The following is a 50878-nucleotide window of genomic DNA, read 5'->3' as shown; positions in this document are numbered from 1 at the left end:
TGGGCCGCAACTGGATGGCGGTGCGCGACATGGACACAGCGGCCGCCGTGATCGGCATTCGGCCGTTCAAGGCCAAGCTGCTGGCGTTCGCCATCAGCGGTTTTTACCTGGGCATTGCCGGCTCGCTCTGGGCCTTCGCCTATCTGGGAACGGTCGAGCCGCATGGCTTCGACCTGAACCGATCCTTTCAGGTGCTCTTCATCATCATTATCGGTGGTCTGGGCAGCGTGACCGGCAATTTCCTCGGCGCAGCGTTCATCGTGCTGTTCCCCATTCTGCTGGGCAATCTCAGCGCACTGCTGCCGGCTGGCCTGATCGATTCCGGGCAGCTGGAAAACATTCAGAAGATGCTGTTCGGCGCGTTGATCATCGCTTTTCTGATCAAGGAACCCGAAGGCCTGGCGCGCCTCTGGCAGCGCTTTCGCCAGCGTGCCCGCGTCTGGCCGCTGCGTTACTGAGCGACCGTTTCAACCTGAATCTCTAAAACCAAAACCATCCGTACGCACAACTCCAAGGAATACACTCATGAAACACCGAAAATCCCTGCTGCGCCTGGCGCTCGGTCTGGCCCTGCTGGGCTCTGGTCTGGCTGCGACGGCTCAGGCTGCCAACGAGCAGTATTTCCCGTTGCAGAGCTATCGGGTCGGCCCTTATGCCGCAGGCGGCACCGGCTTTTTCGGTGGTTTCATCGACTATCTGCAATACGTGAACGCCAAGGGCGGAGTCAACGGCGTCAAGCTGACGTGGTCGGAGTGCGAAACCGAGTATGTGGTCGAGAAGGGCGTCGAGTGCTACGAACGCCTCAAAGGTGGCTTGAATGGTGCGCCAGCCGCAGCGACCAACCCGCTTTCGGTGGGTATCGCCTACGCGACGCTTGAGCGCTCCACCGCCGACAAGCTGCCGCTGATCACCATCAACCACGGGCGTACGGATTCAACGGATGGCAGCGTCTTCCCCTACGTATTCCCGCTGCAGCTCAACCCGTATTCCGAAGTCTCTGCCATCGTCAATTACATCGGTCAGCGCGAAGGCGGCGCAGCATCGCTCAAGGGCAAGAAGATCGCGGTGCTGTATCACGGCTCGCCTTATGGCAAGGAAACCAACGGGGTGCTGGAAACCCTGGCGAAGAATTACGGCTTTGAGTTGACCACCCTGGAAGTGCCGCACCCCGGCAACGAGCAGCAATCACAGTGGCTCAACATCCGCCGGTTGAAGCCGGACTGGGTCATCCTGCGCGGCTGGGGTGTGATGAATCCGGTGGCGTTGAAGTCGGCGCAGAAGGTCGGTTTCCCGGTGGATCACATCATCGGCAATATCTGGAGCAACTCTGAAGAAGACGTGATCCCGGCCGGTGCCGCCGCCAAGGGTTTCATTTCCATTACCACCCACCCATCCGGCACTGACTTTCCGGTGCTGCAAGGCATCAAGGACGCCGTGATCGACAAGGGGCAGGGCAACCTGGCCGACGCCAAGCGTTTCGGTACTGTTTATTACAACCTCGGCGTAGTGAACGGCATCCTCAACGTTGAAGCGTTGCGTCTGGCGCAGGCCAGATTCGGTGAAAAACCGCTGACCGGCGAGCAGGTCCGCTGGGGCTTCGAGCATTTGAACCTGGACGACGCCCGCTTGCAGGCGCTGGGTGCCAAAGGGCTGGTCCAACCGTTGAAACTGTCGTGTGCCGACCATGAGGGCGGTGGCGCGGTGCGTTTCCAGCAGTGGGATGGCCAGCGCTGGAACCTGATCAGTGACTGGGTGCAGGCTGACCGTGCATTGCTGCGGCCCATCATCGAAGCTTCTGCCGCGCAATACGCCAAGGAAAAAGGCATTACCCCTCGCGATTGCAGCAAGGAGCAATAAGCCCATGAGTTCGATCCCGTCCCCAAGCGTATCTGCCCGAACGATCCTCTCAATGGAGCAGGTCGAGGTGTTTTACGAGCAGTCCATACTGGCCTTGCGCGGGATCACTCTGCAGGTTCGGCAAGGTCAGATGGTCGCGCTGCTGGGCGCCAATGGCGCGGGCAAAAGCACCACGCTCAAGGCGATTTCCAACCTGGTGCGCGCCGAGCGGGGAGAGGTGGTCAGCGGTCAGATTCATTACCTGGGCGACTCGATCACCCGCACCGACCCTTCGGCACTGGTCCGGTCAGGGTTGGCGCAGGTGCTGGAAGGACGCCATTGCTTCACGCACCTGAGCGTGGAGCAGAACCTGCTGGTGGGCGCGTTTGTGTCCAGGCCGTCGCGGGCCGAACTCAAGGCCAGGCTGGAGAAGGTCTATGGCTACTTCCCCAGGCTGCGCCTGTTGCGCAAACGTCTCACTGGCTACACCTCGGGCGGTGAACAGCAGATGGTCGCCATAGGTCGGGCACTGATGTCTGCGCCCCGGCTGCTATTGCTCGACGAGCCGTCCATGGGACTGGCGCCGCAGGTGGTGGAGGAGATTTTCGACATACTGGCCCGGCTCAACCGTGACGAAGGGTTGAGCCTGCTGGTGGCCGAGCAAAACATCAACCTCGCGCTGGATTACGCGCATTTCGGCTATGTGCTGGAGAACGGGCGGGTGGTCGATTCGGGGCTGGCAAGCGAGCTTGCCGGGCGTGAAGACATTCAAAACTACTACCTGGGAGGCGCGGCGCACTGATCGCGTTGCTGTTTCTCCAGCAACAGTCTTTGAACAATCTGCGTCATGAAACGTCGCGATAGCTCTGCTTTCACGGCTTAATGCCCCGGTTTACGGGGCAAATGATTTGGGCACGGGCTGTGCACTGCATCAGATAACGCGTGTTGATTGCTATCAACCTGTTGCTGACGATCAGGAGCCAGTCCATGACCCAAACACCCATCCTCCCGCAAAAGGCCCATGTCATTACCTCGGACCTCGAAGCCATCGAAGTCGCCCGAGGTCTGGCCAGCCGTTTTGCCGAAGAAGCCTCGGTGCGTGATCGCGAACGACGCCTGCCGGTGGCCGAACTCGATGAGTTTTCTGCCAGTGGCCTGTGGGCGATTACTGTGCCCAAGGCGTACGGCGGCGCAGGCGTGTCCTACGTGACCGTCGCTGAGGTGATCAAGATCATTTCGGCCGCCGACTCATCATTGGGGCAGATCCCGCAGAACCATCTGGGCGTGCTGGACGCCTTGCTGCATACCGGTACCGAAGAGCAGAAGCGCCATTACTTCGGCAAGGTGGTGGCCGGTTATCGTTTTGGTAATGCGTTTTCGGAGTCCAAAAGCAAAAACGCAGGGGCCTTTCAGACCCGTATTCGCTTCGAGGGCGAGCAGGTGGTACTTGATGGCGAAAAGTTCTATTGCACCGGGGCGTTGTTCGCCCACATCGTACCGGTGGCGGGTGTCGACGAGCACAACAAGGCGTTCATCGCCTTTGTCGAGCGCGACAATCCGGGGCTGACCATCATCGACAACTGGGACGGCTTCGGTCAGCGCACCACCGCCAGTGGCGGCGCGCTATTGAAGAATGTGCGCGTACCACTGAGTGCCGTGATCCCGGTGCACAAGGCGTTTGATGAACCCACGGCCGACGGACCCATTTCGCAGATCATTCAGGCGGCCGTGGATACGGGAATCGCGCACGGCGCCTTTGAGGAAACCCTCAAGCATGCGCGGCTGGCACGGCCCTGGATCGACAGCAAGCAGGACTTCGGCTGGCAGGACCCGTTCAGCCTCGCAGCCATTGGCGATCTGCAATGGCGTCTGCACGGCACGGATGCGATTCTGGCCAGAGCCGGGCAGGCCATCGATCAGGCACTTGCCGCGCCCAGCGAAGCCAGTGTCGCGCATGCCTCGGTGATCGTGGCTCAGGCGAAGGTTCTATCGACCCGGATTGCCTTGCTCGCCAGCAGCAAACTGTTCGAACTGGCCGGTACGCGCTCGGTGCTGGGCAAGCTCAATCTCGACCGTTACTGGCGCAATGCCAGAACCCACACGCTGCATGACCCGGCGCGCTGGAAGTACCACCTGATCGGCAACCATGTACTCAACGGTGTCGAGCCCCCGCGCCACGCCTGGAATTGATCGAGGAGCCCTCACCATGTCCCATCCGGTTATCACCACCCAACTGTCGGTTGCCGCAGACGATCTGCAGCACGCCCGCGAGGGTTTGCAGCAGATCCTGAATGACCTGCGTGAATACGGTCAGCCGTGGGCGCTGAGCCAGCTGCAGAGCATCGTCGAAGACCCGTATGTGATCAGCAAGATCGGCGATCTGCAGATTCGCATCGAAGTCGCCGCCGCGCTGCTGGAACGCGCCCAGACCCTGATCGGTTTGCCCGAACAACGCCTGATTGCCAGCACAGAAGCCGTCATTGCCAGTGCCGATGCCTTGCAGGCAGTCGGCAACATCCAGCATGAACTGACCGGCAAGCGCTTGTCGCTGCCGGCGCAAACCGATCGCGAGCCGCTGCGCTGGCACTATCAGGTGCTTGGCAATTACCGCCTCAACGGTGTGCTGCCGCCTCAGCTTCAGGAGTGATTGAATGTCTCGTCAAATCCGCCTCAATGCCTTCGACATGAACTGCGTCGGCCATCAATCGCCCGGCCTGTGGGCGCACCCGCGTGACCGCTCGTGGCAGTACAAGGACCTGGAATACTGGACCGATCTGGCAAAGATCCTCGAGCGCGGCAAATTCGACGGCCTGTTCATTGCCGATGTGCTGGGCATCTATGACGTCTATCAGGGCAATGGCGAAGCCGCGATTCGCCAGGCGACCCAGGTGCCGGTCAATGACCCGCTGCAGTTGATCCCGCCCATGGCGCTGGTCACAGAACACCTGGGGTTTGGTCTGACGGCGTCGCTGTCATTCGAGCATCCATACCCGTTCGCCCGCCGCCTGTCGACACTCGATCACCTGACCAAAGGCCGCGCTGGCTGGAACATCGTGACCTCGTATCTGGAAAGCGGGGCGAAGAATCTGGGTCAGAAAACCCAGACCGAACACGATGCGCGCTACGACTATGCAGAAGAGTACCTGGAGGTTTGCTACAAGCTCTGGGAAGGCAGCTGGGAGGACGGTGCGATCCTGCGGGATCGGGAGCGGCGGGTGTTCAGTGACCCGAGCAAGATTCATGAAATTCACCACGTTGGCAAACACTTCCAGGTCCCCGGTATTCACCTGTGTGAACCGTCGCCACAACGCACGCCCGTGCTGTATCAGGCAGGCGCTTCCAGCCGTGGCAAACAGTTCGCTGCCGAGCATGCCGAGTGCGTGTTTGTGGCGGCCCCGTCGAAAGTGCTGCTGAAAAAAATCGTGGCCGATATTCGTCGGCGAACTGCCGAGGCCGGTCGTGACCCTTCAAAGGTGCTGATCTTCAACCTGCAGACAGTGATCCTGGGCGAAACCGACGCCAAGGCCAAAGCCAAATTCGAGGAATATAAAAGCTGGGTCAGCTACGAGGGCGCCATGGCACTGATTTCGGGCTGGACCGGCATCGACTTCAGTCAGTTCCGGCCGGACGAGCCGCTGCGGCACGTTCATACCAACGCCATTCAGTCGGCAGTGGAGACGTTTTCGACGGCTGATCCCGACACTGTCTGGACTCCGCAGGCGCTGGCCGACTGGGTCGGCATCGGGGGTTTTGGTCCGCTGTTCGTCGGCAGCCCGGAAACCGTGGCCGACCTGTTGCAGGAATGGGTCGAGGACACCGACGTCGATGGCTTCAACCTGGCCTATGCGTTGACCCACGAAACCTTCATCGATGCGGTCGAGTTGCTGGTGCCGGAGCTACAGAAGCGCGGTGTCTACAAGACCGAATACGCCCAAGGGACGTTGCGCGAGAAGCTGTTCGGCGAAGGTCCGCGCCTGGAAGCCAATCATCCGGGCGCCGGGTTTCGAGATCTGGCGGCACTGCAACGCAAAGCGGCCGAGTCTGCGTTCGAGCAGCAGCGCAGCCGTCAGGCGCAGGCGCAGGCGCTGTAGCACGGCCGTGACAGGCAGGACAGGCAGGACAGGCCTCGCCCGGATCCTCAGCCGATAACCCATGCCGTAGAGGAATGGATCGGGTCTTGCCCACGGCAGACCTGTTCCAGCCTGCGGCGCAGGTTGTGGTCGTGACTGTCCAGATCGTCTCCAGCCACCCAACGCCTTCCAACAAGCCGAACCTGATTGCCTCTCGGTTGCTCCGATGATGCCCGGCGCTCCCATTGCGCCGCTATCACGCATTAAACCCTCCCTAATGTGCTGACCCACTGCTGCATGCGGTCTGCACCGGTCGCTGTACAGCGCCTGACAGGACCTGATAACCCTGCGCCTGACCGAGAAGAGCAACCGGGTTACCCTATGCACGGTTATGGGGTGACTGGAACTGTTGAGGTTTTTCCCCGATACCGCTTGATTACCGCGTGGCTTGCACGTTTTACCTGCAACTGTGTCGGGTTCAGCGAACCGTGTGTTCGACCCACGCTGCAGGTTTGATCCTCAATGAACAGGAGTTCTCATGAGACCCACATTACCGACAGGCGCAAGTGCGCTGGTGTTATTGACCGCCTCGGTCTTCGTCCAGTTGCCGGCGCTGGCCAGTACCTCAGCGCCAGGCGGCGTCGACGCTATCGCTTCGCTCGCTGTGGTCAAACCGGTCAGCGCGTGTGCCGGGCTGACCCATATCGAGCTCAGTGATATTGGCGGGGAGGGAAGTCGGGTTCTATCGGCCAGCGAGGTCACGAGAGACGGGCGCAGCCTGTGTGCCGTGCAGGGCACGCTGGCGCCGGAGATTGGTTTCCGGCTGGAACTGCCGACCAATACGTGGGCGCAGCGCTATCTGCAGGTTGGCTGCGGCGGCCTGTGTGGGCATATCAATACCAACGTCGGGGCGGCGGAAGGCTGTCAGCCCCTCGATGCCGGCGCGTTTGCCGTGGCGTCGACCGACATGGGCCATAGAACGTCAGACAGCCACTTTGGCGATGATCCGCAGAAAAGGGCGGACTTCGCGTACCGTGGCGTGCACCTCACTGCGCTGGCGTCGAAAAAGCTGATTCAGGCGTTCTATGGCCAGAAAGCGGCTTACGCTTATTTCACCGGCTGCTCCGACGGTGGGCGCGAGGCATTGATCGAGGCTCAGCGCTACCCGGATGACTTCAACGGGATCATTGCCGGGGCCGCTGCGCTCAATTTCCAGGTCCAGAAAGTGATCTATCACGGCTGGATGGCCCGCGCCAATACGGGACCGGACGGCAAGGCAATTGTGCTTGCTTCACGCTTGCCGCTGCTGCACAAGGCGGTGCTGGAACAGTGCGACGTACTGGACGGCCAGATTGATGGCCTGATCGCTGATCCGCGTATCTGCCACTTTGACCCTGCCGTGCTGCAATGCAAGACGTCGGCAGATACCAGTCAGTGCCTGAGCATTGAAGAAGTGGCCGCCGTGCGGCGTTTCTATGAAGGGCCACGTGATCCGGACAGCGGCGAGCGCCTTGTTATCGGCGGGCCGCAGCCTGGGTCAGAGTTGTCGTGGGCGGGTGTGCTCGTGCCGATGAATGCCGACCAGCCCATTGTCAGCGAGCAAGTTGCGCTGGAGGCAATTCGCAACGTGTCGTTCGAGAAAAACGTCCCGGCAGATTTCAAACTGTCCAACCTGCGCTTCGATAAACAGATGCTCGACCAGCTTCGTCCCTTGCATGCGTTATACGACGCGACCAACCCGGATCTTTCGCGGTTCGCGGATGGCGGCGGCAAACTGATCCTCTGGCATGGCTGGTCAGATCCGCGTGTATCGCCGCTCAATACGCTGGCGTACCACGAGGCGGTCGAGGCACATATGGGCAAGGCGCGTACCGAAGCGTTCACACGGCTGTACATGCTGACGGGTGTTTACCATTGCAGCGGCGGCGATGGGCCAAGCCTGGTTGATCTGCTGACGCCGATGATGGCCTGGGTCGAAAAAGGCCGAGCGCCGGATGCGGTGGTGACGAGGCAGGCCAGACCTGATCAGGCCAGTACCTTTGGCGCGCCGAACGGCAATGCCGGCAAGCCCGCACGCGAGCGCAAGGGTCAGCAACCGACGTTTCTTGCTCGGGAAGATGTGGCCAACAGGGGGCGAACACGCCTGGTTTTTCCGTACCCGTTCATGGCTGAGTACGACCACAAAGGTTACTCGAAGCGAGCCAGCAGTTACCGGCGTGCAGCGCCGTTGACCACCGAAAAAACGCCGAAATGGGCGGGCTCGGACTTCTTCCAGCCTTATGTGCCGCTGGAGCGTTAAGAAAGCTGACAGTCCGCGGCTCGCAGAAACCCTGCGGGCCTGCCGTCAGCAAGCCGAGTTTTCAGGTCGCGCCTTTAATGACAGCCCACGCCGTCAGTCGAGTTCACTTTTCTGAATGCATTAAAAAACCCCGTAGATTGAAGTCTACGGGGTTTTCAAGAGTGGAGGCCGAGGTCGGAATCGAACCGGCGTAGGCGGATTTGCAATCCGCTGCATAACCATTTTGCTACTCGGCCTCAAACATCCGATGCTCAACTTCAGCATCAAACGTGGTAACTTTTCAGAAGCAGCTATTTCAGTGCTTCTAACCCGTTGAATCTTAAGGGTTTTTTTCAATCCCCTAGTCGGGAATGGACGCAATTCTCTACTGCTTCGAAGGGCATGTCAAGAACGACGCGTAAAAAAATCGCCATTCGAGGCCCGTTGGGCAGCTTGGCCTTGGCAGTCAGCGCGTTGAGTATCGCCTGAACTCGTATTCAGCACATTGGAATTATCGACAGGCCGCAACGCTCCAACAAGCTATCGCGCCGATATCCGGTTCAGGTACTCCAGCGGCGTGTCCAGCCGGGTCCATGCGAAGAACTGTTGAGGATTAACGAATGGGAACGCAGTGGCGCTGGTTCTTGAAGGACATGGTCAAGCAGTTGTGGTTCAGGGCGACGGTGTTCTCTTTGGTGGGGGTGCTGAGTGCCTTGCTGGCGATCGCTTTTAAAGACTATGTCCCCGAGGGGCTGTCGATGGCGGTAGGCTCGGATGCGGTGGACAAGATTCTGGGGATTCTGGCTTCCAGCATGCTCGCCGTCACAACGTTTTCGCTGAGTACCATGGTGACGGCCTACGGCTCGACCAGCAGCGGTGTGACGCCGCGTGCAACGACGCTGATGATGGAAGACTCGACGACGCAGAATGCACTGGCGACCTTTATCGGCTCGTTTCTGTTCAGCCTGGTTGGCATCATCGCGCTGAGCACCGGCGTGTATGGCAATCAGGGGAGGGTGCTGTTGTTCGGCGTGACCATCGCGGTCATTGTGGTGATTGTGTACACGCTATTGCGCTGGATCGATTACCTGTCGAGGCTGGGTCGAATCGGCGACACGATCGATCTGGTCGAACATGCCACAGTGACCGCCATCGAACGGCGAAACGAGCAGCCCACCATGGGCGCCTCTCCTTATCCTGCGACCTTGCCGGAAGGCTTGCAGCTCATCGCATCGCCTGAAACTGGCTATCTGCAGTTCGTGGATGTGAAGGCATTGGGCGCTGTCGCTCAGCAGCAGGGGCTGGCGATCTATGTACCGGTCGTTCCTGGCAGCTTTGTTGCGCAGGGCGAACCGCTCGCTTATGTACAGTTGGCGACAGGACCGAACCCCGATCAGTCACATGATCAGGACCTTGAAAAACGAGTCCGTCTGGCTTTCACCCTCGGTGTGAGGCGGGTCTTTGAACACGACCCGAGGTTTGGTCTGGCAGTGCTGTCTGAAATCGCTTCGAGGGCATTGTCTCCTGCTGTGAACGACCCTGGCACGGCCATCGACGTGATTGGCCGAGGCGTCAGGACATTGGGCCGCTGGGGGCGTGAAACGCCTGGCGAATCACATGAGACGTCCCTATGCTCAAACGTCTTCATGCCTTCACTTGAGGTGGCAGACCTGTTTGAAGATTTCTTTTCACCCATTGCCCGAGATGGCGCGGCGCTGATCGAAGTCAGTGTCCGCCTGCTCAAGGCGCTGGGCAGCCTTGCCCGCATGAACCCGGAATTTTCAAGCGTGGCGGCGCGTCAGGCTGCACATGTGCTCAGTTATTCGGATCACGCGCTGGTGCTGGACGAGGAAAAGCAGACACTGCGCCGCCTGGTGTCCGATCTTGGATTGTCGGGTCAGAGATGACCGTCCATGGTCGCTGTGATCACACGCTGTCAGGCCAGCAGGGGGCAGATCAACCCCGCGCGCATAGCGCAGCAACAAGGCCGAGCCGACCTGCTCTTCAAGCTCTGCAATGCGTTTGCTGACCGCTGACACCGCCAGGTGCAGACGTTCAGCGGCGCGGGTAAGGTTGCGCTCTTCGGCAACAGCGATGAAGACGTCCATGGTGATGAGGTCGTAGCGCATTCAATCCGTACCTTTCGATGTATCCGGCGCAGGATACCTGTCAAAAGCACGCGCGGGTAATGCCGGACGTTGATCGTTTTTCAGCGCCAGCGACTTCACTGGCTTTCGGCGGCAGGATCAGCCTGACCATGTAAAGCCATAGCCGGTGCAGTGGACTGCGGCTCCTCAGCTGTTGATTGCTGAGTATTCGGATCAGGCTGTTTTGCCGGGCGAAGAGAAGAAAGCACTGCGCAGCCTGGCTATTGAGTTCGGATCGTTGGCGGACGAGTAATCAGAGTTCTTGCGGCGACGGGCTTCGCGCAATTGCTCCAGTTCGTCCGGGGTCCGGGCCAGCAGCCGCAGGGCAAAATCCTGAGGGCTGGTATCGCGCTCCTGTGCTGCGCGCAAAAACGCTGTGCGGGCATGTTCGGCACGCCGCTCGCTGACGAACAGACCGCCTGGGTGGCGGTTGAAGTTGGCCAGCTCCTGCTGGAGCTGTTCGTTACGACGAATGAATACGTCAAGCGCCTGGGTGACATAGGGGTCCGTAAAGGGCATGTGCATCTCTCCATGAAAATATCGACCGCTATCCCTATCGGCGGCCGCGCCCAAAAGTTGCGTGCAGTTCGTCGGGTCGAAAACTTTTTTCTGATCACATGATACCGATTGGGCCTTTATCGCCGTGCCCGGTGATCGCTCAGGCCGGGTATGCCAGTGGCATGAAAAGCGGTTTTTAAAGCCAGAAACCAGATACCTCGCAGATCTGTCAGCTACCTCATTCGGACGATCATTGATTCAATCATCCTGGCAGGCATCGCAGGGCTGATCTCAATGATTGAGGATAGGAAAATGAAGCGAATCACCCATGAACATCCAGTCATCACTACGACGACAACCGTCACGTTCAACCCCACAAAGATAGTCACTGCAACAACGACGGCTGCGTCGATGCAAACTCCTGCGCCCTCCAGGCCGCGTTCAAAACCGAAATTTCACGGACGAGTAATCTTGCCCGCCAGCCGAGGTTCGCAAGCGGTAGACCTGGGCCTGCTGGAGGACTGGGAACTCAACGAGATGGAAGGTGGAAAGAATTTTCCGGATAAGACAGGAGGCACTTTCCCGGGTTTTCCCAGTGATGCAGTGAGTGGCGTACCACCGCTTGATGGGTTGATTCTGAGTGGCGGCAAGGACGATCACCGGATCTGCATCAATTTCACCGACGCGGAGCTTGATGAAGCGGTGCGTGCGAAGCATCCCGAGTCCTCCTATTCAGCTGGCTGGAATCGCATACCGGTCGCACCTAGAGCGTTTTTTCCAGTGGTATGGGAATACACCGCAGCTCATATCACGCGTGGTTACCACTGGTTTATCACCAAGGACGGTTGGGATGAATCGACCCGTATCACGCGCGCTCATCTCGAACCCGAGCCTTTCTATGCAGACCTTTACCCCTATGAACGCTTTGATCAACACAAGGACGAAATGATCGCCAAGGTTTTTCACTCGGTTTACCTGCCCGGCGACAAGCAAGGACATCATGTGATTGTTCTGGCCTGGATTGTTGCGGATACAGGGGCTGCGTTCTATCAGGCTTTCGACGTTGAGTTTCCGGCATGAGGTGCAGCGGGAGGCAAGACTGTGATCGGCGCTGAGTTCTTGGGTGTCTGATACGGGAAGGAACAGCCTTTGAACCAATCGGCAGGCGTATTCAGTTACCGTATCAGTTGGCGAACGCGTTTTAAAGGAACGGTGCGCGCGCAGATCGTTATCGGTCTGTGCACGCCTGAAATCAGATTATTTGGCTGCCTTGATGTCGGCGATGATCCGCTTCGATAGCGCGTCGAGTTGCTTCTCGGTCATGGCCGAGAATACGCCCTGCCACGCGGTGGACTTGGTGTTGTAGACGTTTGACCCGATCTGCTGGCCGGTTTGCGTGTCGACAAAAATGATTGTGGAATTGACCCACGCATTGCCGGTCATGGCGCCTGCGGCGTATCGCGCGCCCGACGAGATGTAGCGGAAGGTTGAAACATCCACTTTCAACAGTATGCCTGGGCGAGGCGCGGGTGCACGGTCAACTACCAGCAGGTTGTATCCCTCGGATGCGGCTTCACGCTTGAGCGATTCAGACCAGGTCTTTTGCAGCAATGGCCAGTCTTCGTGGGCCAGCACCTTGGCGCTGCCATCAAATTCGACTGCCAGGTTCTGTTTCGAAGACGCGTTGATGCTGAGATCACCCGGGCCGCTGCGCTCCACCGTAGCGGCGCAGCCGGTCAGCAAAACCGAGAAGAAAAGACAGGCCAGTGTTCTTGCGTTTGGCATTTGTTGTATCCCTGCAGTGGTTTATCCGTGATGGGGGGGGGCGTGCTGGCTGACCCGTTGAGCCGTACCGGGTGACATCATACGTCAGGGCATCATCAGTCAATTGTGATTGACCACAGGCATGACGGTCTGGAGGCGCGATTGAGTCCTCAACGGGGCGTGAAGGGATCTGTGGCCAAGGCATTGCGGAGTGCTGCCGTTTTCCTGCCAATAATTCCTGCCAATAAAAAGGGCCTGCGCACCGAAAGCACGCAAGCCCTTGTTACATATTTGGTGCCCCGAGCCGGGGTCGAACCGGCACGTCCAAAGGACGAGGGATTTTAAGTCCGTAAATTTATCCTTTATAAACAGATGGTTAGCAATAATCATGCACCGCATGACACGTTAACTACCTGCCTTGCAGCCCTTTAAATTCAAGGGGGTAAAAATAATTGCGGTGCAGAATTCACCTGGTTGGAGTGACCTTTTTCCCGATCCTTTTGCGGATGTAGTTCTCGGTCATCACTACGGTGGTGTGCCCGAGCTGATCGCGGGCTTGAAGGATATCGCCGCTCGATTCAGCCTTATCCGTGCCGGCTTTCGCTCGCAGGTCTCGCATCTGAAACTCTCCCTTCTCGACACCGGCCGCCTCGCGTGCCGCATCAAATCTCCCCCGCAACATGCTGCTCGTCATAGGCTGCCCGTTATCCATAACGATCAGCCTGGAGGTGCGGATCCTGTGCCCTTCCTTTCTGGTCATAATGCGGTCAATTACCACCTTCAGCTCACCTGTAATTTCAATCCTCCTTTTTGCATTCGTTTTGCCTTGCTGAACCCAGAGCCTGCCGTCGCGTATATCGCGCTCATCCATTTTCAGGGTATCCGCAATCCGCTGCCCGGTCAGATAGAAAAGGTCCAGGGCATCGCGCAGAGGTTGCTCCGCATGGCCGTAAACCACGGCAAACATTTCGTCCTCGATGTAATGGTCTCGCCCGGCTTCTTTGTGGCCCTTGACGCCCGCGCACGGGTTGGCCAGCGCCGTATAGCCCGCGCTCCTTGCAAAATTCCAGATTGCACTCAGTAGCGCCTTTTCCCTGTTTGCTCGGACAGGGGCAGTCTTGCCGCGCTGGCGCAGGTACTGCACGACGTGTTGAGGTTCGATCGCTTCCAGCGGTGCTGGCGGATCGTCGAAAAACTTCAGCAGTTGCTTTAGCTCCCTGGCGTTGTCTTTCTGCGTTGCCGGGCTTTTGGTCGGCACGACCTCAGCCATGTATTTCTCCGCGACATACGCGAAGGTCAGCACCTGCTGTACGAGGGCTGATGATGTTCGGCTCTTCTCCAGCTTGGCGTACTCGACGATCGCCATGCCATAGTCAGAGCCAAGTGGGATTTCCTTTCGCGGTGAACCTCCGATGTCATAGTAGTAATAGACGACCCCGCTGCGCTGTTTACGCTTTCTGAGGCGTGTGACGCTGTCGGGATTAATCGGCTTCCTTCCCATTTATCCCGCCAGCCGTGGCTGCCATTTAGGTTTGCCTGTACTCGTAGCGGTCACGGCTTCACCAGTCAGCGCTGATGCGATGACGCAAGGCCATCCACTTCGCTTTATGGTGTGACGAATTCCGTTCCGCTTTAACACTAATACTTGCCCGGCTTTCGTTTTGGCACCGGTTAGGATGCATACCTCTTCATGCGACAGAAAATGAATTTCGTCCATAAGTAGCTCCTGCAGCCGCTCAGGACTGCCAATTTTAGATATTTCGATGAATGCGGGCCGCGCTGGGCGGCGGAAGGGGTTATTCCCAGTCGTGACTGATCAAAGGGTTGATCGGCGGGTTGCATTGAAGCGTTGTCAGATCCAGTAGCGTGAAGTGGCCATCCATCCAGCCTGCCGTATCGATGTGGTAGACGTTTCCGAGGATCGCGGGCTGGCGAAGTGGTGTATGACCTACGACCAGCGCCTTGATACCTGAAACGCCAGAGGCGTCAGCATCTTGAATCCGGTTGCGCGACCACATGCAGGTGTTGTGCACCAGCTTTAATCGCTTTCGGGTCAGCGGGCTTTCTAGCTCAGCACGCAGCTCATCCCATGATGCGAATGGGCAATCAGCGTGGACGATGCCGACCAGTCCGCCTGCCGTCTCAACCTCAATGGCGATTGGCAGCTCGTCGAACATGACTTGATAGTTCAGCTGCTCGTCCAGCGGCAGGCCGATGAACCAGGTGCCGCCGTTGTACATCCAGTTGCCGATGTCGCAGGTATCGAAACGGCATACGTAATCGTCATGATTGCCACGCACTGGGTGAAACCACGGCTTGTTCAGCCACTTGATGACCTCTTCGCACTCCGGACCCCGGTCAACCAGATCGCCAACGCTGAACAACCGATCAACTGCAGGGTTGAATCCAGCGGCATCCAGAGCGGCCTGCAGCCGGGTGAAGTGCCCGTGTATGTCGCCGACCGCGAAATCCCGGCCAGCCGTGTTCTCGGCGAAGCGCTTGACGCGCACCACCTCTATTGTTTCGAGCATGCGGATTCCTCGCCCGCCGGTCACCGGCAGGCTCTGTAGGGAAGGGGGTTAGGCGGCGTCAGAGCTGGATTCGGGAATATCCTCGAACGTGTAGGTCTTCACGACGCGCTCCTCAATTCCTGAGACCTTGATGAACTTCGCCTCTTCCACCCATGGATAGGCGTCTGGCTCGGCGTGCTTGCCGCCGCCGCTCATCTGACAGAAGGCAAGGGCGCGACCATCTGGAAGAATGAAGGCTTTAACGTCGACCTCGTAGTTTCGTTCCCAGCTGTAGTGGCACCATGATGGAATGCTGGGGGCGTCAACTGCTCCATAGCGCACCTCGTTAACCGCATCATCGTGCGAGCTTTCATCGTAAAGCTGATCCAGCTCCTCGCCAGACATGGACGACAAGTCTTCAAGCGTGACCAAACCATTTGGCGCGTCACGCAGGCTGTCGTACTTGTAGCCGAACGCGTCGATTCCATGATGCATAACCAATAGCTTGGCCAGCTGCCTTGCTGTAAGTGAATCAAGGGACTTGTGAATGCTTTCTTCAGGCATGACTTCGTCCTTGCCGCACATGCGGCTGACATTGAATTGATTGAAGTGGAGAGGGGGTTTACTTGCTCTGCTTCACAGCTTCGATGGCGCAGGCTTTGCCGTATTCGAGGATCTGCTCAAGCGTGTATCCCGGCACTTGCCGATCTGGTTCCAGGAAGCCGGTATGTCGCGGCGGGTGAGGGAGGGTTGCCGGGCGCTGGATCAGGTCAAGCTGTTGCTCGGTCATGGCTCGATACCGTTCAGCTTGGCTCGGGCCTGCCACGCAACCCAGCAGTCCTCAATGACGGTGCTGTGGTATTCGCCGGTTGCGAATCTGCCCATATGCTGGCTCGGATAATTGCTCAGAACCCACTTCTCAAACTCTGCCCGCTCATCCACCTTCGCCGTGGCGGGCTGGGCGTGGCGGTAGAGCGCAACTATCTCTGAGCACGCAGGTTTGCAGTTGATTGCTGTTGAATCGTGGCTGGCGGCCATTTCACGACTGGGATGCAGATAAGTCCCGTAGCGACCATTCCGATATGTCGAGTAGCCCACCGGCTCTCCCTGCTGATCGGCTGGTTGCCCGGCAGCAAACAGGGCCAGTGCACCGCAGATGTCCGTCAGCATCATGGACAGGTTGGCCACGTCAGCGGCGTACTCGCAAATGCCGTCGCTATCCCCGTCCTTGACGGACCTTTGGAGTTTCCCGAGGTGGTAATAGATTTCCAACAGGCAGGTATCGGCCGACATGGATAGCCAGCCCGGCCGGTCGCCTTTGTTTGAGTTGGCGTGCAACTCCTTTTCCATCATGGCTAGAAAGGGCTTTAGGACTTCGGCGTACTTGCCCGAATAATGAAATACCGGCTTTGCAACCTTGGCGAGGTATTGCGCTCGCGCATAAAGGCCGTCTGGTATGTTTACTGCAGCCTTCAGAATAGCTTGCGTTACTTCGGGCAACCCCATTTCAGATATAGGCGTCATAGTTTCACCATAGGCTTGGATTGGTAGGTTTTTTCTCCAACGCAGGAAAATTCCTTGGGCTTGAAGAACCTCCCCCAAAAACCCCGGACGACCCAAGATTTCATTCCCGGCGAATCTTGACACCAGATGCGGATCGTTTTCCTGCTCATACCTGCTCCCCTTCGGCTGGCTTGGACAGGGCGCTGAAATCCCAAAACCTTTTTACGCTTGCGCAGACATCGGCCTCAAGCTCTTCATGCTGAGCGCTGGAAAGTGCGCCCGTGTCGATAACCGCTTGCATTTCCGCAATGGCGAGCCTGTAGTTTTCTTTAAGCTCAGCATTCCGCCCCTTGAGCTGGTCGCGCTCTTTTTCGGTTCCAGTCAGCTCGTTGCGAAGTCGTTCGATCTTTTTGACTGCGTTGTCACGGTAGGTCGTAACCTCACCTGCATGCGCTTTCAACCGCTCAATCTCGGCCTGTAGCGGGGCGAGGTGGGCGCGCAGATCTTCTTCAGCTTTTCGGGCTTTTTCGAAATACTCCCTGCCGCCGTTGTTTGCGTCGTCACGTACAGCGTTCCTCATAACACTTATGAGGCCGTCCAGCTCCCCGCCGAGCGCTGGCGGTTGAGGGGCGGGGGCTTCTAAAATCGCTTTCAGCTCACTAAACGCCGCGCCGTGCTCCATGCCGGAAAGCTGATCGCCGCCACCGTTCAAGCTTCGATAAAGCAGCTCAAGAAGGCGACGGTGTACTGGAAGCACCGGCACGCCGGGGGTTTTGGTTTGGTCGGTCATGTCATTCGCTCCAGCAGCTCAGTTCTTCATCAATCTCTTCGGCGGGCTCACCAATTTCGTCGAGCCTGCCGTCGTATTCGTAGTTTCCGAAAATCACCGAGCCAGTTTTCCAGCAGAACGCCAGGTCCTTGGGCTTCCACCAGCCCATGGTCTTGCGCATGTGCAGGGCTGCGAGAAGAATCCAAATGATTTTCCTCATGACCGCGCTCCCTGTTCGTCTGCAGATGGCGAAGCAGTTCCAAAAGCTCGGTTAAGGGACTGTTTAGCGACAAGTTTCATTGCCCCTAAGCCAGAGCCCTTAGCGCAAACTGCAATGATGCGCAGGCCGGATTCAAGCTCAGTAACTGCAGCCCGCAACCCATCCCGCTCATGCGACACGTCGGCCAGTTGCTGGCGGAGGATTTCAAAATCCGCCACCTCAACAACCTGACTGGTATCGTCGTCCATGACGCCGCCTCGAATGATCGAAGCTTCGTGGGTGGTGAATTCGTTCATGCTGATTCCTTCGCGCGCTGCGCATATTTGGCCTGACGCTGCTTCGAGCAGGCGGTGTGGTTACCATGGGCCCGGTATCGGGTGCAGATGTCGCAGCGACCGTCAGGGGCGAGCCAGGGTGTAGGGTTGGATCGGGGCGGGGTGCGTCGTAATGCGGGCATGGCTTCGCCTCGCCGGGGTGGCGTGAGTCGCTGAAGTGGGGTAATTAAGCGCTGAACAGGGTGAGCTGCTGTTCCTGCAGGTGCCGCTCTTGCTGCCTGGTCTGGCTCTTGGCCTGCGCGTAGGCTATGCGGGCTTTGGCGATCGCCATGTACGCGGCGTCCTGCTCAATCCCGACGAAATCGAAGCCTTCCAGCACTGCCGCTTTGCCGGTGCTGCCTGAGCCCATGAACGGGTCAAGCGTTTTTCAACCAAGGGGTGTGACCAGGCGGAGCAGGTAGGCCATCAAGTCCGTGGGCTTCACCGTGGGGTGATTGTTGCCCTTCGTTTCTGTCGTCTCGACCTTGCGCAGCCTGGTGCCCATCTTGAACTGGGGGCCGGGGTCGATAAGACCTTCGTGGCGATCGGCCCGGCTGGTCTTCGCGCAGTAGAAGAAGCGGGCGGCGCTGCCTGAATCATGGCGGCGCTCACCGGGCCTCATCTTGAAGCCGACAACTCCAGCGTTTTCACTGTCAGCAGATGCTTCCGTGCCGCGACCTCGCTTCATTACGCCGTAAGCGTTCTGCCCGGCGCGCTGGGTGTCTCTAGTGCTTGCATCAGCGAGCTGCCCAGGCGCGTCCGGAAACATGGCCAGCACCGCATCACTACCGTCATGAATGAGATTCGCTGGCCAGCGCCCCGGCTTCATCGCGCCGGTAAATTGCGCATCCTGCTTATAGGAACCGGTAGCGTTCACCAAATGTCCGGGAGCCATGCGCTTCTTGGAGTACTCTCCGCCCTGAGCGTCCTCGCCGTGAATCCGGCAAGCGTCGATATTGATCGCGCCAGTACCGTGCCGCTCGACGTTTGCCGCAACTGTTCCGAGGAACGGCTTGCGGGCCATGCAGATAGGCTCATGCGCGGGCTTCAGCGCGGTGCCCCAACCCTCGTGCTCGCCCTTGAGGTTATGCGACTTTGGGAATCCGCTGCCGAACACCCACATAATCTGGTCGCGGATCTCGAAGCCTGCCGCCTCGATTCCCATTGCCATATGGTGATAGGTGCGAGCTGCGGCGAACGAAAGTAGGTGGCCGCCGGGCTTCAGTAACCGCAAGCATTCGATCCATACGTCTGCGCTTGGAACCTCCCCATCCCATTCAAGCCCCATGAATCCCTTCATTACAGAGCCTTGGGTCGCTGCGCTTCTGCCGCCCGGCCTTGCACTTGTTAGGCCATAGGGCGGGTCGGTCACAATACTGTCGATGGAGTTCGAAGGCAGGCCGCGCATCACCTCCAGGCAGTCGCCAAGGTGCAGTTCGTAATTCATATTTACTCCTGGCAGCAGTGGTCGCTGATGTGCTGACGTAAATTTTTGGAAATGATCTACGCTCTCCGCTCCACAAGGAGGGATACAGATGAGCGAAGGCAGGGAAGTAGCGTTGTTAGCGGCGCTGAAAGCTGTGATGGCCACAGCCGCGGATCGGGGTTTTGATATCGATGAGCTGACAGAAGCCGCAGCGGAACGTTTGATCGCTGCCGCGGGCCGGTATCCGCGCCGATCATCAGCTGCGATACACGAGATTGAGCTGGCGGCTGATGCGGTGGCGTAGGGCGGTCTGTATTTAGGCCGCTGGTACCGAATCGTGAAACACATCCATCTGTGCGGCGCCATCCAGCCAAGCCGCGTCGATCCGTGCGCGCGCCAGCGCTGCATACTCCGGGTTCAGCTCACAGATTATCGACCGGCGACCTTCTTGCATTGAAACCAGTGATGTGGTGCCGGCACCGCCGAATGGGTCCAGCACCACGCCGCCGCGCGGTGCTCCGGCCAAGATGCAGGGCCTGATCAAATCAGGCGGGAAGGTTGCAAAATGGGCTTCTTTGAATGCGTGCGTCGCCACTGTCCAGACGCTGCGCTTGTTGCGCGTCGCTGTGTCGTAGGAGCTTTCGTCCCGGTCAGGTCGGTGCGTGCCTTTTGACTGTCCGGGAATGGGCTGCTCCCGCTTCGAATCATCACGCTTGAAGCTGTCGCGCTTTGCACGTTCAGCATCATCCTTGTGGAGCGCACCGGTCAAATTGGCGGGCTCTCTGATTGCGTCGCTGTCGTAGTGGTACCGCCGCGACTTGCTGAGCAGGAACAGGTATTCGTGAGCTTTCGTGCAGCGGTCGCGCGTCGACTCCGGCATGGGGTTCGGCTTGTGCCAGATTATGTCCTGACGCAGATACCAACCATCATCCTGCAGCGCGAAAGCGAGACGCCAGGGCATGCCCATCAAGTCCTTCGGTTTGTACTCGGCGTGCGTTGTCGCTTTGGATTTGCGTTGGCTTGCCATCACCTGGCGCTGGCTGATTGTCGAAACTCCAACCCCCATGTCGTCCCGGCCATGTGCACCCCAGCTACCGGCGTAACTGTCGCCCATGTTCACCCAGATCGTGCCGTCAGCACGAAGTACTCGGCGCACTTCCCGAAACACGTCGACCAGTCGAGCGATGAACTCGGACGGGGTTTCCTCCAGGCCGATCTGACCTTCTACGCCGTAGTCACGCAGACCGTAGTAGGGCGGGCTGGTCACGCACGTATGCACGCTTTCATCTGGTAGCGTGCGCATTATGTCGATGCAGTCGCCGACCAATATTCTGTGTTGCTGGGTCATGCTCCGACTCCATGCGAAGGGAAATGGTCTACGCTCTCCGCTCCACAAGGAGGGATACAGATGAGCGAAGGCAGGGAAGTAGCGTTGTTAGCGGCGCTGAAAGCTGTGATGGCCACAGTCGCGGATCGGGGTTTTGATATCGATGAGCTGACAGAAGCCGCAGCGGAACGTTTGATCGCTGCCGCGGGCCGGTATCCGCGCCGATCATCAGCTGCGATATACGAGATTGAGCTGGCGGCTGATGCGGTGGCTTGAGTCGATGAAGTGCGATATCTATTGAAAGCTCGGCATAGGGCCGGATCAGGGAGTGAAGATGGTTTTTCCGAACAGCTGCTGCAGCAAATCTATTGAGGCGTACGACTTTGATGAGAGGCTCGGAGAAATGGAGGTGATCGGGGGTAAAGACATAGTCGGACAGAAATTGCTTCTGAAGTGCCGGCAGTGTGGCGATGAATGGAGCCGCGAATACAAGAGAGGCGGTGATCTTTTCTGGATAAAAACCAAGGAGGTTGGTCAGCCCTCCTGAGAAATCCTCAGCGCCTCCCGCCGATACGCAAGCTCCAACTTCCGCGCCACAACCGGTGATACGGTGATTTCGTGGCGCGGAATCTCAAGCATCGGCAATGCGCCTCCCGGTCCCAGCCCGTGCAGATGGTGAATCATCAGCGTCAGCGCCTCGCCTTGTTCCTCGATGCCAGCCCAGGCCATCAAATCAGCCAGCGCCTGCTTCGTGCCAGGCCTCACCCTGAGCCGCAACTCTTCCTCGCACGCCTTCTGCCGTTTGAGCGCCGTACGCTCGTCCCGCTGTTTCTGGGTCAGTGCCATGGCTCAGCTCCGTGAAGCCGCTAGGCGGCAAGTGAAATTGTTCAGCCCGCCTGTTGCGGCGGACCTTTGTACTGAGGCGCTTCAACGCCGCTTTCCGGGCTGCCGGATCGGAAAGTCGATTCCATAGTCAGCGATTATCCTGTTCACAAGCGTATCGCTGACGCCCATCGCGGCGGCTGCCTGCTTGCGAGCCAGACCCTTATCGCGCAGCTCTTTGATTCGGATGACGTGTAGAGCGTCTGCAACTGGGTCGACCTTCGGAGGGCGAAGGTTCGGGCATGGGTCGTGCTGCTTGAACTGGAGCCCATGCTCATCGGCCAGCCGGTTGAGCAGGTAACGACTGATGCCCGTTTCTTTTTCAACCTTGCTCTTGCTTGACGTCGGAGCCAGTTCGCGGATTCGCTGTACGAGCGCATCGTTGACCTGGGTGCGGCCGCTGCTGGAGTTGCGTACCTGAGTCGGGGTTCTTTTCCGCTCACGCTTGGCTGGCTTCGGTTCCTGCTGTTCCCGGAACTCGCGGCCGTACGCTTTCGCTTCAGGCCGTGGTCTGTTGACGAATCCCTGAAGCACTTCGACCGTTCCGCCCTTAGACATAAATTCAGCCATGGCTGCAGCCAGTCGATTCGATTCAATGCTGTTGCGCTGGATGGCGCTCAGTTCGGTAGTCATCATGCGGCGATCCCCAGGACGCGATTCATGCGCTTATCGAGAATTTCATAGAAGGTTTCGACCCGCTCCTTGATCTTGCGGATCATGGCTTCGTCCCGGTGCAGGCGTTTGACGAAAAGCGGCATGCCGGGCCAGTAGCTGATGAAGTCGATCCACTCGCGTTCCGATGCCCAAAGACCACCCTGGCACTGCGCAACGTGCTCTTTCGGCACCTCGCCGGCGAGAATCACGCCGACCTGAAACTTGGGCAGCTTTGTCTTGATCTCGATCAGGCCATCGTCGCCAATCAGGGCGTCCGGTGAATAACCGATGCCGTGGTTAAGGATGATTCCTACCTCACGGCTGGTGACATCTTCGCGAGCCTCGTACAGTCCGCGAGCTGTCTGCTCCTGCTCATGGCCTCGGATGGTGGCCTTCGTCTGGAACGGCAGCTCAGCGGCTTCCTCAGTGATGCGCTCACCAATGAGCTGATCCATGTAGGTGAATGCAGCAACCCCGAAGCCGGCGTGACCTTTGCCGTTGACCAGCAGGCACTCCAGCTCAGATGCGGTAACGATGCCCAGGCGCAGGGCTAGCCATTCCGGCGTGCCTTGCTCAATATCAGTGACTATTTTCATCGGCTGCCCCCTGTGCTGCGGCATGTTGTGCGGCTGACTTGGTGAGCATGCCCAGAACATTGTCGAATATTGCTTTCTCGACCGAAGCCGGAGTGCCGTGGATCTTTCCGAAGGCCTCTTTGGCTTTGTCGCTGCATTTGTCCAACAGCGTCGCCAGCTGGGTAGCCTGGACAGAAGTGACTCTGGGAGTGATCTGTGCGACCGGGCCATTTCCGTCATCATCCTCACCGGTTGTGGTGATGTTCAACAGCAGGCCGGCTGTGTAGCGCTTGCCGTAGCTGACGCTTGACGCAACGGCTTGAACGCCATTCTTGCTTCCGGTCGCATCTACTGGCAGAACAATTGAGGTGACTTCTCGGTGCCCGGCGCGATGACTCAGGACGCCTTCAACTTCGATGCCTCGCTCGTTACGCGGCGTGCGGAAGGTGATGGCGAAACCATGCTTCGCCATCACCGGCTTGATCATTTCGTTCACGTCTTCCCAAAGCGCGTAGGTGCTTTGAATTCGGCCGTTTTTGTCTTTGATGCCGCCGCGCTCGCCTATCACCGGCATTTCTTCCTGCATCTGTGCCAGCGCTTCGTCATACATCTGCTTAGCCGTCTGGGCCTGCATGCGTTCGTGCATTTCCATCAGACGCTCAAGCTTGTTGATGTCGCAGGTTGGGTCGGAGGCTGCGCGGCTGATCACCGCCATGATGCTTGTGTCCGAGCTGATCGGCGTCACTACCTGGCGACGCTGCTCGGGCATGATGATATCTGTGGACATACTGGCTTCCTCAGTACTGAATGCTTATGTTTGGGATCTTGCGTTGAGCTATCAGCTTTACCGCTTGCCGGGCGCAGTCTTCCGGCATGCCGCCAGCGATGAAGGCTTCCATTGCAGCGCGCTTGATTGACCCCTTATGCGCCGTGTCGGCTGCGCGGAGGTCTTGCTGGCGAACGATCTCAGCAGCGGCCTTGTTGGCGCGGTCAACCTCAGCCAGTCGCGCACGCTCTACCGCTTCCGCTTGACGCTTCTCAGCGGCGATGCGTTCTTGTTCGGCGCGTTGGTTTGCTGCGATCCGGTCCTGCTCAGCCTGAAGCTTTTGGCGCTCCGCCTGCTCGGCCTGCAGTTGGATCTGCAAGCGCTGTCGTTCGGCTTCTGCCTCGGCGTCGCGAAGCTTCTGCTCGGCGGCGCGCTGCTGGGCTGCTGCATGATCCTTCAGGTCCTGCTCTCGCTTGGCTGCCGCATCGCGCTCGGCCTGGGCCTTCTGTTCAGCCTCAATCCTGGCGCGCTCGACTGCCTGACGGGCAATCTCTGCATCGCGCTCTTTCTGCTCGCGCTCGGCCTTTTCGGCGTTGAACCTGGCAATCTCCGCCAGCTCCGCTTCGTGCTTGGTCCTTTCGGCCAGCAGGAAGCGCAGGGTAGTCAGCGACCGGTCTTTAGCCTGAGCAGCCTCTGCCAGGAACTCTTCCCAGCTTTCGTTGATTTCCACCAGTTCAAGATCGGCAATGATCTGAGCGACGTGCGCTGCGCTGGGCGTCTCAACGAAAACAGCCAGGTCCTTGATGCGCTGGATACCATCGTTGTGAGCGTCGATCCGCGCATCGTTGGCCTTTTCCCAGTCGGTCAGAGGCTGGCGAGTCGCGTCACGCAGTGCATCCATCTTGGTGACAAATTCGCGCAGCTCGGTTTCGACGACCTTTGGCATTTCCTTCAGTCGCTTCAGGTATTCCCGGCCCGGTTTTTCCACGGCCACCTTGGAACTGCTTACCTTGGCCGCCAGTGAGACGATTCGATCACGGCCCTTGCGAGTGGTCAGGTCCGGGACTTCCGCAGTCACCTCAGCCGTTACAGCTTGGAGGAACTGGTTCAGGCCGCCAGTGACGTATATGGCCGGCGCGTTGTCTGCGCTGACGTCGTCGATGGTGATGACTTGCTGTGCTTCGGACACGGTCGCTCCTTGCGCCATACCGTCACCGGGGCGCTGCGATTGAATAGGGAAGGGGGTTAGTAAGGAATAAAGGATTCCGCTGCCCAGGGGGCCGCTGGCGCTGGAAGATCAGGCAGTGGAATAAATGCATTTCCGTAGAGGACCGCCTGAAAGAGCGCTATCCGTTGCCCTTTGCTCATCAGATTGAGCATTTTGGCTATTGAAGTTGCGGCCAGGAATCGCCTGTAAAACTGATCACTGAAAGTAACGATCAGGTTTAAGTCGCCATGCGAAAAGGACTGGAATGTCAGCTCGTCCTCTCCGAGGTATTCACTGATATCACCGCAATCACTGCCGTCATTTTCGAAATCGTACTCAACCAGTCTTGGCTTTAAATGATTCTCGAAAAGATCCAGATCCGTCAGAACGAGAACATCTTGGTCAGTATTGGTTGGGGCCGGATCACATGTTACGCGGCTTCCAACCAATTCATGATTGAGGCAGGCCCCGCGCAGCACCTCAAGCTTTTGCTTAATGTCCATTTTGAAGTTCCTTACTGCGTTATATGATCGGCCAGGGACAGCGCGAGCATCAGGAAGGTGAAGGCGGCGATAACCGGGAAGCTGCCACGCCAGAAGATCATGCGCCGACGGCGCTGGCTGGCAGTCATGGCTGAACTCGTACCGCGTAGGCAACAGTCCACTCACCGCACAGGCAGTAGCGCCTGCTGAACGCATGAACATTCTCAATCCCGGCGTCATACGCCTGAGAAAGTGCGCCGGTCAGCGTGCGGTGGGTGAAGGCCAGAATGATTCGATCTGGCGGCAGATCTTCAAGCTGCTCGTCGATCAGGGATTTCACGATCGGGCTTGTCATGGCGTCACCTGCTTGCGGTAGCCGGCGTCGTAGAGATCGGCGAAGAGATCAGCATTGGCGTAGCAAGCGCAGTCCTTTTGCATTTGCTTTACTGCCTTCTCTCGCTCTTCCGCCGCGATCTGCTCGGCGGTGCGGAGAGGGCGGAACTTAATTTCCTTTGTATGGCTACACCTTTCCTCGTCATCACCGGGAGAAGCTGTGATCAGGTAGGCGTCACCGAGATAGAGTACCTTTCTCTTTTCCCAGTGATTTTCCGACCACGTAGAGTGCTGCAACTCACACTCCGTACCAGCAGGCGGCGGGCCTTCGCCAGTCCATTCTTTAGGGCGCGACGTCTCGTAGCTGAATTGAGCGCGTGTATGGTTATGCGCTTCGAACCCGTCGCCCCCGCCATACCCGAAAGCCGCCGGTCCATTCAAACCCAGATACACCTGCTCGCCAATCCAAACCTCTTGGATCGTGCCGCCGAAAGCATGCAGGCCGTGAGCCACCGCCCACTCAGGCGCCTTACTCCAATCAATCTTCATGCCGCTCTCCTTGGCGCACACATCACAGCCTTTCGCTGACGGGCGCAGTAATGGTTGAATTCTTCGAGGGTGATTGCTTCGTTGAGCCAGAACTCAGTGATCCGGCGAAGCGCTTCGATTCCGAGAGGGTCGGGACCGTCGTAATCACTGATGACCTCAATGAACTTGTCGATGAGGATGTGTGCGCTGACTTTCACAGTTCGTCGTCCTCGCGCTGGGCGATAACACCGTCAGCCGCCAAGGGCCGAAGTAGGCCCTCCGCAATCTCAAACAGTTTGTCGCGTGGCCTGGCTGTTCCGATGAGGTAGCCAGCCACAGAAGCGTTTGGCTGTCCGTGGAAGCTGCTCAGGACGATCTGGGCGAAGAAGTCTTCCCGGTCCTCACTATCGATCTGGCGCTGATTCAAATGGTCCTGCAGGGCCGTCAGAAACTCCGAATGAGTCACCGACCGCTCAGCCTTGCCGCGCCGCTTGAACTTGACGTCCGCGCCGTGGATCAGCAGGTCGGCATGCGACTCGACCCACATCCGCTCGGCGGGTGTTCTGGGGTATACCGGCCTGCCTGTCAGAGGCAACACCTTTGCTGCTGCGTTCATGGTCGCCTCCGTCGGCGTCAGTCGGTGTAAGCGATGTACTTGAATTTGCCGTCGCGGAAGTATTCGAAACGTCCGCCGAATGTTCCAAGCACCTCTTTCTCTACCTCTTCACGACTCAGGTTTGGCGGATAAACGCCTTCCTTGATCATTGAGCTGCTGCTATGCAGCTTCGCAACCCAGTCGATTTTGGTAGGGTCAAGCACTCGCGGCCTGGTTTGGATGTAAGGCAGATCGCCCATGCTGATGCAGGCGATTTCTCGAACACATAGAGGATCGTCGGCAGCGCGCCAACCGCAATCAGGGCAGCACATGTCTGCCTCTTGATGACGCCAGCACGGCGCTGAAAGATGACAACTGCAGTTCTCTACATCCTCAAGCTCAATCGAGCCTCCGCATCCTTCGCGATTGCAGGTATCGCCCTCGCAATATCCGAAACCTTTCATGGTCGCATCCAGGGGCTGGGTTATTCAGTGGGCGGGGCAGGGAGTGGCTGCCAGTGGGTGGGCGTGTGCAGCTCATCCTTGTCGCCTACAAAAACCTCATCATCTGCATGTGTGAATCCACGGAACGAGCCTTCAAAGAACGTGGAAGGCTCAACCCACCGACCGTGGGTCGGAAGATCGAAATTGAAGCCGCTGGCCAGAACGTGCTGAAGCTCTTCGGGCATGCTTTCGCTGCACTTAATCCATTCACTCATCACTCAATCCTCAGTCAGTGAACTCCTTCGACTGAACTCTCAAGAACGGGTATCAGCCATACAGGCGCCGGGGAGGGTTCAGTCGGGGGAGTTCCGGGGGTGTGCTGGTGTTGAACCGCGACCCGCTACTGGCGTCGGTCGCGGCTTGCTGCGTCATCGGTGATGGCCCGTTGCCCGCTGCTGATTGCAGGGCTGGCCGGTCGTGGTCGTTGGTTGGCGGTGAGCTTCCTCCCCAGGGCGGCAATCAGCATCTATTCGCCTTGGATCACGGGTCCCTACAACATGCACGCTGCAGCTCGTTTGCCCGGTAGGTGGGCAGGGTGCATGAGGTCCGGCGTTCCCAGCCGAGGCTATCGGGATCGCTAATTCAATTCGGTCTTGCTGGGTTCCGTTATATGCCACGGTTTCCTAGGCTGCCTTTCGGCTATCTCCACCACGCCAGGTGCGAGTCATCTCTCACCAGCGCCGCACATTTCGTGTTCGGTGCATTGCCAGTTTGTCTGCGTGGTTTCGCGTGCTTGCATGAGGAAGCACGGCAGCTGCCAGAGGCTGCATGGACGACGGTTTAGCTTTCTCGCCACCGGGTTGGCCGGTACGTCGTTGGTTCACGTCAAATTGTGTAAAGAGCGGTTCGATCCGCTGGGCCTGTTGAGGGGCTGTTGCGTTTCGATGGATGAACAATACCGCCGGTATTGTATGCAGGTCAATACCTCCGGTCATATATTTTTTGATTGGCGTAAAAAAGCCCGCAGCAGAGGCGGGCCCAGGCGGTCGGTCAGTCTTCTTTCGGCACGATCCAGAACAGCTGTATCAGGCCGTCGTCGCGATGAGCGATGGTGACGTTCTCGTTTTCGGCTATCTCGTCCAGGATGCGGTCCCAGTCGGCTGGATCATCATTCGCAGATCGCTCCAGCAGCACCGACTTCGAGAGCTGAGCCTTGGGTGTGTTTATAGCTCTTTGGATTCGCATGCCCAGCAGCTCGTAGGAGGAGGGTGGTTTGGGTGCTGCCTTAGCTTTTGCCATCTGAATATCGCTCCTTTTCTGTATGGATATACAGTATTTGGCATTCTGGTGGATGGCAATAGAGAAGAGTACATTTGTACTCCTGTAATTAGCAGGCAAAAGAAAAGCCCGCGATGGGGATCAGCGGGCTTAAAACACTTGGGACCGGAACAATCATATGGGGCGAGGCGTGAAAAAATTGTAACCGCAGCAACGAAAAGCCCGGCGCTTGGCCGGGCCACATCATGGTTTCCAGTGAGGCCCGCGCTTCAGCTTCGCCACGAATTCAGACAGAAAGGGGTTTTGATCTGCGTATCCGCCGAAATCTCCGGGAGCAAACCGCCACTCACCACCACCCCACAAAACATCGCTGTTTGTTGGCTTCTCGGGGTGCGACACAACCATGCAGTCACATATAGTCGTATCCTGATGGACCATCGCAACGACGCACGGCGTATTGCCGACGTAGATCCAGTCGCCAACCTTTATTTCGGGACGTTCAGCCATGAATGATTTTACTCCTAAAGAACGTGTGTTTAAGTCGCTTGAGTACATCGCTGAGATTCTGGATTCAGGCGAAAACCTTGAGGCCAGGCGCTACGAGATAACCCGAAACATCAAAAATGCTCTGTCTTGGGAGTCAGAGCTGATCAACAATTCGGCAGAAAATCGCGAGGCGTCATAGATCCCCGCCGCGCCAAATAACCTTGCCGATAATGCGATGCTCATTCACTTCACTGCGCGCCAGCATCACGTCGGCATAGTCGTCGCAGTCGTCGTTGTCACTCCGAATGATCCAGCCGCCCAAGGCGGTTTTGATCAGCCGCTTAACGATTGCTCCCCTGTCCGAGCTGGTCAGCACGAAGACCTGGCCGTCAGCGGGCTCCGTCTTGGATGTATCCAGCAGCAGTACGTCGTGGTGGTTGATCGTCGGCCACATGCTGTCGCCGTCGGCAGAGATCGCTATCAAGTGTTTGGAGTTGAGCCCCTTGGCGCGCAGCCAGTCCCGCTTAAATGCGAGAGTGTTCACCGACTCCACGTGAGGGTTCTCATGCCCGAGGCCTGCCGCCGCCTTCGCGGTGTACTGCGGAATGAAGGCGAAGTTGTCGTCACGCTCGCTGTCCGGCTCGTCATCCGAAAGGGCGGGTGTATCAGTGAGGTTTTTCAGTTCGTTGGCCAGGCGCGTGCTGAATTCCTCAATCGGAACCTTCAAGTGTTTCGCGAAAACTGAAGCGGCCTTGATGTTGAGCGCCGTCCGGCGATTCATAAAATGACTAACCGCGCCCTGCGAAACACCTTCACCCAAGTCCGCAGCGATCTTGTCTTGAGTAAAGCCAAGCTCTGGTTTTTTGCGCGTGTAGATGGCCTTCAGAAGATCGCTTTCGCGGATCTGCTCATCTGTGAGGGGTAGTTTTCGGCTGTCTTTTTTCATGCAGCGATCTTATTACCTACGGTATTCGCATAACCAATATCGCCGGTATTGACTATCAACAATACCGGCGGTCATACTTGCGCGGAGTTTCTACATTGAGGACGCCGCGATGCGCCGTATCCCGCTTACCGAATTTGCCAAAGAGCATGGCCACACCAAGGCCGCGCAGATGCTCGGCTGCACACAAGGAGCCTTGAGCAAGGCCATTCGTGTAGGCCGAGACGTATTCGTAATCCTTGAAGAGGACGGCAGCCTTTCTGCTCAAGAGCAGCGCCCGTTCCCATCCCAAAAATCAGCCGCTTAAACCCATTCATCAGCCACAGGAGCAACACATGTACGAGGTCAACAGCCACAAGCGCAGCGAGGTGAGCAAGGTGCGTTACCGCCCAGATGAGATGTGTCAGCTGCGCCGTGAAGCCGCAATGGCTGGCATGCAGCTCGCGACCTACATCAGAAAGCTTTCGATGCTCGGTCGTGAGCTCGGTGCTGCCGACGTTATCCGCCAAATGAATGGTCTGGACGATCAAGAGCAGGAACAGGAACAGCATAAATCGGCCTGAAGGCCCTATGGAGGGTCAAGTGCTCGAAAACTACTTCGACTGCCTGGATGTAAAGGCTCAAGAAGAGGTTCGACAGCTTGCTGCAGACCTCGGATGGAGCCTCCAAAAGGCAGCCCAGGAATACCTGAAGGTGGCGAAATCACTGGCCGTCGTCAGCAGTGTTGAGCGGATGAATCGAAAAGCCCCGGTGCTGAATATCGCAGGGGAAAGGCCCCCTAAAAAGGGACTCGACAGCGGTTAAACACGAATTTTAGGCAAAAAAAGCCGGGGTAGTGACCCGGCTCTTTCAACAACGTGATGGAGCCATTTTATGCAAATCCAGCCACAAAGCAATACCCCTCAATCCGCGCCACGTTTTCGCAACTCTGAAAACGTGGCGCGCACGATGTCATCGCGAGAAATCGCCAATGTCACCGGTAAGCGTCACAACAACGTGAAGCGCGACATCGCGTCGATGCTTTCCGACCTTGAAGAAGATGTGCTCAGTTTTGAGCACATCTATTTGGACGGTCAGAACCGGGAGCAGGTCGAGTACCTGCTTGACCGTGAGCTGACCGACACCCTCCTGACGGGTTACAGCGCAAAGATGCGTCGCGCCGTCATACGCCGCTGGACCGAACTGGAAGGCCGAACTGCTGCCCGTCGGTCAGTGATCGCAAGCGGAACGAAAGTCGTGGGCGAGCTCGCCATTATGGAGTGCTACACGCGCCTACTGAAGCCTGCGCCATCAAGCCAGGTACTCATGCTTGCCCAGATCGCAAAGAACAACGGCTTGGAATCCAGCTTCCTACCCGGTTACACCGTTGATGCCGACCCCGAGTCCCTCAATGGTTCCAGCATGCCCACCAAGGCACTGACGCCTCTGCTCAAAGAAAACGGAATCCCCAGCACCGCCGCGGCATTCAATCGGCTGCTTGAAGCAAAGGGCTTTCTCAAGACCCTTGAGCGCAAGAACTCGAAACAGGAAATGGTCCCTTTTTGGTCCGTCACTGAGAAAGGTCTGCGCTACGGCAAGAACCTGACCAACCCAAACAGCCCGCGCGAGACGCAGCCGCACTGGTACGTCGATCGCTTCCTTGAACTGGCCGGCCTTGTCGGCAAAGGACGTCCGTAATGGCCGGAGACTGGATCAAAATGCGAATCGACCTTCAGACGCATCCGAAAGTATTCCGCATGGTGTCCGCATTGAAAGCGGACAGATTGCGGATCATTGGCGGACTGCATGTTGCCTGGAGCATCTTCGACACCCATTCCGACGATGGTGTACTGCATGGTTACACCATTGAAGCTATGGACGCTGTTGTCGGCTGGCCGGGCTTCACTCAGGCCATGATCGACGTCGAGTGGGCATCCGTGCAGGACGACGGAAGCCTTGTAATGCCTCGCTTTGACGAGCACAACGGCACCAGCGCCAAGCGTCGGGCGAACGATAACGAAAGAAAGCGTGCTGCTCGCAAGCCTGATTCTGTCCGCAATTTGTCCGCTAGTGATGCGGACAGTTTGCGGACCAGAGAAGAGAAGAGAAGAGAAGAGAATATAGATCAAGATCAAAAGCTCTCTGCGCAGGCTTCGAGCGACGATCTCTTCGCAAAGTTCTGGAAGCTCTACCCGAACAAGAAGGGCAAGACAGCCGCCGAAAAGGCGTGGAAGAAACTCAAGGTCACTGACGACCTGTTCACCCTGATCGGCCAGGGCCTGGCCAAGCAATGCGCTTCCCAGGCTTGGACCAAGGATGGCGGCCAGTTCATTCCGCACCCGGCGACATGGCTGAACGGCAAGCGGTGGGAGGACGAGGTTCAGCCTGCGAGCAACGTGCACCAGTTCACTGCGCGTCGACAGGCTAACGGCCCTGACTACTTCGACAAGTCGTGGCGCACCGATACGAGTGATGACCTATGAAAAACGTCACTCAGATGATCCCCGGTGCAGCACGCTCTCTGTCCACCGCCGCCCCTTATCAGGCCCCGGCGCAAACCGGCACGCAGTTGGGCGTTGTGGATGACGCCACCGGTGAAGTTGTTGAGCGCCTGTTTCGCCAACTGCAGGCCATCTTTCCGGCCCACAAGCAGGCATGGCCTGACGACAAGGCCAAGGCCGCTGCAATGCGCAACTGGACGATGGGCTTCATGGCCGCTGGCATCCGCACGCTTGAGCAGATCCGCTACGGAATCGAGCAGTGCCGTAAAAGCGGCTCACCGTTCGCTCCAAGCGTCGGCCAGTTCATTGGCTGGTGCACACCTGGACCTGAGGCGTTCGGCCTGCCAGCGAGCGCTGACGCATGGATGGAGGCACTGATGGGCTCGTACAGCCACGAAGGCGTCAAGGTTGCTGCCATCGCCACCGGTTTGTTCGACCTGGCTCAGTGCAAGCAGGAAGACAAGGGCATGCGCCAGCGCTTCGACCGCAACTACGCGATCGTGATTCGCCGCGCCCAGGCCGGACAGCCTCTGGACGGAAAGATCCTGACCGGCATCGGCCACGACAGCCAGAAGTCTGCGCTTGAGCTGGCCGACGAACTCGCCGACCAGAAGGCCCAGGCACGAATCATTCAGCAAGGAATACCGGTAGACGGCGCATCTGCGCGTGAGCTGCTGATGGCGAAATTTGGAAGGAGGGCGGGGCAGTGAGTAACGACAAGATGCGTACGGGGTTTGAGGACTGGATAAAGGGTCAAGAAGACTACTTCGGTGATGCGACCAAAAGTCTAAGCCGTTGTGATGAAGACCCTGATGAATACCTTTGCGGCGCAGTGCATGGTGCGTGGATGGCATGGCAGGCCTCCCGCGAGGCGCTGGTGATTGATCTGCCTAAGCCTTTCGCAGTGATAGGCGACTATGCCGCTTGCGGCGGGGGCAGGGCGGTTTGGGATATCGAGCATGCTGAAAAAATACATGACCGCATGTGCGAGAAGACCGCCGTGTATGACAGGGCTGGCCTGGAAGCCGCTGGCGTGAAGGTGAAGCCATGAACCGCGCAAACCCAGCACAACTGCGCCAGGCCCTCGAAGTGGCTCACACCCTGACCAAGTACGGGATCAACTTCGTGTGCATGCCAGTGGTAGACGAGGCCGACGGCCAGAACTTGCAGGATCAGGCCCAAGCCCGCCTTGAGCGCATGGCATTGATCGCGGAATCAGCGGAGAAGCAGGTATGAACGAATTCGTTGCAGTGAAGACGGCCGATCTGGTAGGTGCTGCGCTGGACTGGGCAGTGGCGAAATTGCAGGGGCTACCTGTAGCTTTGGCAGCTCCGGCGTACGGCAACGGTTGGCGAGTTCGCTTTGATCTGCGTACCAATCAGGAGAAGTACAGCCCGTCCACCGACTGGAGCCAAGGCGGGCCGCTGATCAATTCCAACCAGATCTTCCTCGAACCGCCTCGCGAAGTACACCGCGCATTCCTCAACGAGAAAAGCGGCAGAGTCAGTGGAGTCTGGCAAACATACGAAAGCTGGCACGCAACCGTAAGTGCCAGGGTCAGAACGCTGCCACCAAAACACGAAGGCTTTCCGGGGCTCGTCGGCCGCGGAGAGGGCGACACGCCGCTCATCGCCGCATGCCGCGCCATAGTCGCCTCAGTACTTGGCGAAACCGTAAGCGTGCCAAAGGAGCTGCTGTCATGACGGTCGATATCGAAAAGCTGGAAGCGCTGGCCAGGGCTGCAACACAGGGCGAATGGACGTGCAGCGATAAGCATGACGGTCGGTTCTGGCATATCGGTTGCGGCAACCAAGCAATTGGCTCCACCCATGCAGCCAGCAAGAAGGCTAATCCGCGCTACGCCGAAATGTTCGAGGCGAACGCGAAGTTCATCGCCGCCGCCAACCCTGCCGCCGTGCTGTCCCTGATCGCCGAGAACGAGTCAGCGCACAAGCACTGGCAAAACGAATCGAACAATGTGCAGGTGCTGGTGGCGGAGGTTGTCCGGCTCAAGGCCGAGAACGAAGCACTGCGCAAGATCATCAGCGAATCGGCCACCGCATGCGGTGCGGCAGTATCGGTTGATTGCAGCCTGGAGTTCATGGCGATGTTGCCGACTGAGATTGGCTTGGTAGTGGGAAGGCTGCGCAAGAGTGCTGATCGATACGAGTGGTTCAGGTCCCAGCATTGGGATAGCTCCGCGATCTGCGCCGTTGTAGATCCAAAGCTGACCACGAAGCTGGGTGCCTACTGCCCGAGCGGAAAGCTTTTGGATGACGCGGTTGACGCCGGTATTTCCATGAGCAAGGAGGCGAGCCATGACTGACAAGATCAGCGTGAACTGCCAATCCAAGCTCACCGAAGCCGTAACGCGCATGACCGCGATGTTCCGCGAGAAGAAGTTCGTCGTCGTCTCGCTGCGCCCAGGCAAAGACCGCACGCTTGACCAGAATGCGCTGTGGTTTGCGTTCTACAAGCGAATCTCAGAAATGACCCAGATCGGCGACGCCAGTGAGGCGCGCAAATACTGCAAGTTGCACCACGGCGTTCAGATCCTGATCAACGAAGACGAGGATTACCGCGCAGCCTGGCACCGGACCACCAAGCACCTGAGCTACGAGGAAAAGCTCGGCCTGATGGGCGACAGCAAGCTGCTCGGCCCGGACGGATTTCCGGTCACCAGCATGTTCAACCGCGCCCAGGGCATCGCGTACACCGACCGCATCCTGGCGGAGTTCACTGCGCTGGGTGTGTTCTTCGGGGATCTGGTCGGGGAGGCAGCAGCATGAATAGCATCAATCAAGAGGATCGTCTTCCTGGGGAAGAGTGGGCGGACATTTCAGGATTAGGTGGGCTTTGCGAAGTCTCAACGCTGGGCAGGTGCAGAACTGTACCCAGAGCGCTAGGCAAAAAAGACAATCAAGGGAATCTAACAACTGCGCACTATGGTGGCAGATACCTAAAAGTAGAGATGGTCACTGGACGCTTTTATGTAACTCCCAGGGTTGACGGAAAACTCAAGAAGATCAGGCTCCCTGAGGCGATCATGGAGGCGTTCAGGGGCGAGACTTCAGAAGGAAGGAAGGTTGCATTTTTAAATGGCGATAGTGGAGATCTCCGCCTGGAGAATCTTGGCTGGCAAGGAAAAAAGACCAAGCCAGAGCGCGAGCTTAGCGAGCAGCAGATAGAAATAATTTCGAGATGCGCTCTATCTGAGCAGGATTTGGCAATTCTCATGGATATGAGCGCGTCAAGCATTCAGGAGATTCGCAGTCTTTCCAGACAGCAGGCAGAGAAGGTGGGCGCATGAGACGCACGCCACTGCAACGCAAAACCCCGCTCACGTCCATCGGTAGGCGCCGCAAGCGCTGCCCATCCTGCCGAGTGATGTTCACTCCCGACCGGACAGGCCAAGCAGTATGCGGGGAGATCGATTGCGCCATTGCTCACGGTCAGTCGGAGAAGGGCCGGACTATCGCCGGGAAGGCCTTGGCCGAAGTTGGTCGCCGCGACATCAAGGTGCGCAAAGCGGCCCTGAAAAGTCGCGCAGACCACCTCAAGGACACGCAACATGCCTTCAATGCCTGGATTCGTGCGCGTGATGCCGGTCAGCCATGCATAAGCTGCGGGACCACGGCCGACGTTCAGTACTGTGCGGGCCACTACAGGACAACGGCGGCCTGCCCGGAGCTTCGATTTGAACCGCTCAACGTCCACTTGCAATGCAACCGCAACTGCAACATGGGCAAGTCCGGGAACCTGCTTGGCTACCGGCCGCGCCTACTGGAAAAAATCGGCGCAGAAAAACTTGCCTGGGTCGAAGGCCCCCATGAGCCCCAAAAATACACAATTGAAGAACTGAAAGCCCTGACGGCCAAGTACCGGGCACTGACCAGAGAATTGAAGATGGCTGCAGCTTAGCTCCGCTTCGACGCTGACCAGGCTCAACGCAACACGATAAAAATCAGGAGTGCCCGCCATGCCAGAGCAAATGACACTTGAGCTGCAACATCAGCCGATTCGGCCAAAGCTTCTGGTCGTTTATCTGGCGCGGGCCGATTTAGGCCCTCAGCCTGAGCAGTTGGCAATCGACTTCACCGCCCCCGTTCTTGCATTGGTCACCCGGATTCCCCGTTCCCCCATACGCAGCACGATCTGCGCGGGGGCGACGATGGTTACCCGAGACGGCGTTACGCTCCCGGCAGCAGAGTGGGCCGCACGCCTGGGGCTGAAATGGCAAACCGTGAAGATGAGACGGATGAGGGGGGATAACTGGACTGAGGCGCTGGCCCCAGAGTTGAGGCGCAGCACCTTCATGTCAGGATGGCGGATGCACGCTTAACGCCAGACGTGCAGGGTTTTGTCGCTGTCGCCTTCCACGGCCTGACGTCGCTTCAACTCGCCAAGAAGCGATTCAAGCCGGTCGATGGCGTCTGCAGTCAGCGCACCGCCCACGGCTGCACATTCATGAGCGCCCGAAAGCGAAATGACCAGCAGCACGTCAGAAGGGTGTTTCGCCATGTCATCACCCGCGATGCCCATGGTTTCTGTGACAGCGATGAAGACGGTGTCTCGTGTAGATCCGAGAGTGTTCTGAGATTTGCTCATGGAGGATGCCCCGTTTGGTTGAGGCTCAAGTCCATGTGACTGACGGTAGGTGCGCAAGGCTTGTCCGGTGAATTGAGTCACATACCCTTGATGGCAAGTAGCAATCACGCCGAAGGGCCGCTCATGATCAATCAACTCAGCACTTATGCATCGGAGGTCGAACATGGAGTTCGTGGCTCGTCTGTTCGATAAAATCGATGTCATCGTGGCTGGCTTTATCGGCACCGTTGTCGCCAGCTGGTGGCACCGTGACGACCTTGCAGACTGGCGAGCCTGGATCATCTTCATGGTGACCGGCATCGCCTGTGCGCTCTACCTGACTGGAATGGTCAGTTCATATCTCGGCATCACCGAACCCGGCAGTGTGGCGGGCGTCGGGTTTCTGCTGGGAACCTTCGGCGGCTCTCTCATGACCGCTATCAACCGTGCGATCAAAGCCGCTGACCTGTGGGCGCTCATACGCTCCAAGTTCGGAGGGGGCAATCCATGAACACGCAATTTCTCAGCCCGGTATTCATCGGGATGATCGTCATCTGGGCCATATGGGCCGTATTCAGCCGCAAGGTACGTGATGGCGTCATCGGCAAACTGATCTACGCGACTATCGCGCTGTCGGGTTACGCCATTGTCCAGCGCAGTGAGACGTTCTTCATCACGCCCACCGTAGCCGGTGTCACCTTTCATGCGAGCCTGGCCTGTGCCGGCGCTCGACATATCTTCATGGTCACCTGGTGGCCTTCAGTCAAGAAATGGCTGTGCCGCAAGATGAGCTGTGATGCTTGCGTGGAGTGCGTCAATGACAAGCGGAACAAGTGAGGCCCGATCATGACAACCATCGCATACAAAGATGGCGTGATCGCCTATGACACCCGGCAAACTAGAAATGGTTCGATCGTTTCTGATGACTGCTCGAAATGCGAGATAGTCGACGGCGTGAGCTTCTTCCTGTCGGGCTGTGTGTGCGACGAGAAGGGATTGATCGCCGCCTACTTCGGAACACCCTCGAAAGATCCTCTGGAGTGCTCAGGGTTTGTCGTTGATAACGGCAAGCTGATGTTGGTCGGGCATGACGATAAGACGGGTGTATGGAAGCAGCCACTCGACCTTTCGAACCCCGATGCCATTGGAAGCGGCTCGGCCTATGCCCTGGCAGCGATGGATATGGGCGCAAGTGCAGAAGATGCAGTGCGCGCCGCGATGAGGCGGGATATCTACACAGGCGGTGTCGTTCGCTGCGTTGCCATCGAGAGCGTTGAGTCATGAATGCAAAAGCGCTACCGGACTGGGAGCTGATCGAAACCCTGTACCGCGCAGGCATCCTCTCTGTTCGCGAGATTGCAGCGTCCCAAGGGATTACTCACGGCGCCATCAACAAGCGCGCCAAGCGTGATTCGTGGGTGCGAGACCTAAAGGTTAAGATCAAAGCCAGGGCTGATGCGCTGGTATCCAGGGCGGCGGTATCCATGTCGGTATCCACGGATACCCGTGTTACCGAGCAGCAGGTGGTGGCAGCAAATGCCGACCTAACCAAGACGATCAGGCTCGAGCACCGTTCGGACATCGGCCGCAACAAGACGCTGACGATCAAGCTCCTCGAAGAGCTTGAGTCTCTGTCAGATAATCGCGAGCTATTCGCTCGGCTTGGTGAGCTGATCGCATCAGTAGAGGAGGGCGGGGACGACGGCCCGACCGATGCGTACGAGAAAATGCAACAAACCTTCCGTGGGGCTCTTTCACTGCCGAGCAGAGTGAAGATGAACAAGGAGCTTTCTGAGACCTTGCGGGTGCTGGTAACACTTGAAAGGCAGGCATACGGCATTGATGATAATCCCGAAGAGGAGACATTCGCTCAGCGTATGGACCGTCTCATGGGTGACCAGTGAACTCGCGCCACGAAACGCAAACTCAGCAAATCGTGGCGCGAAAAAAGAACTGGCTCATCCGCGCGCCTGGGTACAAGCCGTTCCCAATGATCCTGATGGACGGGCCGCTTGATCACGATGAGGCGCTGGCATTCGCCCGAAGCATATGGCCGTCTTGTTCGGTAGGGTGAAGGCGCTTGCAATCCCTCCCCAGTCACAAATCCTGATGGCTCCTGATAAGCATATCTTGACCTGCAATCCAAACCCGGAGCCTCACTGATGAAAATGAAACGATCGAGCATTCTGTCACTCTGCATCGCACTGCTGTTTTCCTGCGGCTACGCGGTCGCATCGCCCGAGCCACATCGGTTCACGATTAGCGACACGCCGAGCCACTTTTACGTAGGAGCCGAAGAACAGGCCAGCACCAAGGTCCTGCGCGAGATTGCGCTGATCGAATGGCAGCATGCGGTCGCCAAGGAATCGCGCTTCTCCAGATCCGACATGCATGCATCCAGTGCTGGCTTCGTTTTCACCTCCGTAGCACCGGAGCTCAACGACGACGGTTTGCAAAATACCTGATTGATTGCCTTCGGGCAGATACAGAAAAGCCCGCCCACCATCGCGGGCTTTTTCACGCCTGTTGCACAGGAAATACAGTCACATAACGTCGCCACATCATTCGAGTGTTCAGATGGGGTGGGGCGTGAATAGAGAAAAGATGGATCTCATCGATCGGATTCTTTCCGGCGAGAGTTCGGACCCTCGGGTTTTGGAGTTTCAGCGCCTGTATCAGCTTCAAGTGGAGGCATACCTTCCTGTATCAAATCTGTGTCCCGGCCCAACCACTCGTATCGCTACCCAGCAAGAGCTTGATAAAGCTAACGCTAGGGCTGAAGGCGAGCTTTACACATTCGATAACTACCTGATCGCCGATCCTCACCCGCTGGATATCCGGGCGATGGATCGACTGGCAGAGGCTAAGCGTCATATCGCTGAGCTGCTGGGTTTGGTTGAGCCTGAGCCAGTTAGCAAAGTCGAGCTGGCCTAACCCATGTCAGCCGACTCCCTGTTCGTTCAGCTCATGTCGAGTGATGAGATGTTTTGCGCTAGAGCTTTGAAGATTCGCACAAAGGCTGGCGACATCATGCCGTTCGTGTGGAATGACGCCCAGCGGCAACTTCATGAGCGCCTTGAGTTGCAGCTTTCTCTTGCCGGCTGGATACGCGCCATCGTGCTCAAGGGTCGGCAGCAGGGAATTAGCACTTACGTTTCAGCAAGGTTCTACAAGCGCACAAGCAGCAAGAAGGGGAAGCGCACAATGATCCTGACCCACCTTGACGCTGCCACACAGAACCTGTTCGGCATGGCAAAAACGTTTTACGAGCTGTCGCCCAGTGTCGTTCGACAGAAAATGAAAGCCAACTCAAGTACTGAGCTGTCCTTTGAGGAGTATCGCAGCGGTTACAAAGTCGCCACTGCGGGCAGCCCCGGCGCTGGAAGGTCGGACACAATCCAATATCTGCATGGCTCAGAGATGGCGTTCTGGCCAAATGCACAGAAGATCATGGCGGGCTTGGGTCAGACGGTTCCGATGATCGAAGGCAGTGAGGTCATCATCGAGTCCACTGCAAACGGCATGGGAAACCTTTTCCACCAAATGTGGCAGCTGGCGGTCGCCGGCAAGTCCGACTACATGGCCGTGTTCATCCCTTGGTTTGTCGAAAGCGGCTACCGCCGTGCCGTCCCGAAAGACTTCGAGCTGAGCGAAGACGATTACGAATACATGGAGGCTTACAACCTTGATGAAGAGCAGATGGCCTGGCGGGCGGGCAAGATCGCCACTGACTTCGCCGGCGACGTCGACTGGTTCAACCAGGAATACCCAGCCACCCCGGACCTAGCATTCCAGAAGGTTGGCCACAAGCCGCTGATCAAAACCGTAAAAGTTTCCTTGGCGCGCAAGAAAGAGATCAAGCACGAGCGTCGCATCGGCGCCCACGTGGTCGGCCTTGACCCGGCGCGCGGCGGAGATACATCGACGTTCATTCACCGCCAAGGTCGTGTCGCGTGGGGCATTGAGCGCAACAACGTGCCAGACACCATGGCCGTGGCAGGTCAGGCCGCCCGCATGCTGATGGACGACAAGACCATTCGCATGATGTTCATCGACATCGGCGGGCTTGGCGCCGGCATCTACGACCGACTCGTAGAGCTTGGCTTTGGTGATCGCGTGACGGCCGTCAACTTCGGATCTGCCGCCAGCGACTCTCGCAAGTACGCCAACAAGCGCTGTGAGATGTGGGGAGAGCTGGCCGAGTGGGTTCACGACGACATAACGCCGTGCATCCCTGATGACGACCAGCTTCACAGCGACCTGACGTCGGTGGCCAAAGACAAGTACACGAGTAACGGCCAACTCAAGCTTCTGCCCAAAGAGGAAGCCAAAAAGATTATCGGCAGATCTCCGGACGACGGCGATGCGCTGGCCCTCACATTCGCAGAGCCAGTCTCTGCCGACGACGAATTCAAAGACGACTGGAGGGCTCAGATGATGCGCCGAAACGCCCGCAAATCAGCGATGAGTGCCTGACCATGGCTGATAGCCCCGAAGACAAGCAGAAAGCCGCCGACAACTGGGCGCGCTACGTATACGGCTGCAACCGTGGACACTCGGACTACATTGACCAGGCTCGCTTGTGCGAAGACTTCTACATGGGCGGCGGCCGCCAGTGGAGCACTGCTGACCGGCAGACGCTGGCTCAGGCAGGTAGGCCATGCCTTGAGTTCAACCAGATCAAGAACAAGATCAACGCCGCTGTTGGCTACCAGATCGGCAACCGCATGGATATCGGCTTTCGCCCGCGCGCCGGTGCTGCTGACGCAGAAACCGCAAGCACGCTCTCCAAACTGGCCATGCAGATCGCTGACAACAACCAGTTCCACGCCAAAGAAACACAGGTATTCGCCGACGGACTCATCCAGCAGCGCGGGTACTTCGACATCCGCATGAGTTACGAGGACACCATTCTGGGCGAGGTGCGAATCGACATCCTCGACCCGTTGGACGTGATCCCGGATCCCGATGCAAACAGCTATGATCCTGATGAGTGGGCAGACGTCACCGTCTCTCGGTTCATGACTCAGATTGAAATCGAAGCGCTCTATGGCACAGATGCCAAGAAGTCTATCGAGGACGAAGAGGGCGCGGTTCCCATGATGGGCCTGGACGGCACTGATCATGAGCGCAATGGGTTCGGCGACGACGATGGGCTCTTCGACGAGTTCCAGGGTGAGGACAAAGACAAATCCGGCAAACGCCACCGCGTCATCGACCGCCAGTTCTGGCAGATGGACAGGGCGGAAGTGATCATTACCCCGACTGGCGATATCCGTCTGGTCGAGGACATCAAGCCAGAAGTTGTCGACGAAATGGTTGCTGCCGGAGCCATCCGCGCCAAGCGCCGTATCAAGCGTGTTCGCTGGCTGGTGAGCACTCGTGAAACCGTGCTGCATGACGACTGGTCGCCGTTCAACCACTTCACTGTGGTGCCGTTCTTCCCAACTTTTCGCCGTGGACGCACTCGAGGCCTCGTAGATGACGCGATAGGGCCTCAACAGCTTCTCAACAAGTCGATGAGCCAATACCTGCACATCCTCAACACGACAGCCAACAGCGGCTGGGTGACGGTAGCGGGCACTCTGGCGAACATGCGCGATGAAGAGCTGGCGGATCGAGGTTCTGAAACTGGTCTGCACCTTGTCATCAAGAAAGACACGGCGATCGAGAACAGGCCTCAGAAGATCCAGCCCAACCAGGTGCCAACGGGCATTGACCGAATGATCGACCGTGCTGGCGCTCTTCTGGAGCAGTCCACCGGCATCAACGAAGCAATGTCAGGCAATCAGGGCAACGAGGTGTCGGGCATCGCGATTCAGACCCGCCAGTTTGCCGCCCAGCAGCAGTTGGCCGTCCCGCTCGACAACCTGGCCCGCACCCGCCAGATGCTTGCGTCTCGCATGCTGGAAATGATCCAGGTCTTTTACGACCAGCCGCGAATCATCCGGGTAACCGAAACGGATCCGCGCGGCAAAGAGACTGCCTCCGAGATCCCGCTGAACTGGCCTCAACCTGATGCCAGGATTCTCAACGACCTGACCATCGGCGAGTACGACGTCATCGTCACCGAGGCGCCTGCCCAAATCACGTTTGAGAACAGCCAGTTTCTACAGGCTATCGAGCTGAACGAGAAGGGCGCGAACATCCCGTGGCCGTTCATCATCGGCTATTCGAATCTTGCCAATAAGCAGGAAATCATCGATTCGATGGAGCAGCAGCCCGCCCCACCGGTCGATCCGACCCTGCAGGCAAAGGCAGAACAGCTCAATGCTCAGACGACCAAGATTCAGGCAGAGGCCGTCGCCAAGTCTGTCGAGGCCCAATATTCGGCTATTCAGACTGCGGCCACCATCGCCAGCACGCCAGCAACCTCAAGCCTCGCCGACGCACTGCTGCTTTCTGCTGGCTACGTCGACAGGGATGCCGCCCCTATCGTGCCCGAGTACGACAGCACGGTCCTGGCGGTGCCGAACCTACCCACAAATACCAATCCACTCACGCCAGCCAAACCGGGCGTCGGCCTGAACGCAGGCATCGAAACCCCTCGCATTGAAGGAGCACCAGCATGAAGCCATCACCAATGAGCGAAGACGACAAAAAATGGGAAGTGGAGCGCGACCTTCGCTCTCTCGCCGAGGCGGCCGAAATCAACAAGGACCCGAAGCGACTGGCCGCCGCACGCGCACTCGCCAAGGAAAAAATGGCTGATCTCCAGAAGATCGCCGACAAATAATCACCGAGCACCAGGGGCAGAACATGAGCACAGTAGCAGCCGCAGCAGAGCAAGAAACACAAGAGCAGATCGAAGAGCGTTTGAGGCAGGAGGCTATCGCCGCAGGTGATGTCTTCGATCCAGCGGACGGTATAGACGTCGACAGCGGCGCCAAGCCACCTGCGGCAAGGGTGGAAGCTGAGTCTGATATTGATCCGGAAACGCTGGCAGCCATTGCTGGCGACGATAAGCCACGCATGATTCCTCATTCCCGCTTCAACGAAGTGAATGAAGAGTCGAAGCTTCATCGCGCCCGTGTGCTGGAGCTGGAAGAAGAGCTTGCCCGTGTCAAAGGCTCAGGCTCCGCCGCCCAAAAACCAGCCACGGAAGAAAAGCCGCCCGCTGAGTTCGATTTTGATGCAGCCGAGGAAAGCTATTCCACTGCGATCCTGGACGGCGATCAGACGAAGGCGAAGAACATCCGCGCCGAGATTCGCAAACAGGAACAGCAAGCCGCCGATGCGCGCGCCGAGGCTGCTGCAGATCGCCGCTACGCTGCTAACCGCCAGAAGGACGATCAAGAGCGAGCAGGCCTTGAATTCAAGCTGGAGCTGGCCAAGGCCTACGCCGTGCATCCGTTCCTTGACGCAGACAGTGCAGACAAGAATCAGGATGCCATCGAAGAGACGCTCGTATGGGTCCAGCATTTCACTGGTAAAGGCGAGAGTCCTGCAAAAGCCCTGGCGTCTGCGGTGCAAAAGGTTGCGCCACGCTACGCCAAGGTCGAGCCAGTTCAGGATGCTACGCCGAAACCTGACCTTGCCCAGGGTCTGGCCCGCTCTCAAAAGATCCCGGCCAAGCCTGCAGGTGTTGGCGAGCGCGCTGCTTCAATTGACGTGAGCAAAATGTCGACCAAGGACATCAAGAACCTGTCTCCAGAGGACGAAGCCCGCTTGGCAGGCAATTTCGTCTGAGTTGACACCAGTATCCAGTCACATAATTTACGAATTGCGTTGCCATTGAAGACATGGATGTCGCCCCCTCCAAGGGGCGCAGATCTACACGGCAACGCTCGCTCGCCGAGTCACGGTGTCATTCGCCAGCAGGGCGTAAAGCTGACCTGTTTCAAGCGCATCAGGAGCGCCCAAACCTGTCCTCGCAAGGGTGGCGACATACCCAGAACCACAAGCCATCCAATCATTTGAGGAACCGCCAACATGGCAGTTACCAACTTCGCGGCCCTGCAGCCGCAGAGCAAGACGTACTGGTCCAAAAAAGTCTGGACCGAAGCGCGCGACGAAATGTTCGTCAACAAATTCCTGGGCGATGGCACCTCTGCCGTAATCCAGCACGTCACCGAACTCACCACCACTGAGAAAGGCACCCAGGCGCTGATGGCCATGGTCGCCGACCTCGTGGGTGACGGTGTGACCGGTGACAACTGGCGCGAAGGCAACGAAGAAGAAATGACTTCGTCCTGGCAAGAAATCAACATCGACTTGATTTCGAACCAGGTGCGCGACAAGGGCAAGCTGTCAAATCAGCAGTCCGTAATCGACTTCCGGAAAATGGCCAAAGACCGCCTTGCGTTCTGGCTGGCCAACCGTGTCGACGAGCTCGCCATCCTCACCCTGTCGGGCATTTCCTACAGCTTCAACACTGACGGCAGTGCCCGTGTCGGTTCCGCCTTCCCAGGTCTGTCTTTTGCCAAGGACGTGAGTGCCCCCTCGCCGAAACGGTATTTGACCTGGGACGGCTCTAATCTGATTCCTGGCGACAACGCCTCGATCACCAGCGCTGGCGTGCCGAAGTACAAGATGATCGTGGACCTGATCGCTTATGCGAAGTCCCACTACATCCGTCCGGTCACTGCCAACGGCAAGAAGTACTACGTGCTTCTGGTACAGCCCGGCACCCTGGCTGCGCTGAAAATGGATCCGCTGTGGCAGAACGGCCTGACGAATGCGGGCGTTCGCGGCGACCAAAACCCATGGTTCACCGGCGCCACCGTCACCGTCGACGGCGCGATCATCCATGAATCCAATATGGTGTACAGCACTACTGGCGCACCTGCTGGCTCGAAGTGGGGCGCGGGCGGCAACGTAAACGGTACTCGTACTCTGCTGCTGGGCGCGCAGGCTCTCGGCTTCGCTGATATCGAGCAGCCAGAGCGCACCGCATGGGTGGAAAAACTCTTCGACTACGACAGCAAGATGGGTATTTCCGTCGACCGCTTCGTGGGCTTCGTCAAACCCAAGTTCTACAGCACGCACGACAAGTCTGTTGAAGACTTCGGCGTTGTTGCCGTGGACCACTACCTGCCGAACAGCGGCCAGTAAGGAGTAGGGCATGAATTACTTCGTTTATGAGCGTCAGTGGCCTCTGGTCGGCTATCAGGACCTGGTCCCTACTGACTTCGCTACAGCGGCAGCGGTTGACTTCGCTGGACTGCCAGAAGGCGCCACCATCACTCATGCCTGGATTGACGTGAAGGTTGCATTCAACTCCGCCACCACCGCCACCCTGAGCATCGGCGACAAGGCGCTGGCCACCCGTTACGGCTCGGCTATCGATCTGAAAACCACGGGCCGCAAGCCTCTGGCCAACGCCGCTGGCTTCACAACTGCCGAGGCTGGTCAGTTGGTTGCCACATTCGCCCAGACCGGCACTGCTGCAACGGCAGGCTCTGCCCGCGTGTACTTCCAGTACGTGGCAGAGCGCAAGTCGGACGAAATCCAGGACTGATCCTGACCAATCTGCCCCGGTTCGCCGGGGCAATCACAGATAGAGGGGCAAAACGATGTCTGATGAAATCCGCTTCAACCCGCCTTCGGGCCTGAATTCCCTGTCGATTGCGCTGCTGTCAGGCCACAGCCTGTGCGTGCACCGAGTACACCCTGCAGACGGCAAAGCCGGTACCGCTGTGCCGGTCAAGTTCCGCAAGGAAGCGCTGAGCCTTGGCTGCGCGCCTGTTGGCGTCGACGTTGACGAAGATGAAGACGAAGGCGACACCAAGTCGGTGCTTATCCTCAAGGCTCTGGAAGCAGTGATTGAGCGCAACGAGCCAGACGAAATCGAGCCTACTGGCCGGCCAAAGCTTGCCGCCGTGAAAAAGCAGGCCGGCTTCGGGGTGACCAAGTCGGAGCTGGACACCGCGTTCGATGCGTTCGAAAAGTCCCTGGCTTAAACCATGGCCTACGAAACCGTCGGTGCGCTGATCAAGGCCTTTCGTGAAGACGAAAAGGACGCGATCGAGCCTTACTTCTGGTCCGACAGCCAGCTGGTTCGCTGGACCAATGAAGCGCTGACGGAATTCGCCGAACAATCGCAAAGCATTCGGGATGAGGACAGCGATGTAACGCTTATTCCGTATCGCGCCGGTGAAGACAGGTTCGAGCTTGACCCTTGCATCATTGATGTAGTCGCGGCCTGGGTAGACGGTCAGCCGCATTGCCGCCTATCTCGCGCCTGCTCGCCGATTGGCAATGGTTTTCGCGGCGGTTACTGGCTGGCGTACAACGGTTGCTCGTCGCATTTTCATTTCAACCCTGTCGGCATTCTGAAGCTTCATCCGAAGCCTTCCGAGGCCGGCGCCGTTCGCCTGCAAGTTATCCGCAGGCCGGTCGCCGAGCTGACAAAGTGCGACAGGATCCCGGACATGCTTGCGTCGGACCGTCGACATCTGCTTGCCTACGTCTCGTACAAGGCTTACAGGGTCAATGAGGGCGAGACGTACAGTATCGAGAGCTCCGACAAGCACCTGGCTCGATTTGAGCAGGCGTGCCAGGACGCGCGAGAGAAGGATATTTTGCGCCGTGGTTACTGTTCTCGGCCGATCCGGAGCGCCTGGTAATGGCCGAGAGCACTCCTGTTCTGCGCGGCCCCTGGCCGCTGGGCATCAACAACAAATCCAATGAGAAAGCTGTGCCGAAAGGCGCTCTTCGTGATTCGGTGAATTACGACCCAGCGGCTGATGGTGTTCTTCGTATGCGTACCGGCTACAGCAAGGCGCTTGCTGGAAGCGCAATTCGAGGTTGCCTGAGTGTTGGTGCGCATATTCTGGTTGCCGACGGCACGCAACTCATCGACTTCAACACTGAAACCAACACGTCGACTGTGCTCAAGCAGATCGCGGGTTCTGGGCGCTTTGCTGGCGCCGTGCTGAACGACGAGCTTTTCTTCTGCACAGAGAACGAGTGCTTGCGATACCGGGCGGGGACGCTTCGCACCTGGGGCGTGCCGACCGTGACAAATCAGCCTGTCCCGAGCGTGGGGCAGGGTGCGCTTCTCGCTGGCACCTACCAGTGCGCGGCAACGTTTGTGGATGCGGCAGGCGACGAGGGCGGCACCACCGAGGCGTTGACAATTACCGTTTCGGAAAGCTCGGCACTGATCTTTCAGGGATTGATTCCGCCCGCCGGTGGTCGTGTTCGGGTCTATGTAAGCGCCGTCAACGGGTCAACCCTCTATCTGCAGTATGACGGCTCCGGGCAATACGTGTGCTCGAGCGTAAACGACGCAGCGGCCCGCCTGGAAACGCAGTTCCTGCGCTCGCCCGCGCAAGGGCAACTCATTGCTGCACACAACGGCGTACTGCTGACCGCCGACGGATCAATGCTGCATATGACACTGCCGCTGCGCCCGCATTTGTGTAGCGCTATCAAAGGATGGTTTCAGTTCCCTGCGCCGGTCGACATGGTCGTGTCCGGTGATGGCGGCCTGTTTGTATCGGCTGACAAAACCTATTTTCTGACCGAGATCGAGTCGCAAACCCCAGGCAGCCGCAAAGTTTTCGACTTCGGCGCGGTCCGTGGCAGCGATACGAAAGGCCTGCGCAACGACGTGATGTGGATGACGCGCTACGGCATTGCCAAGAGCGACGGGACAGGTAATGCCGCGCTGATCAGTGAGGCGAACTTTGTACCCGAGCTGGCAGGGTCGGCCGCTTCATCGCTCATTGAGTCGAACGGTACCCAAATGGTCGTAACCACCCAAAAAGCCGTCAAAGGCGCAAACCCGCTCGCTGCGAGCGACACCTACGACATGGAGATTATCTACCCATGAGCAACGTTGAAGTGAACGAACAGGCGTTGCCTTTGGGCTTTGTCTACACCCTGGAGATCGTCGACCAGGACGGCCGAGTTCTTGATAGTCGAACCTGCAAAAACATCATCCCGCAGGTGGGCATCAATCACGTGGTCGGCCTGATACGCGGCTCTGCCACGCCAATCTCGAATTGGTACATGGGTATATACGAAGGCAACTTCGTACCGACCTCCGGCACCACGGCCGCCAATCTTCAGACCGATGCGCAGGAATGCGTAGCTTACAACGAGCTGACCCGGCCTGAATGGCAGGATGCCTATGACGGCACGCAGCTGATCAGCAACCTGGCCAGCCGCGCAGAATTCACGATGAGCGCGACCAAGCGGATTTACGGCGGGTTCATTTGTGCAAACAGCGCAAAGGGCTCCAACACCGGAGTACTACTGTCGATCGCGCGTTTCTCGTCGCCACTGGAAATGCCTGTCGGCACGATTGGCCGTCTGGCCACTTCGATCACCATCATTCCTGCGTCCTGAGGGCCTGGCCATGTCTATGTCGCATGCAGCTCTCCTGGATTCACTGAGTTACTACTTCACTTCGTCCACGGTAGGTTCAAGGCCTGTCGCGTGGGTCGTAAGCCTTCACACCGCAGCCCCCGGCGATTCAGGTACCGCCAGTGAAGTTGCCGATGCAAATTACGCCCGGCAACCGTCAACCTTTGCGCTGAACACCTCGGATGCATCTGCGGCTCTGGTTTTCAACACCGCCAACATCGCGTTTGCAGCAGCTGCAACCGGATACACCGCCGCCTATGCGGTCGTGTGGGACACAACAAACAACAGGCCGCTGGTTATTCAGCGATTGATTACTGACAAGGTCATTGCCGCAGGTGAACAGGCTCAATTCTCACCAGGTGAACTTAAAATTGGGGGTCGCAGCTGATGAAGAGAAGTACCGGTTTCAGAAATGCAATGCTTTCCACGGGCGCAATCCCTGCGCTCAACGGCAAAGTGATCAAGATTTTCAGCGGGCCGACCACGCCGGCATCAGCCGATGACGCTCTTGCCGTGGGCACGACGCTGCTGTGCACGATCAGCGCAAGCGACTCGGGTACGGGCTTGACGTTCTCGCAGCCATCCGCGGGACAGGTCACGAAATCCACGTCCGAAATATGGTCGGGCACCGTGCTTGCGAGCGGCACTGCAAACTTCTTTCGGATGGAAGATTCATCCGATGCGGGCGCTGCTTCGGCCAGCGCCGTAAGGATCCAGGGCACGATTGGCCTCGATGGTGCTGACATGAACTTTGGCAACACGGCACTGGTGGCGGGAAATATCCGACAGATCAACCTGTTCGTCATTTCCGTTAGCGCCGGCTGAGGTATCACATGGCACATCGTCTGGCGAAACAGGCTGTTGAGATATATGTGCCAGCCGTTCAGGAGGTGCTTGGATCGCCTGCGCGAACCGAAGTCACCTACAGTCGTGAGCAGGTCTTGAAATGGACAGGGCAGTACACGACTGTTAACTACACCTACAGCACGACCAAAGGGAGTATCACGATCCCAACGAAGGTCTTTTCCGGGAAGCCCTACTACGTCGAAGAGACGGTTCCGGTCTACAGCTACTTCCCTGCGGTTGCACCTGTAGCAGGTCGTGACGCCCAAACGATCACAGACAGCCAGGTGGGATGGAACGCAGGCGCTCAAAGCCTGGTAGTGATTGACGGTGATTTCATTGCGCTTGCCACGATCAACTCTAGCGCTATCGGCGTGCTTGTCGGAATCCAACCAGCCGGTTCTCCATCTGGCGATCTGAACACTCCTACGCATGCCGTTCGTATCTCCAATCGTCGGCCCTCTGTGGTGGAAAGAGGGCTTTCAAAGGTCTCCGGCAATGAGTTCTCAGGCGATCTTCAAGTTCAGATCCAGCGAGTAGGCCGAACGATTACCTACCGGGTTGGATCGATCGCTTACACCAGCGATGTCGATTCCACTGGGCCTGTATCAATGGCTTCCGTGTTGTACGCAGGCGGTGATTACGTTGAGGATCCGTTGATCGGTAATCTGATTCAACTGTCCTCAACCGGCCCTTGGGGGTGGGCTGACGGGTCTGGCCTATTGGCGCTTAAAATCGCCTCATCGTGGCGATGGGTTGGTTATGCGTCTGTGAACGAAGGTCACGCCCGCATGCAGATAGATATGAGCATGAAGGCCT

General features: G+C 57.9%; 73 protein-coding genes, 1 tRNA gene and 2 pseudogenes (2 of these 76 only partly in view). 45 read left to right on the top strand and 31 right to left on the bottom strand.

Going from position 1 to position 50878, the window contains the following annotated elements; genetic code table 11:
* The 7 genes from KDX37_RS11440 to KDX37_RS11410 all read left to right on the top strand — a co-directional run.
* On the top strand, nt 1-458 hold the 3' end of the coding sequence (locus tag KDX37_RS11440; RefSeq protein WP_231652810.1) for a branched-chain amino acid ABC transporter permease. It extends 610 nt beyond the left edge of the window; only the last 458 of its 1068 coding nucleotides appear in the window; the start codon falls outside the window, past its left edge; the stop codon is at nt 456-458.
* Between the two features lie 67 nt (nt 459-525).
* Complete coding sequence (locus tag KDX37_RS11435; protein WP_231652809.1) at nt 526-1857, top strand: ABC transporter substrate-binding protein; 1332 nt, start codon at nt 526-528, stop codon at nt 1855-1857.
* A gap of 4 nt (nt 1858-1861) precedes the next feature.
* Nucleotides 1862-2638, top strand: a complete 777-nt coding sequence (locus tag KDX37_RS11430; RefSeq protein WP_231652808.1) for an ABC transporter ATP-binding protein — start codon at nt 1862-1864, stop codon at nt 2636-2638.
* 185 nt (nt 2639-2823) lie between these two features.
* Nucleotides 2824-4026: an SfnB family sulfur acquisition oxidoreductase gene (locus KDX37_RS11425; protein WP_231652807.1), complete on the top strand. Its 1203-nt coding sequence runs from the start codon at nt 2824-2826 to the stop codon at nt 4024-4026.
* Nucleotides 4027-4042: 16 nt separating this feature from the next.
* A complete protein-coding gene (locus tag KDX37_RS11420) occupies nt 4043-4483 on the top strand; it encodes an acyl-CoA dehydrogenase (protein WP_231652806.1) in 441 nt (146 codons plus the stop codon).
* A 4-nt stretch (nt 4484-4487) separates the two neighbouring features.
* Nucleotides 4488-5927: an LLM class flavin-dependent oxidoreductase gene (locus KDX37_RS11415; protein ID WP_231652805.1), complete on the top strand. Its 1440-nt coding sequence runs from the start codon at nt 4488-4490 to the stop codon at nt 5925-5927.
* 517 nt (nt 5928-6444) lie between these two features.
* Nucleotides 6445-8205, top strand: a complete 1761-nt coding sequence (locus tag KDX37_RS11410) for a tannase/feruloyl esterase family alpha/beta hydrolase (RefSeq protein ID WP_231652804.1) — start codon at nt 6445-6447, stop codon at nt 8203-8205.
* 162 nt (nt 8206-8367) lie between these two features.
* Here the strand turns inward: KDX37_RS11410 and KDX37_RS11405 are convergent.
* Nucleotides 8368-8441 (bottom strand) — tRNA-Cys (locus tag KDX37_RS11405).
* 363 nt (nt 8442-8804) lie between these two features.
* Between KDX37_RS11405 and KDX37_RS11400 the strand changes: the two genes are divergently transcribed.
* Nucleotides 8805-10091, top strand: coding sequence for a DUF2254 domain-containing protein (locus KDX37_RS11400; RefSeq protein WP_231652803.1), 1287 nt, complete (start codon nt 8805-8807; stop codon nt 10089-10091).
* Nucleotides 10092-10136: 45 nt separating this feature from the next.
* Here the strand turns inward: KDX37_RS11400 and KDX37_RS11395 are convergent.
* Both KDX37_RS11395 and KDX37_RS11390 read right to left on the bottom strand, forming a co-directional pair.
* A pseudogene (locus KDX37_RS11395) lies at nt 10137-10292 on the bottom strand (helix-turn-helix domain-containing protein); the annotation flags it as partial.
* Between the two features lie 213 nt (nt 10293-10505).
* Nucleotides 10506-10850 carry a DUF6388 family protein gene (locus KDX37_RS11390; RefSeq protein WP_231652802.1) on the bottom strand — a complete coding sequence of 115 codons (345 nt, stop codon included), beginning with the start codon at nt 10848-10850 and terminating at the stop codon, nt 10506-10508.
* A 390-nt stretch (nt 10851-11240) separates the two neighbouring features.
* Between KDX37_RS11390 and KDX37_RS11385 the strand changes: the two genes are divergently transcribed.
* Entirely contained in the window at nt 11241-11909 is a 669-nt protein-coding gene (locus tag KDX37_RS11385; RefSeq protein WP_231652860.1) for a lytic polysaccharide monooxygenase auxiliary activity family 9 protein, read from the top strand.
* A 177-nt stretch (nt 11910-12086) separates the two neighbouring features.
* Here the strand turns inward: KDX37_RS11385 and KDX37_RS11380 are convergent, their stop codons facing one another.
* The 11 genes and pseudogenes from KDX37_RS11380 to KDX37_RS11330 form a co-directional block, all read right to left on the bottom strand.
* On the bottom strand, nt 12087-12614 hold the full coding sequence (locus tag KDX37_RS11380) for a hypothetical protein (protein WP_231652801.1): 528 nt from the start codon (nt 12612-12614) through the stop codon (nt 12087-12089).
* A gap of 445 nt (nt 12615-13059) precedes the next feature.
* Entirely contained in the window at nt 13060-14094 is a 1035-nt protein-coding gene (locus KDX37_RS11375) for a site-specific integrase (RefSeq protein ID WP_231652800.1), read from the bottom strand.
* Nucleotides 14095-14310: a DUF4224 domain-containing protein gene (locus KDX37_RS11370; protein WP_231652799.1), complete on the bottom strand. Its 216-nt coding sequence runs from the start codon at nt 14308-14310 to the stop codon at nt 14095-14097.
* Between the two features lie 79 nt (nt 14311-14389).
* The gene (locus KDX37_RS11365) at nt 14390-15124 is read right to left on the bottom strand and encodes a metallophosphoesterase (protein ID WP_231652798.1); all 735 of its coding nucleotides are present in this window, start codon (nt 15122-15124) and stop codon (nt 14390-14392) included.
* 48 nt (nt 15125-15172) lie between these two features.
* A complete protein-coding gene (locus tag KDX37_RS11360; protein WP_231652797.1) occupies nt 15173-15667 on the bottom strand; it encodes a hypothetical protein in 495 nt (164 codons plus the stop codon).
* A gap of 58 nt (nt 15668-15725) precedes the next feature.
* Nucleotides 15726-15893 carry a hypothetical protein gene (locus KDX37_RS11355; protein ID WP_231652796.1) on the bottom strand — a complete coding sequence of 56 codons (168 nt, stop codon included), beginning with the start codon at nt 15891-15893 and terminating at the stop codon, nt 15726-15728.
* The gene (locus tag KDX37_RS11350) at nt 15890-16723 is read right to left on the bottom strand and encodes a hypothetical protein (RefSeq protein WP_231652795.1); all 834 of its coding nucleotides are present in this window, start codon (nt 16721-16723) and stop codon (nt 15890-15892) included. The genes KDX37_RS11355 and KDX37_RS11350 overlap by 4 nt, the downstream gene beginning before the upstream one ends.
* Before the next feature lie 49 nt (nt 16724-16772).
* Nucleotides 16773-17396, bottom strand: a complete 624-nt coding sequence (locus KDX37_RS11345; RefSeq protein WP_231652794.1) for a hypothetical protein — start codon at nt 17394-17396, stop codon at nt 16773-16775.
* Nucleotide 17397: 1 nt separating this feature from the next.
* Nucleotides 17398-17595 carry a hypothetical protein gene (locus KDX37_RS11340; protein WP_231652793.1) on the bottom strand — a complete coding sequence of 66 codons (198 nt, stop codon included), beginning with the start codon at nt 17593-17595 and terminating at the stop codon, nt 17398-17400.
* Entirely contained in the window at nt 17592-17891 is a 300-nt protein-coding gene (locus KDX37_RS11335) for a hypothetical protein (protein ID WP_231652792.1), read from the bottom strand. The genes KDX37_RS11340 and KDX37_RS11335 overlap by 4 nt, the downstream gene beginning before the upstream one ends.
* Before the next feature lie 205 nt (nt 17892-18096).
* Nucleotides 18097-19356, bottom strand: a pseudogene (locus KDX37_RS11330) (DNA-methyltransferase).
* Between the two features lie 88 nt (nt 19357-19444).
* Here KDX37_RS11330 and KDX37_RS11325 point away from each other — a divergent pair.
* Entirely contained in the window at nt 19445-19639 is a 195-nt protein-coding gene (locus tag KDX37_RS11325) for a hypothetical protein (protein ID WP_231652791.1), read from the top strand.
* Nucleotides 19640-19651: 12 nt separating this feature from the next.
* Here KDX37_RS11325 and KDX37_RS11320 read toward each other — a convergent pair whose 3' ends face one another.
* Nucleotides 19652-20683 carry a DNA-methyltransferase gene (locus KDX37_RS11320; protein WP_231652790.1) on the bottom strand — a complete coding sequence of 344 codons (1032 nt, stop codon included), beginning with the start codon at nt 20681-20683 and terminating at the stop codon, nt 19652-19654.
* A 60-nt stretch (nt 20684-20743) separates the two neighbouring features.
* On the opposite strand from KDX37_RS11320, the gene KDX37_RS11315 reads away from it, so the two are divergent.
* Nucleotides 20744-20938 carry a hypothetical protein gene (locus KDX37_RS11315; protein ID WP_231652789.1) on the top strand — a complete coding sequence of 65 codons (195 nt, stop codon included), beginning with the start codon at nt 20744-20746 and terminating at the stop codon, nt 20936-20938.
* Nucleotides 20939-21196: 258 nt separating this feature from the next.
* On the opposite strand, the gene KDX37_RS11310 is transcribed toward KDX37_RS11315, so the two are convergent.
* From KDX37_RS11310 to KDX37_RS11245, 14 genes are all read right to left on the bottom strand, one after another.
* Nucleotides 21197-21508: a hypothetical protein gene (locus KDX37_RS11310; protein WP_231652788.1), complete on the bottom strand. Its 312-nt coding sequence runs from the start codon at nt 21506-21508 to the stop codon at nt 21197-21199.
* Between the two features lie 81 nt (nt 21509-21589).
* Nucleotides 21590-22180: a hypothetical protein gene (locus KDX37_RS11305; RefSeq protein ID WP_231652787.1), complete on the bottom strand. Its 591-nt coding sequence runs from the start codon at nt 22178-22180 to the stop codon at nt 21590-21592.
* A complete protein-coding gene (locus tag KDX37_RS11300) occupies nt 22177-22794 on the bottom strand; it encodes a lambda exonuclease family protein (RefSeq protein ID WP_231652786.1) in 618 nt (205 codons plus the stop codon). Before KDX37_RS11300 ends, KDX37_RS11305 begins: the two co-directional genes overlap by 4 nt.
* A complete protein-coding gene (locus KDX37_RS11295) occupies nt 22778-23560 on the bottom strand; it encodes an ERF family protein (RefSeq protein ID WP_231652785.1) in 783 nt (260 codons plus the stop codon). The genes KDX37_RS11300 and KDX37_RS11295 overlap by 17 nt, the downstream gene beginning before the upstream one ends.
* Before the next feature lie 10 nt (nt 23561-23570).
* Nucleotides 23571-24728 carry a hypothetical protein gene (locus KDX37_RS11290; protein WP_231652784.1) on the bottom strand — a complete coding sequence of 386 codons (1158 nt, stop codon included), beginning with the start codon at nt 24726-24728 and terminating at the stop codon, nt 23571-23573.
* A 56-nt stretch (nt 24729-24784) separates the two neighbouring features.
* Nucleotides 24785-25249 carry a hypothetical protein gene (locus KDX37_RS11285; RefSeq protein WP_231652783.1) on the bottom strand — a complete coding sequence of 155 codons (465 nt, stop codon included), beginning with the start codon at nt 25247-25249 and terminating at the stop codon, nt 24785-24787.
* A gap of 124 nt (nt 25250-25373) precedes the next feature.
* A complete protein-coding gene (locus KDX37_RS11280) occupies nt 25374-25583 on the bottom strand; it encodes a hypothetical protein (RefSeq protein WP_231652782.1) in 210 nt (69 codons plus the stop codon).
* A complete protein-coding gene (locus tag KDX37_RS11275; RefSeq protein WP_231652781.1) occupies nt 25580-26110 on the bottom strand; it encodes a hypothetical protein in 531 nt (176 codons plus the stop codon). Before KDX37_RS11275 ends, KDX37_RS11280 begins: the two co-directional genes overlap by 4 nt.
* Nucleotides 26107-26307, bottom strand: a complete 201-nt coding sequence (locus tag KDX37_RS11270; protein ID WP_231652780.1) for a hypothetical protein — start codon at nt 26305-26307, stop codon at nt 26107-26109. Before KDX37_RS11270 ends, KDX37_RS11275 begins: the two co-directional genes overlap by 4 nt.
* Nucleotides 26304-26705, bottom strand: a complete 402-nt coding sequence (locus KDX37_RS11265) for a hypothetical protein (protein WP_231652779.1) — start codon at nt 26703-26705, stop codon at nt 26304-26306. Before KDX37_RS11265 ends, KDX37_RS11270 begins: the two co-directional genes overlap by 4 nt.
* Nucleotides 26706-26722: 17 nt before the next feature.
* Nucleotides 26723-27148 (bottom strand): hypothetical protein, encoded by a 426-nt coding sequence (locus KDX37_RS11260; protein ID WP_231652778.1) that lies wholly within the window; start codon nt 27146-27148, stop codon nt 26723-26725.
* Between the two features lie 20 nt (nt 27149-27168).
* Nucleotides 27169-27402 (bottom strand): DUF551 domain-containing protein, encoded by a 234-nt coding sequence (locus tag KDX37_RS11255; RefSeq protein ID WP_231652777.1) that lies wholly within the window; start codon nt 27400-27402, stop codon nt 27169-27171.
* A gap of 775 nt (nt 27403-28177) precedes the next feature.
* A complete protein-coding gene (locus tag KDX37_RS11250) occupies nt 28178-28426 on the bottom strand; it encodes a DUF1654 domain-containing protein (protein ID WP_231652776.1) in 249 nt (82 codons plus the stop codon).
* A 222-nt stretch (nt 28427-28648) separates the two neighbouring features.
* Complete coding sequence (locus tag KDX37_RS11245) at nt 28649-28912, bottom strand: IPT/TIG domain-containing protein (RefSeq protein ID WP_231652775.1); 264 nt, start codon at nt 28910-28912, stop codon at nt 28649-28651.
* Here KDX37_RS11245 and KDX37_RS11240 point away from each other — a divergent pair.
* Nucleotides 28911-29090, top strand: a complete 180-nt coding sequence (locus KDX37_RS11240; RefSeq protein WP_231652774.1) for a hypothetical protein — start codon at nt 28911-28913, stop codon at nt 29088-29090. The genes KDX37_RS11245 and KDX37_RS11240 overlap by 2 nt on opposite strands.
* On the opposite strand, the gene KDX37_RS11235 is transcribed toward KDX37_RS11240, so the two are convergent.
* Nucleotides 29085-29837 carry a LexA family transcriptional regulator gene (locus tag KDX37_RS11235; protein ID WP_231652773.1) on the bottom strand — a complete coding sequence of 251 codons (753 nt, stop codon included), beginning with the start codon at nt 29835-29837 and terminating at the stop codon, nt 29085-29087. The two genes, KDX37_RS11240 and KDX37_RS11235, sit on opposite strands and share 6 nt — an antisense overlap.
* A gap of 109 nt (nt 29838-29946) precedes the next feature.
* Between KDX37_RS11235 and KDX37_RS11230 the strand changes: the two genes are divergently transcribed.
* The 14 genes from KDX37_RS11230 (at nt 29947) to KDX37_RS11165 (ending at nt 36656) form a co-directional block, all read left to right on the top strand.
* Complete coding sequence (locus KDX37_RS11230) at nt 29947-30141, top strand: Cro/CI family transcriptional regulator (protein WP_060765666.1); 195 nt, start codon at nt 29947-29949, stop codon at nt 30139-30141.
* Nucleotides 30142-30169: 28 nt separating this feature from the next.
* Nucleotides 30170-30397 carry a plasmid mobilization protein gene (locus KDX37_RS11225; RefSeq protein ID WP_231652772.1) on the top strand — a complete coding sequence of 76 codons (228 nt, stop codon included), beginning with the start codon at nt 30170-30172 and terminating at the stop codon, nt 30395-30397.
* A 19-nt stretch (nt 30398-30416) separates the two neighbouring features.
* Nucleotides 30417-30638: a hypothetical protein gene (locus tag KDX37_RS11220; RefSeq protein WP_231652771.1), complete on the top strand. Its 222-nt coding sequence runs from the start codon at nt 30417-30419 to the stop codon at nt 30636-30638.
* Between the two features lie 69 nt (nt 30639-30707).
* On the top strand, nt 30708-31511 hold the full coding sequence (locus tag KDX37_RS11215) for a Rha family transcriptional regulator (protein WP_231652770.1): 804 nt from the start codon (nt 30708-30710) through the stop codon (nt 31509-31511).
* On the top strand, nt 31511-32296 hold the full coding sequence (locus tag KDX37_RS11210) for a Pyocin large subunit-like protein (protein WP_231652769.1): 786 nt from the start codon (nt 31511-31513) through the stop codon (nt 32294-32296). Before KDX37_RS11215 ends, KDX37_RS11210 begins: the two co-directional genes overlap by 1 nt.
* Nucleotides 32293-33024, top strand: a complete 732-nt coding sequence (locus KDX37_RS11205; protein ID WP_231652768.1) for a replication protein P — start codon at nt 32293-32295, stop codon at nt 33022-33024. The genes KDX37_RS11210 and KDX37_RS11205 overlap by 4 nt, the downstream gene beginning before the upstream one ends.
* On the top strand, nt 33021-33365 hold the full coding sequence (locus tag KDX37_RS11200) for a hypothetical protein (protein ID WP_231652767.1): 345 nt from the start codon (nt 33021-33023) through the stop codon (nt 33363-33365). The genes KDX37_RS11205 and KDX37_RS11200 overlap by 4 nt, the downstream gene beginning before the upstream one ends.
* Nucleotides 33362-33550 carry a DUF1382 family protein gene (locus tag KDX37_RS11195; protein ID WP_231652766.1) on the top strand — a complete coding sequence of 63 codons (189 nt, stop codon included), beginning with the start codon at nt 33362-33364 and terminating at the stop codon, nt 33548-33550. Before KDX37_RS11200 ends, KDX37_RS11195 begins: the two co-directional genes overlap by 4 nt.
* The gene (locus KDX37_RS11190) at nt 33547-34017 is read left to right on the top strand and encodes a phage protein NinX family protein (RefSeq protein ID WP_231652765.1); all 471 of its coding nucleotides are present in this window, start codon (nt 33547-33549) and stop codon (nt 34015-34017) included. The genes KDX37_RS11195 and KDX37_RS11190 overlap by 4 nt, the downstream gene beginning before the upstream one ends.
* Nucleotides 34014-34640 carry an ead/Ea22-like family protein gene (locus KDX37_RS11185; protein ID WP_231652764.1) on the top strand — a complete coding sequence of 209 codons (627 nt, stop codon included), beginning with the start codon at nt 34014-34016 and terminating at the stop codon, nt 34638-34640. Before KDX37_RS11190 ends, KDX37_RS11185 begins: the two co-directional genes overlap by 4 nt.
* Nucleotides 34633-35103, top strand: coding sequence for a hypothetical protein (locus KDX37_RS11180; protein ID WP_231652763.1), 471 nt, complete (start codon nt 34633-34635; stop codon nt 35101-35103). The genes KDX37_RS11185 and KDX37_RS11180 overlap by 8 nt, the downstream gene beginning before the upstream one ends.
* Nucleotides 35100-35624, top strand: a complete 525-nt coding sequence (locus KDX37_RS11175; protein ID WP_231652762.1) for a hypothetical protein — start codon at nt 35100-35102, stop codon at nt 35622-35624. The genes KDX37_RS11180 and KDX37_RS11175 overlap by 4 nt, the downstream gene beginning before the upstream one ends.
* The gene (locus KDX37_RS11170) at nt 35621-36235 is read left to right on the top strand and encodes a recombination protein NinG (protein ID WP_231652761.1); all 615 of its coding nucleotides are present in this window, start codon (nt 35621-35623) and stop codon (nt 36233-36235) included. Before KDX37_RS11175 ends, KDX37_RS11170 begins: the two co-directional genes overlap by 4 nt.
* A gap of 58 nt (nt 36236-36293) precedes the next feature.
* Nucleotides 36294-36656: a hypothetical protein gene (locus KDX37_RS11165; RefSeq protein ID WP_231652760.1), complete on the top strand. Its 363-nt coding sequence runs from the start codon at nt 36294-36296 to the stop codon at nt 36654-36656.
* On the opposite strand, the gene KDX37_RS11160 is transcribed toward KDX37_RS11165, so the two are convergent.
* Entirely contained in the window at nt 36653-36922 is a 270-nt protein-coding gene (locus KDX37_RS11160) for a hypothetical protein (protein WP_231652759.1), read from the bottom strand. The two genes, KDX37_RS11165 and KDX37_RS11160, sit on opposite strands and share 4 nt — an antisense overlap.
* Before the next feature lie 163 nt (nt 36923-37085).
* On the opposite strand from KDX37_RS11160, the gene KDX37_RS11155 reads away from it, so the two are divergent.
* The 19 genes from KDX37_RS11155 to KDX37_RS11065 form a co-directional block, all read left to right on the top strand.
* On the top strand, nt 37086-37412 hold the full coding sequence (locus tag KDX37_RS11155) for an MFS transporter (protein WP_231652758.1): 327 nt from the start codon (nt 37086-37088) through the stop codon (nt 37410-37412).
* Nucleotides 37409-37738: a hypothetical protein gene (locus KDX37_RS11150; protein ID WP_231652757.1), complete on the top strand. Its 330-nt coding sequence runs from the start codon at nt 37409-37411 to the stop codon at nt 37736-37738. Before KDX37_RS11155 ends, KDX37_RS11150 begins: the two co-directional genes overlap by 4 nt.
* A 9-nt stretch (nt 37739-37747) precedes the next feature.
* Complete coding sequence (locus KDX37_RS11145; protein ID WP_231652756.1) at nt 37748-38185, top strand: Ntn hydrolase family protein; 438 nt, start codon at nt 37748-37750, stop codon at nt 38183-38185.
* On the top strand, nt 38182-38805 hold the full coding sequence (locus KDX37_RS11140; RefSeq protein WP_231652755.1) for a hypothetical protein: 624 nt from the start codon (nt 38182-38184) through the stop codon (nt 38803-38805). The genes KDX37_RS11145 and KDX37_RS11140 overlap by 4 nt, the downstream gene beginning before the upstream one ends.
* Before the next feature lie 258 nt (nt 38806-39063).
* Entirely contained in the window at nt 39064-39366 is a 303-nt protein-coding gene (locus KDX37_RS11135; protein WP_231652754.1) for a hypothetical protein, read from the top strand.
* Between the two features lie 139 nt (nt 39367-39505).
* Nucleotides 39506-39835, top strand: a complete 330-nt coding sequence (locus KDX37_RS11130; RefSeq protein ID WP_231652753.1) for a hypothetical protein — start codon at nt 39506-39508, stop codon at nt 39833-39835.
* Nucleotides 39836-39931: 96 nt separating this feature from the next.
* Nucleotides 39932-41377, top strand: a complete 1446-nt coding sequence (locus KDX37_RS11125) for a hypothetical protein (protein WP_231652752.1) — start codon at nt 39932-39934, stop codon at nt 41375-41377.
* A 2-nt stretch (nt 41378-41379) separates the two neighbouring features.
* Nucleotides 41380-43473, top strand: a complete 2094-nt coding sequence (locus KDX37_RS11120; RefSeq protein ID WP_231652751.1) for a portal protein — start codon at nt 41380-41382, stop codon at nt 43471-43473.
* Nucleotides 43470-43637 (top strand): hypothetical protein, encoded by a 168-nt coding sequence (locus KDX37_RS11115; protein WP_231652750.1) that lies wholly within the window; start codon nt 43470-43472, stop codon nt 43635-43637. Before KDX37_RS11120 ends, KDX37_RS11115 begins: the two co-directional genes overlap by 4 nt.
* Before the next feature lie 23 nt (nt 43638-43660).
* The gene (locus KDX37_RS11110; RefSeq protein WP_231652749.1) at nt 43661-44590 is read left to right on the top strand and encodes a hypothetical protein; all 930 of its coding nucleotides are present in this window, start codon (nt 43661-43663) and stop codon (nt 44588-44590) included.
* 243 nt (nt 44591-44833) lie between these two features.
* Nucleotides 44834-45955 (top strand): phage capsid family protein, encoded by a 1122-nt coding sequence (locus tag KDX37_RS11105; protein WP_231652748.1) that lies wholly within the window; start codon nt 44834-44836, stop codon nt 45953-45955.
* Nucleotides 45956-45965: 10 nt separating this feature from the next.
* Nucleotides 45966-46361, top strand: coding sequence for a hypothetical protein (locus tag KDX37_RS11100; RefSeq protein WP_231652747.1), 396 nt, complete (start codon nt 45966-45968; stop codon nt 46359-46361).
* A 55-nt stretch (nt 46362-46416) separates the two neighbouring features.
* A complete protein-coding gene (locus tag KDX37_RS11095; protein ID WP_231652746.1) occupies nt 46417-46803 on the top strand; it encodes a hypothetical protein in 387 nt (128 codons plus the stop codon).
* A 3-nt stretch (nt 46804-46806) separates the two neighbouring features.
* A complete protein-coding gene (locus KDX37_RS11090) occupies nt 46807-47469 on the top strand; it encodes a hypothetical protein (RefSeq protein WP_231652745.1) in 663 nt (220 codons plus the stop codon).
* On the top strand, nt 47469-48680 hold the full coding sequence (locus KDX37_RS11085; RefSeq protein ID WP_231652744.1) for a hypothetical protein: 1212 nt from the start codon (nt 47469-47471) through the stop codon (nt 48678-48680). The genes KDX37_RS11090 and KDX37_RS11085 overlap by 1 nt, the downstream gene beginning before the upstream one ends.
* Nucleotides 48677-49198, top strand: a complete 522-nt coding sequence (locus KDX37_RS11080; RefSeq protein WP_231652743.1) for a hypothetical protein — start codon at nt 48677-48679, stop codon at nt 49196-49198. The genes KDX37_RS11085 and KDX37_RS11080 overlap by 4 nt, the downstream gene beginning before the upstream one ends.
* A gap of 10 nt (nt 49199-49208) precedes the next feature.
* Nucleotides 49209-49604 (top strand): phage tail fiber protein, encoded by a 396-nt coding sequence (locus KDX37_RS11075; protein WP_231652742.1) that lies wholly within the window; start codon nt 49209-49211, stop codon nt 49602-49604.
* A gap of 29 nt (nt 49605-49633) precedes the next feature.
* Nucleotides 49634-50041 (top strand): hypothetical protein, encoded by a 408-nt coding sequence (locus tag KDX37_RS11070; protein WP_231652741.1) that lies wholly within the window; start codon nt 49634-49636, stop codon nt 50039-50041.
* 8 nt (nt 50042-50049) lie between these two features.
* On the top strand, nt 50050-50878 hold the 5' end (the start) of the coding sequence (locus KDX37_RS11065) for a hypothetical protein (RefSeq protein WP_231652740.1). It continues 1007 nt past the right edge of the window; the window shows 829 of its 1836 coding nt (coding positions 1-829); the start codon lies at nt 50050-50052; the stop codon falls past the right edge of the window.

It is taken from the genome of Pseudomonas californiensis, assembly GCF_021147775.1.
Taxonomy (GTDB): domain Bacteria; phylum Pseudomonadota; class Gammaproteobacteria; order Pseudomonadales; family Pseudomonadaceae; genus Aquipseudomonas; species Aquipseudomonas californiensis.
This window is presented reverse-complemented; position numbering and strand designations above follow the sequence as displayed.

What these genes read in the sequence shown, in the direction of transcription:
- KDX37_RS11435 (WP_231652809.1), top strand. Translation starts at nt 526, where the DNA reads ATGAAACACCGAAAATCCCTGCTGCGCCTGGCGCTCGGTCTGGCCCTG.
- KDX37_RS11430 (WP_231652808.1), top strand. Translation starts at nt 1,862, where the DNA reads ATGAGTTCGATCCCGTCCCCAAGCGTATCTGCCCGAACGATCCTCTCA.
- KDX37_RS11425 (WP_231652807.1), top strand. Translation starts at nt 2,824, where the DNA reads ATGACCCAAACACCCATCCTCCCGCAAAAGGCCCATGTCATTACCTCG.
- KDX37_RS11420 (WP_231652806.1), top strand. Translation starts at nt 4,043, where the DNA reads ATGTCCCATCCGGTTATCACCACCCAACTGTCGGTTGCCGCAGACGAT.
- KDX37_RS11415 (WP_231652805.1), top strand. Translation starts at nt 4,488, where the DNA reads ATGTCTCGTCAAATCCGCCTCAATGCCTTCGACATGAACTGCGTCGGC.
- KDX37_RS11410 (WP_231652804.1), top strand. Translation starts at nt 6,445, where the DNA reads ATGAGACCCACATTACCGACAGGCGCAAGTGCGCTGGTGTTATTGACC.
- KDX37_RS11400 (WP_231652803.1), top strand. Translation starts at nt 8,805, where the DNA reads ATGGGAACGCAGTGGCGCTGGTTCTTGAAGGACATGGTCAAGCAGTTG.
- KDX37_RS11390 (WP_231652802.1), bottom strand. Translation starts at nt 10,850, where the DNA reads ATGCCCTTTACGGACCCCTATGTCACCCAGGCGCTTGACGTATTCATT.
- KDX37_RS11385 (WP_231652860.1), top strand. Translation starts at nt 11,241, where the DNA reads ATGCAAACTCCTGCGCCCTCCAGGCCGCGTTCAAAACCGAAATTTCAC.
- KDX37_RS11380 (WP_231652801.1), bottom strand. Translation starts at nt 12,614, where the DNA reads ATGCCAAACGCAAGAACACTGGCCTGTCTTTTCTTCTCGGTTTTGCTG.
- KDX37_RS11375 (WP_231652800.1), bottom strand. Translation starts at nt 14,094, where the DNA reads ATGGGAAGGAAGCCGATTAATCCCGACAGCGTCACACGCCTCAGAAAG.
- KDX37_RS11370 (WP_231652799.1), bottom strand. Translation starts at nt 14,310, where the DNA reads ATGGACGAAATTCATTTTCTGTCGCATGAAGAGGTATGCATCCTAACC.
- KDX37_RS11365 (WP_231652798.1), bottom strand. Translation starts at nt 15,124, where the DNA reads ATGCTCGAAACAATAGAGGTGGTGCGCGTCAAGCGCTTCGCCGAGAAC.
- KDX37_RS11360 (WP_231652797.1), bottom strand. Translation starts at nt 15,667, where the DNA reads ATGCCTGAAGAAAGCATTCACAAGTCCCTTGATTCACTTACAGCAAGG.
- KDX37_RS11355 (WP_231652796.1), bottom strand. Translation starts at nt 15,893, where the DNA reads ATGACCGAGCAACAGCTTGACCTGATCCAGCGCCCGGCAACCCTCCCT.
- KDX37_RS11345 (WP_231652794.1), bottom strand. Translation starts at nt 17,396, where the DNA reads ATGACCGACCAAACCAAAACCCCCGGCGTGCCGGTGCTTCCAGTACAC.
- KDX37_RS11340 (WP_231652793.1), bottom strand. Translation starts at nt 17,595, where the DNA reads ATGAGGAAAATCATTTGGATTCTTCTCGCAGCCCTGCACATGCGCAAG.
- KDX37_RS11335 (WP_231652792.1), bottom strand. Translation starts at nt 17,891, where the DNA reads ATGAACGAATTCACCACCCACGAAGCTTCGATCATTCGAGGCGGCGTC.
- KDX37_RS11325 (WP_231652791.1), top strand. Translation starts at nt 19,445, where the DNA reads ATGAGCGAAGGCAGGGAAGTAGCGTTGTTAGCGGCGCTGAAAGCTGTG.
- KDX37_RS11320 (WP_231652790.1), bottom strand. Translation starts at nt 20,683, where the DNA reads ATGACCCAGCAACACAGAATATTGGTCGGCGACTGCATCGACATAATG.
- KDX37_RS11315 (WP_231652789.1), top strand. Translation starts at nt 20,744, where the DNA reads ATGAGCGAAGGCAGGGAAGTAGCGTTGTTAGCGGCGCTGAAAGCTGTG.
- KDX37_RS11310 (WP_231652788.1), bottom strand. Translation starts at nt 21,508, where the DNA reads ATGGCACTGACCCAGAAACAGCGGGACGAGCGTACGGCGCTCAAACGG.
- KDX37_RS11305 (WP_231652787.1), bottom strand. Translation starts at nt 22,180, where the DNA reads ATGATGACTACCGAACTGAGCGCCATCCAGCGCAACAGCATTGAATCG.
- KDX37_RS11300 (WP_231652786.1), bottom strand. Translation starts at nt 22,794, where the DNA reads ATGAAAATAGTCACTGATATTGAGCAAGGCACGCCGGAATGGCTAGCC.
- KDX37_RS11295 (WP_231652785.1), bottom strand. Translation starts at nt 23,560, where the DNA reads ATGTCCACAGATATCATCATGCCCGAGCAGCGTCGCCAGGTAGTGACG.
- KDX37_RS11285 (WP_231652783.1), bottom strand. Translation starts at nt 25,249, where the DNA reads ATGGACATTAAGCAAAAGCTTGAGGTGCTGCGCGGGGCCTGCCTCAAT.
- KDX37_RS11280 (WP_231652782.1), bottom strand. Translation starts at nt 25,583, where the DNA reads ATGACAAGCCCGATCGTGAAATCCCTGATCGACGAGCAGCTTGAAGAT.
- KDX37_RS11275 (WP_231652781.1), bottom strand. Translation starts at nt 26,110, where the DNA reads ATGAAGATTGATTGGAGTAAGGCGCCTGAGTGGGCGGTGGCTCACGGC.
- KDX37_RS11265 (WP_231652779.1), bottom strand. Translation starts at nt 26,705, where the DNA reads ATGAACGCAGCAGCAAAGGTGTTGCCTCTGACAGGCAGGCCGGTATAC.
- KDX37_RS11260 (WP_231652778.1), bottom strand. Translation starts at nt 27,148, where the DNA reads ATGAAAGGTTTCGGATATTGCGAGGGCGATACCTGCAATCGCGAAGGA.
- KDX37_RS11255 (WP_231652777.1), bottom strand. Translation starts at nt 27,402, where the DNA reads ATGAGTGAATGGATTAAGTGCAGCGAAAGCATGCCCGAAGAGCTTCAG.
- KDX37_RS11250 (WP_231652776.1), bottom strand. Translation starts at nt 28,426, where the DNA reads ATGGCAAAAGCTAAGGCAGCACCCAAACCACCCTCCTCCTACGAGCTG.
- KDX37_RS11240 (WP_231652774.1), top strand. Translation starts at nt 28,911, where the DNA reads ATGAATGATTTTACTCCTAAAGAACGTGTGTTTAAGTCGCTTGAGTAC.
- KDX37_RS11245 (WP_231652775.1), bottom strand. Translation starts at nt 28,912, where the DNA reads ATGGCTGAACGTCCCGAAATAAAGGTTGGCGACTGGATCTACGTCGGC.
- KDX37_RS11235 (WP_231652773.1), bottom strand. Translation starts at nt 29,837, where the DNA reads ATGAAAAAAGACAGCCGAAAACTACCCCTCACAGATGAGCAGATCCGC.
- KDX37_RS11230 (WP_060765666.1), top strand. Translation starts at nt 29,947, where the DNA reads ATGCGCCGTATCCCGCTTACCGAATTTGCCAAAGAGCATGGCCACACC.
- KDX37_RS11225 (WP_231652772.1), top strand. Translation starts at nt 30,170, where the DNA reads ATGTACGAGGTCAACAGCCACAAGCGCAGCGAGGTGAGCAAGGTGCGT.
- KDX37_RS11215 (WP_231652770.1), top strand. Translation starts at nt 30,708, where the DNA reads ATGCAAATCCAGCCACAAAGCAATACCCCTCAATCCGCGCCACGTTTT.
- KDX37_RS11210 (WP_231652769.1), top strand. Translation starts at nt 31,511, where the DNA reads ATGGCCGGAGACTGGATCAAAATGCGAATCGACCTTCAGACGCATCCG.
- KDX37_RS11205 (WP_231652768.1), top strand. Translation starts at nt 32,293, where the DNA reads ATGAAAAACGTCACTCAGATGATCCCCGGTGCAGCACGCTCTCTGTCC.
- KDX37_RS11195 (WP_231652766.1), top strand. Translation starts at nt 33,362, where the DNA reads ATGAACCGCGCAAACCCAGCACAACTGCGCCAGGCCCTCGAAGTGGCT.
- KDX37_RS11190 (WP_231652765.1), top strand. Translation starts at nt 33,547, where the DNA reads ATGAACGAATTCGTTGCAGTGAAGACGGCCGATCTGGTAGGTGCTGCG.
- KDX37_RS11185 (WP_231652764.1), top strand. Translation starts at nt 34,014, where the DNA reads ATGACGGTCGATATCGAAAAGCTGGAAGCGCTGGCCAGGGCTGCAACA.
- KDX37_RS11180 (WP_231652763.1), top strand. Translation starts at nt 34,633, where the DNA reads ATGACTGACAAGATCAGCGTGAACTGCCAATCCAAGCTCACCGAAGCC.
- KDX37_RS11175 (WP_231652762.1), top strand. Translation starts at nt 35,100, where the DNA reads ATGAATAGCATCAATCAAGAGGATCGTCTTCCTGGGGAAGAGTGGGCG.
- KDX37_RS11170 (WP_231652761.1), top strand. Translation starts at nt 35,621, where the DNA reads ATGAGACGCACGCCACTGCAACGCAAAACCCCGCTCACGTCCATCGGT.
- KDX37_RS11165 (WP_231652760.1), top strand. Translation starts at nt 36,294, where the DNA reads ATGCCAGAGCAAATGACACTTGAGCTGCAACATCAGCCGATTCGGCCA.
- KDX37_RS11160 (WP_231652759.1), bottom strand. Translation starts at nt 36,922, where the DNA reads ATGAGCAAATCTCAGAACACTCTCGGATCTACACGAGACACCGTCTTC.
- KDX37_RS11155 (WP_231652758.1), top strand. Translation starts at nt 37,086, where the DNA reads ATGGAGTTCGTGGCTCGTCTGTTCGATAAAATCGATGTCATCGTGGCT.
- KDX37_RS11150 (WP_231652757.1), top strand. Translation starts at nt 37,409, where the DNA reads ATGAACACGCAATTTCTCAGCCCGGTATTCATCGGGATGATCGTCATC.
- KDX37_RS11145 (WP_231652756.1), top strand. Translation starts at nt 37,748, where the DNA reads ATGACAACCATCGCATACAAAGATGGCGTGATCGCCTATGACACCCGG.
- KDX37_RS11140 (WP_231652755.1), top strand. Translation starts at nt 38,182, where the DNA reads ATGAATGCAAAAGCGCTACCGGACTGGGAGCTGATCGAAACCCTGTAC.
- KDX37_RS11135 (WP_231652754.1), top strand. Translation starts at nt 39,064, where the DNA reads ATGAAAATGAAACGATCGAGCATTCTGTCACTCTGCATCGCACTGCTG.
- KDX37_RS11130 (WP_231652753.1), top strand. Translation starts at nt 39,506, where the DNA reads ATGGATCTCATCGATCGGATTCTTTCCGGCGAGAGTTCGGACCCTCGG.
- KDX37_RS11125 (WP_231652752.1), top strand. Translation starts at nt 39,932, where the DNA reads ATGCCGTTCGTGTGGAATGACGCCCAGCGGCAACTTCATGAGCGCCTT.
- KDX37_RS11120 (WP_231652751.1), top strand. Translation starts at nt 41,380, where the DNA reads ATGGCTGATAGCCCCGAAGACAAGCAGAAAGCCGCCGACAACTGGGCG.
- KDX37_RS11115 (WP_231652750.1), top strand. Translation starts at nt 43,470, where the DNA reads ATGAAGCCATCACCAATGAGCGAAGACGACAAAAAATGGGAAGTGGAG.
- KDX37_RS11110 (WP_231652749.1), top strand. Translation starts at nt 43,661, where the DNA reads ATGAGCACAGTAGCAGCCGCAGCAGAGCAAGAAACACAAGAGCAGATC.
- KDX37_RS11105 (WP_231652748.1), top strand. Translation starts at nt 44,834, where the DNA reads ATGGCAGTTACCAACTTCGCGGCCCTGCAGCCGCAGAGCAAGACGTAC.
- KDX37_RS11100 (WP_231652747.1), top strand. Translation starts at nt 45,966, where the DNA reads ATGAATTACTTCGTTTATGAGCGTCAGTGGCCTCTGGTCGGCTATCAG.
- KDX37_RS11095 (WP_231652746.1), top strand. Translation starts at nt 46,417, where the DNA reads ATGTCTGATGAAATCCGCTTCAACCCGCCTTCGGGCCTGAATTCCCTG.
- KDX37_RS11090 (WP_231652745.1), top strand. Translation starts at nt 46,807, where the DNA reads ATGGCCTACGAAACCGTCGGTGCGCTGATCAAGGCCTTTCGTGAAGAC.
- KDX37_RS11085 (WP_231652744.1), top strand. Translation starts at nt 47,469, where the DNA reads ATGGCCGAGAGCACTCCTGTTCTGCGCGGCCCCTGGCCGCTGGGCATC.
- KDX37_RS11080 (WP_231652743.1), top strand. Translation starts at nt 48,677, where the DNA reads ATGAGCAACGTTGAAGTGAACGAACAGGCGTTGCCTTTGGGCTTTGTC.
- KDX37_RS11075 (WP_231652742.1), top strand. Translation starts at nt 49,209, where the DNA reads ATGTCTATGTCGCATGCAGCTCTCCTGGATTCACTGAGTTACTACTTC.
- KDX37_RS11070 (WP_231652741.1), top strand. Translation starts at nt 49,634, where the DNA reads ATGCTTTCCACGGGCGCAATCCCTGCGCTCAACGGCAAAGTGATCAAG.